This is a genomic window from Pseudomonas sp. AU11447, assembly GCF_001672555.2.
Taxonomy (GTDB): domain Bacteria; phylum Pseudomonadota; class Gammaproteobacteria; order Pseudomonadales; family Pseudomonadaceae; genus Pseudomonas; species Pseudomonas nitroreducens.
In genome coordinates this window covers 1-56105 of sequence record NZ_LZDG02000080.1, presented here as the reverse complement: position 1 = coordinate 56105, position 56105 = coordinate 1, and the positions used below count along the sequence as shown (strand labels likewise).

The 56105-nt window shown below is 65.9% G+C and carries 54 protein-coding genes; 35 read left to right on the top strand and 19 right to left on the bottom strand.

The features are described 5' to 3' along the window. Positions 1-88: 88 nt before the first annotated feature. The 22 genes from A6723_RS27150 (at position 89) to hypE (ending at position 20071) form a co-directional block, all read left to right on the top strand. Complete coding sequence (locus A6723_RS27150; protein ID WP_054909567.1) at positions 89-1555, top strand: sigma-54 dependent transcriptional regulator; 1467 nt, start codon at positions 89-91, stop codon at positions 1553-1555. Beyond that, the gene (locus tag A6723_RS27145; protein WP_054909568.1) at positions 1552-2556 is read left to right on the top strand and encodes a HupU protein; all 1005 of its coding nucleotides are present in this window, start codon (positions 1552-1554) and stop codon (positions 2554-2556) included. The genes A6723_RS27150 and A6723_RS27145 overlap by 4 nt, the downstream gene beginning before the upstream one ends. Before the next feature lie 11 nt (positions 2557-2567). Continuing rightward, entirely contained in the window at positions 2568-4025 is a 1458-nt protein-coding gene (locus A6723_RS27140; protein ID WP_054909569.1) for a nickel-dependent hydrogenase large subunit, read from the top strand. 14 nt (positions 4026-4039) lie between these two features. Beyond that, positions 4040-4489: a nickel-responsive transcriptional regulator NikR gene (nikR, locus tag A6723_RS27135; protein ID WP_054909570.1), complete on the top strand. Its 450-nt coding sequence runs from the start codon at positions 4040-4042 to the stop codon at positions 4487-4489. Positions 4490-4494: 5 nt separating this feature from the next. Next, entirely contained in the window at positions 4495-5811 is a 1317-nt protein-coding gene (locus A6723_RS27130) for a sensor histidine kinase (protein ID WP_054909612.1), read from the top strand. Positions 5812-5966: 155 nt separating this feature from the next. After that, entirely contained in the window at positions 5967-6995 is a 1029-nt protein-coding gene (locus A6723_RS27125) for a HoxN/HupN/NixA family nickel/cobalt transporter (RefSeq protein WP_054909571.1), read from the top strand. Positions 6996-7366: 371 nt separating this feature from the next. Then, positions 7367-8458, top strand: a complete 1092-nt coding sequence (locus A6723_RS27120) for a hydrogenase small subunit (protein ID WP_139093072.1) — start codon at positions 7367-7369, stop codon at positions 8456-8458. A gap of 23 nt (positions 8459-8481) precedes the next feature. Next, positions 8482-10338, top strand: coding sequence for a nickel-dependent hydrogenase large subunit (locus tag A6723_RS27115; RefSeq protein ID WP_054909572.1), 1857 nt, complete (start codon positions 8482-8484; stop codon positions 10336-10338). Positions 10339-10397: 59 nt separating this feature from the next. Beyond that, positions 10398-11063, top strand: a complete 666-nt coding sequence (gene cybH / locus A6723_RS27110) for a Ni/Fe-hydrogenase, b-type cytochrome subunit (RefSeq protein ID WP_054909573.1) — start codon at positions 10398-10400, stop codon at positions 11061-11063. Beyond that, positions 11060-11695 carry a HyaD/HybD family hydrogenase maturation endopeptidase gene (locus A6723_RS27105; protein ID WP_054909574.1) on the top strand — a complete coding sequence of 212 codons (636 nt, stop codon included), beginning with the start codon at positions 11060-11062 and terminating at the stop codon, positions 11693-11695. Before cybH ends, A6723_RS27105 begins: the two co-directional genes overlap by 4 nt. 1 nt (position 11696) lies before the next feature. Next, the gene (gene hypC, locus A6723_RS27100; RefSeq protein ID WP_054909575.1) at positions 11697-12023 is read left to right on the top strand and encodes a HypC/HybG/HupF family hydrogenase formation chaperone; all 327 of its coding nucleotides are present in this window, start codon (positions 11697-11699) and stop codon (positions 12021-12023) included. After that, complete coding sequence (locus A6723_RS27095; protein WP_054909576.1) at positions 12020-12502, top strand: hydrogenase; 483 nt, start codon at positions 12020-12022, stop codon at positions 12500-12502. Before hypC ends, A6723_RS27095 begins: the two co-directional genes overlap by 4 nt. Next, the gene (locus tag A6723_RS27090; RefSeq protein ID WP_139093071.1) at positions 12499-13380 is read left to right on the top strand and encodes a hydrogenase expression/formation protein; all 882 of its coding nucleotides are present in this window, start codon (positions 12499-12501) and stop codon (positions 13378-13380) included. The genes A6723_RS27095 and A6723_RS27090 overlap by 4 nt, the downstream gene beginning before the upstream one ends. Further along, positions 13377-13601: a rubredoxin gene (locus tag A6723_RS27085; RefSeq protein WP_054909577.1), complete on the top strand. Its 225-nt coding sequence runs from the start codon at positions 13377-13379 to the stop codon at positions 13599-13601. The genes A6723_RS27090 and A6723_RS27085 overlap by 4 nt, the downstream gene beginning before the upstream one ends. Then, a complete protein-coding gene (gene hybE / locus A6723_RS27080) occupies positions 13594-14070 on the top strand; it encodes a [NiFe]-hydrogenase assembly chaperone HybE (protein WP_054909578.1) in 477 nt (158 codons plus the stop codon). The genes A6723_RS27085 and hybE overlap by 8 nt, the downstream gene beginning before the upstream one ends. After that, entirely contained in the window at positions 14067-15149 is a 1083-nt protein-coding gene (locus A6723_RS27075; protein WP_054909579.1) for a hypothetical protein, read from the top strand. Before hybE ends, A6723_RS27075 begins: the two co-directional genes overlap by 4 nt. Then, positions 15142-15489 (top strand): hydrogenase maturation nickel metallochaperone HypA, encoded by a 348-nt coding sequence (locus A6723_RS27070; protein WP_054909580.1) that lies wholly within the window; start codon positions 15142-15144, stop codon positions 15487-15489. Before A6723_RS27075 ends, A6723_RS27070 begins: the two co-directional genes overlap by 8 nt. 21 nt (positions 15490-15510) lie before the next feature. Next, on the top strand, positions 15511-16491 hold the full coding sequence (hypB, locus tag A6723_RS27065) for a hydrogenase nickel incorporation protein HypB (RefSeq protein WP_054909581.1): 981 nt from the start codon (positions 15511-15513) through the stop codon (positions 16489-16491). Then, entirely contained in the window at positions 16484-17656 is a 1173-nt protein-coding gene (locus A6723_RS27060; protein WP_054909582.1) for a hypothetical protein, read from the top strand. The genes hypB and A6723_RS27060 overlap by 8 nt, the downstream gene beginning before the upstream one ends. Further along, the gene (locus tag A6723_RS27055) at positions 17647-17880 is read left to right on the top strand and encodes a HypC/HybG/HupF family hydrogenase formation chaperone (RefSeq protein WP_054909583.1); all 234 of its coding nucleotides are present in this window, start codon (positions 17647-17649) and stop codon (positions 17878-17880) included. The genes A6723_RS27060 and A6723_RS27055 overlap by 10 nt, the downstream gene beginning before the upstream one ends. Continuing rightward, a complete protein-coding gene (gene hypD / locus A6723_RS27050) occupies positions 17877-19007 on the top strand; it encodes a hydrogenase formation protein HypD (protein ID WP_054909584.1) in 1131 nt (376 codons plus the stop codon). Before A6723_RS27055 ends, hypD begins: the two co-directional genes overlap by 4 nt. 29 nt (positions 19008-19036) lie before the next feature. Then, a complete protein-coding gene (hypE, locus tag A6723_RS27045) occupies positions 19037-20071 on the top strand; it encodes a hydrogenase expression/formation protein HypE (protein WP_305729056.1) in 1035 nt (344 codons plus the stop codon). Positions 20072-20220: 149 nt separating this feature from the next. Here the strand turns inward: hypE and A6723_RS27040 are convergent, their stop codons facing one another. From A6723_RS27040 to A6723_RS27030, 3 genes are all read right to left on the bottom strand, one after another. Further along, on the bottom strand, positions 20221-21591 hold the full coding sequence (locus tag A6723_RS27040) for a DUF1329 domain-containing protein (protein ID WP_054909586.1): 1371 nt from the start codon (positions 21589-21591) through the stop codon (positions 20221-20223). A gap of 13 nt (positions 21592-21604) precedes the next feature. Then, positions 21605-23566 carry a DUF1302 domain-containing protein gene (locus tag A6723_RS27035; protein ID WP_139093070.1) on the bottom strand — a complete coding sequence of 654 codons (1962 nt, stop codon included), beginning with the start codon at positions 23564-23566 and terminating at the stop codon, positions 21605-21607. Between the two features lie 305 nt (positions 23567-23871). Then, positions 23872-24345 carry a DUF3859 domain-containing protein gene (locus A6723_RS27030; RefSeq protein WP_054909588.1) on the bottom strand — a complete coding sequence of 158 codons (474 nt, stop codon included), beginning with the start codon at positions 24343-24345 and terminating at the stop codon, positions 23872-23874. A 130-nt stretch (positions 24346-24475) separates the two neighbouring features. Between A6723_RS27030 and A6723_RS27025 the strand changes: the two genes are divergently transcribed. From A6723_RS27025 to A6723_RS27005, 5 genes are all read left to right on the top strand, one after another. Further along, positions 24476-25342, top strand: a complete 867-nt coding sequence (locus tag A6723_RS27025) for a pirin family protein (RefSeq protein WP_054909589.1) — start codon at positions 24476-24478, stop codon at positions 25340-25342. A 147-nt stretch (positions 25343-25489) separates the two neighbouring features. Then, a complete protein-coding gene (locus A6723_RS27020) occupies positions 25490-26743 on the top strand; it encodes a sugar MFS transporter (protein WP_054909590.1) in 1254 nt (417 codons plus the stop codon). A gap of 172 nt (positions 26744-26915) precedes the next feature. After that, positions 26916-27407 carry a (2Fe-2S)-binding protein gene (locus A6723_RS27015; protein ID WP_054909591.1) on the top strand — a complete coding sequence of 164 codons (492 nt, stop codon included), beginning with the start codon at positions 26916-26918 and terminating at the stop codon, positions 27405-27407. Next, positions 27404-29641 (top strand): molybdopterin cofactor-binding domain-containing protein, encoded by a 2238-nt coding sequence (locus A6723_RS27010; RefSeq protein ID WP_054909592.1) that lies wholly within the window; start codon positions 27404-27406, stop codon positions 29639-29641. The genes A6723_RS27015 and A6723_RS27010 overlap by 4 nt, the downstream gene beginning before the upstream one ends. After that, entirely contained in the window at positions 29638-30918 is a 1281-nt protein-coding gene (locus A6723_RS27005) for a cytochrome c (RefSeq protein ID WP_054909593.1), read from the top strand. The genes A6723_RS27010 and A6723_RS27005 overlap by 4 nt, the downstream gene beginning before the upstream one ends. A 46-nt stretch (positions 30919-30964) precedes the next feature. Here A6723_RS27005 and A6723_RS27000 read toward each other — a convergent pair whose 3' ends face one another. The 5 genes from A6723_RS27000 to A6723_RS26980 form a co-directional block, all read right to left on the bottom strand. After that, the gene (locus A6723_RS27000) at positions 30965-31696 is read right to left on the bottom strand and encodes a dienelactone hydrolase family protein (protein ID WP_054909594.1); all 732 of its coding nucleotides are present in this window, start codon (positions 31694-31696) and stop codon (positions 30965-30967) included. Positions 31697-31785: 89 nt separating this feature from the next. Next, entirely contained in the window at positions 31786-33690 is a 1905-nt protein-coding gene (gene htpG / locus A6723_RS26995) for a molecular chaperone HtpG (RefSeq protein WP_054909595.1), read from the bottom strand. 119 nt (positions 33691-33809) lie between these two features. After that, entirely contained in the window at positions 33810-35054 is a 1245-nt protein-coding gene (locus A6723_RS26990) for a hypothetical protein (protein WP_054909596.1), read from the bottom strand. After that, the gene (locus A6723_RS26985; RefSeq protein WP_024762426.1) at positions 35055-35501 is read right to left on the bottom strand and encodes a PaaI family thioesterase; all 447 of its coding nucleotides are present in this window, start codon (positions 35499-35501) and stop codon (positions 35055-35057) included. Then, complete coding sequence (locus A6723_RS26980) at positions 35498-35971, bottom strand: PaaI family thioesterase (protein ID WP_024762427.1); 474 nt, start codon at positions 35969-35971, stop codon at positions 35498-35500. The genes A6723_RS26985 and A6723_RS26980 overlap by 4 nt, the downstream gene beginning before the upstream one ends. Positions 35972-36132: 161 nt before the next feature. Between A6723_RS26980 and A6723_RS26975 the strand changes: the two genes are divergently transcribed. Further along, positions 36133-36354, top strand: coding sequence for a hypothetical protein (locus tag A6723_RS26975; protein WP_054909597.1), 222 nt, complete (start codon positions 36133-36135; stop codon positions 36352-36354). 65 nt (positions 36355-36419) lie between these two features. Here A6723_RS26975 and A6723_RS26970 read toward each other — a convergent pair whose 3' ends face one another. The 3 genes from A6723_RS26970 to A6723_RS26960 form a co-directional block, all read right to left on the bottom strand. Beyond that, the gene (locus A6723_RS26970; protein WP_024762429.1) at positions 36420-37181 is read right to left on the bottom strand and encodes a DUF599 domain-containing protein; all 762 of its coding nucleotides are present in this window, start codon (positions 37179-37181) and stop codon (positions 36420-36422) included. Between the two features lie 209 nt (positions 37182-37390). Further along, complete coding sequence (locus A6723_RS26965) at positions 37391-38032, bottom strand: DUF1109 domain-containing protein (protein ID WP_054909598.1); 642 nt, start codon at positions 38030-38032, stop codon at positions 37391-37393. Continuing rightward, on the bottom strand, positions 38019-38609 hold the full coding sequence (locus tag A6723_RS26960) for a sigma-70 family RNA polymerase sigma factor (protein ID WP_054909599.1): 591 nt from the start codon (positions 38607-38609) through the stop codon (positions 38019-38021). Before A6723_RS26960 ends, A6723_RS26965 begins: the two co-directional genes overlap by 14 nt. 233 nt (positions 38610-38842) lie before the next feature. Here A6723_RS26960 and A6723_RS26955 point away from each other — a divergent pair, with 233 nt between their 5' ends. The 5 genes from A6723_RS26955 (at position 38843) to A6723_RS26935 (ending at position 42961) form a co-directional block, all read left to right on the top strand. Then, positions 38843-39130 carry a DUF2282 domain-containing protein gene (locus A6723_RS26955; protein WP_024762431.1) on the top strand — a complete coding sequence of 96 codons (288 nt, stop codon included), beginning with the start codon at positions 38843-38845 and terminating at the stop codon, positions 39128-39130. Between the two features lie 16 nt (positions 39131-39146). Next, positions 39147-39980, top strand: a complete 834-nt coding sequence (locus A6723_RS26950) for a DUF692 domain-containing protein (protein ID WP_054909600.1) — start codon at positions 39147-39149, stop codon at positions 39978-39980. Continuing rightward, entirely contained in the window at positions 39977-40732 is a 756-nt protein-coding gene (locus A6723_RS26945) for a DNA-binding domain-containing protein (RefSeq protein WP_054909601.1), read from the top strand. The genes A6723_RS26950 and A6723_RS26945 overlap by 4 nt, the downstream gene beginning before the upstream one ends. Before the next feature lie 10 nt (positions 40733-40742). Then, positions 40743-41210 (top strand): DoxX family protein, encoded by a 468-nt coding sequence (locus A6723_RS26940; protein WP_054909602.1) that lies wholly within the window; start codon positions 40743-40745, stop codon positions 41208-41210. 260 nt (positions 41211-41470) lie between these two features. Beyond that, entirely contained in the window at positions 41471-42961 is a 1491-nt protein-coding gene (locus tag A6723_RS26935) for a DUF1254 domain-containing protein (protein ID WP_256234107.1), read from the top strand. 60 nt (positions 42962-43021) lie between these two features. Here A6723_RS26935 and A6723_RS26930 read toward each other — a convergent pair whose 3' ends face one another. The 5 genes from A6723_RS26930 to A6723_RS26910 form a co-directional block, all read right to left on the bottom strand. Further along, on the bottom strand, positions 43022-44485 hold the full coding sequence (locus A6723_RS26930; protein WP_054909604.1) for a DUF1254 domain-containing protein: 1464 nt from the start codon (positions 44483-44485) through the stop codon (positions 43022-43024). Between the two features lie 253 nt (positions 44486-44738). Next, the gene (locus A6723_RS26925) at positions 44739-47132 is read right to left on the bottom strand and encodes an RND family transporter (protein WP_082450761.1); all 2394 of its coding nucleotides are present in this window, start codon (positions 47130-47132) and stop codon (positions 44739-44741) included. 3 nt (positions 47133-47135) lie between these two features. Continuing rightward, positions 47136-48086, bottom strand: coding sequence for a YCF48-related protein (locus A6723_RS26920; RefSeq protein ID WP_054909605.1), 951 nt, complete (start codon positions 48084-48086; stop codon positions 47136-47138). Between the two features lie 70 nt (positions 48087-48156). Beyond that, positions 48157-49512, bottom strand: coding sequence for a DUF1329 domain-containing protein (locus tag A6723_RS26915; protein ID WP_054909606.1), 1356 nt, complete (start codon positions 49510-49512; stop codon positions 48157-48159). A 23-nt stretch (positions 49513-49535) separates the two neighbouring features. After that, positions 49536-51410 carry a DUF1302 domain-containing protein gene (locus A6723_RS26910; RefSeq protein ID WP_054909607.1) on the bottom strand — a complete coding sequence of 625 codons (1875 nt, stop codon included), beginning with the start codon at positions 51408-51410 and terminating at the stop codon, positions 49536-49538. A 266-nt stretch (positions 51411-51676) separates the two neighbouring features. Between A6723_RS26910 and A6723_RS26905 the strand changes: the two genes are divergently transcribed. Then, the gene (locus tag A6723_RS26905; RefSeq protein WP_054909608.1) at positions 51677-52708 is read left to right on the top strand and encodes an AraC family transcriptional regulator; all 1032 of its coding nucleotides are present in this window, start codon (positions 51677-51679) and stop codon (positions 52706-52708) included. Here A6723_RS26905 and A6723_RS26900 read toward each other — a convergent pair. Genes A6723_RS26900 through A6723_RS26890 form a run of 3 tightly spaced genes read right to left on the bottom strand, consistent with a single transcriptional unit; the run spans position 52699 to position 55428 of the window. Beyond that, positions 52699-53778: a zinc-binding dehydrogenase gene (locus A6723_RS26900; RefSeq protein WP_054909609.1), complete on the bottom strand. Its 1080-nt coding sequence runs from the start codon at positions 53776-53778 to the stop codon at positions 52699-52701. The two genes, A6723_RS26905 and A6723_RS26900, sit on opposite strands and share 10 nt — an antisense overlap. Positions 53779-53831: 53 nt before the next feature. After that, positions 53832-54854 (bottom strand): NAD(P)-dependent oxidoreductase, encoded by a 1023-nt coding sequence (locus tag A6723_RS26895; RefSeq protein WP_218187784.1) that lies wholly within the window; start codon positions 54852-54854, stop codon positions 53832-53834. Between the two features lie 55 nt (positions 54855-54909). Then, entirely contained in the window at positions 54910-55428 is a 519-nt protein-coding gene (locus A6723_RS26890) for a 2,4'-dihydroxyacetophenone dioxygenase family protein (protein ID WP_054909610.1), read from the bottom strand. Between the two features lie 484 nt (positions 55429-55912). Here A6723_RS26890 and A6723_RS32310 point away from each other — a divergent pair. Further along, on the top strand, positions 55913-56105 hold a 193-nt coding region (locus A6723_RS32310), incomplete at its 3' end, for a hypothetical protein (protein WP_218188786.1).

Below are 56105 nucleotides of genomic sequence, written 5' to 3'. Positions count from 1 at the left end.
GTTCCCTTTCGCCTGCCAGCTTCGAATGTCATGATCCGGCGACCGCCGGGTCAACCAGTCCGGCCCTCGTATCGTGACACTGGAATCCATGTCTTCACTCGGCGGCTTTGACTCCCATACCCCGACCGTCCTGGTCATCGATGACGAACTGCGCTCCCGCGAAGCCCTCTCACGGGTACTCGACGGCGAGTTCCAGGTGCTGCTTGCCGACTCGGCCGAGCAGGCACGCGAGCTGCTCGAACGCCATCCGGTCGCGGTGATCCTCTGCGATCAACGCATGCCCGGTGTGCAAGGCATCGAATTTCTCAAGGAGGCCCGTGAGCGCTGGCCCGAGGCGGTGCGTATCGTCCTCTCCGGCTACACCGACTCCGAAGACATCATTGCCGGCGTGAACCAGGCCGGCATCTACCAGTACCTGCTCAAGCCCTGGCTGCCCGACCACCTGCTCACCACGGTGCGCAATGCCATGGAAAGCCGCGCCCTGCACAACCACCTGCAGCGCCTGGACGTGGAGTTGCGCGCAGCCACCCCGGTGCTGCGCCGGCGTAACCAGCAGGTGCTGGACAAGGTCCGCAATGCCTTCGACTTCGCCCGCATCGTGCGCGAGCCCGGTAGCCCGCTGGACGCAGTGTGCGAACTGGCCGCGCGCGTGGCGCGCTTCGATCTGTCGGTCCTGTTGCTGGGCGAATCGGGCACCGGCAAGGAGTTGCTGGCCCGCGCCATTCACTACGCCAGCCCGCGCGCGGACAAGGCCTTCATCATGGAGAACTGCGCGGCGCTGCCGGATTCGCTGCTTGAGTCCGAACTCTTCGGGCACAAGCGCGGCGCGTTCACGGGCGCTCACCAGGATCACATCGGGCTGATCCAGCGCGCCCACGGCGGTACCCTTTTCCTTGACGAGATCGGCGATACCTCGCCGGCCTTCCAGGTCAAGTTGCTGCGTGTCCTGCAGGAAGGCGAATTGCGCCCGGTGGGCGCCAGCACGCCGGTGCGCGTGGACGTGCGGGTGATTGCCGCGACACACCGTGACCTGGAAGCCGATGTCCAGGAGGGGCGTTTCCGCAGCGACCTCTATTACCGGCTGGCCGGGGTATCTCTGGGTTTGCCGCCGCTGCGCGAACGCAGTGGCGATCTCATCCCGATCGCCAGCAAACTGCTGGCCGACGCCAGCCAGGAACTCGACCTGCCCGGCCTGCACTTCGCCGACGATGCCCTCGGCAACCTGCTGCACTACCCCTGGCCGGGCAACATCCGCGAGCTGCGCAATGAAATCTACCGCGCCGCCGCCCTGTCCGAAGGTGCGGAAGTCAGCGCCCGGGCATTCTCCCTGAAGGTGCTGCAGGGCCAGGCACCGCGCGCGCGATCCTCTTCCTGCGCGCCTGGCATCCCGGCCGGCACCCTGCAGGAACAACTCGACGCCATCGAGGCGACGCTGCTCAGGGAAGCGCTGCTGCGCCATCACTGGAACAAGACCCATGCCGCGCGTGAGCTGGGCCTGTCGCGCGTTGGCCTGCGTCAGAAACTGCGCCGCTTCGGCCTGGAGGAAACCCCATGAGCGCGCCTTTTCGCGTTCTCTGGCTGCAGTCCGGCGGTTGCGGCGGCTGCAATATGTCGCTGCTCTGCGCCGATACGCAGGATTTCGCCGGGTTGTGGCGCAACGCCGGGATCGAGTTGCTGTGGCATCCGTCGCTGTCGCTGGAAAGCGCTGATGAGGTGCTGTCGATTCTCGATGATTGCCTGAGTGGTCGCACCCACCTGGATGCGCTGTGCATCGAAGGCTCACTGCTGCGCGGCCCCAATGGCAGCGGGCGCTTCCATCTGCTGGCCGGCACCGGCGTAGCGATGATCGACTGGGTGCGGCGCCTCGCAGGCATTGCCGACTACACCCTGGGCATCGGCACCTGCGCCGCCTACGGCGGTATCACCGCCGCCGGTAGCAACCCCACCGACGCCTGCGGGCTGCAGTATGACGGCGAGCGCCTCGGCGGCCTGCTGGGCGCCGAGTATCGCTCGCGCAAGGGTCTGCCAGTGATCAATGTCGCCGGCTGCCCCACCCATCCGGGCTGGGTCACCGACACGCTGATGGCCCTGGCCGCCGGGCTGTTCGGCGAGCCTGACCTGGACGCCCTGGGCCGCCCTCGCTTCTATGCCGACCAGTTGGTGCACCACGGCTGCACGCGCAACGAGTTCTATGAGTACAAGGCCAGCGCGGTAAAACCCTCCGACCTCGGCTGCATGATGGAAAACCTCGGCTGCAAGGGCACCCAGGCCCACGGCGACTGCAATAACCGCCTGTGGAACGGCGAAGGCTCCTGCACCCGCGGCGGTTACGCCTGCATCAACTGCACCGCGCCCGGCTTCGAGGAGCCCGGCCACGGTTTCCACCTCACGCCCAAGCGTGCCGGCATCCCCATCGGCCTGCCCACCGACATGCCCAAGGCCTGGTTTGTCGCCTTGGCGGCGCTGTCGAAATCAGCCACTCCGGAACGCGTCCGACAGAACGCCACCGCCGATCATGCACTGATCGCCCCCGTTATCCGCCGGACACGCCGCTAGGGAACACGTCCATGACACGTCTGCTGGTCGGCCCGTTCAACCGCGTCGAAGGCGACCTCGAAGTCCAGTTGGATATCGAGGACGGCCAGGTGCGCTCGGCCCAGGTCAACGCCACCATGTACCGGGGTTTCGAGCAGATCCTGCGCGATCATCCGCCGCTCGATGCGCTGGTCTACGCACCCCGCGTCTGTGGAATCTGCTCCGTTTCCCAGTCGGTCGCCGCCGCGCGAGCGCTGGGTGGGTTGGCCGGTGTCCAGCCGCCAGCCAACGGTTTGATCGCCATCAACCTGATGGCTGCGACGGAGAACCTCGCCGATCACCTGAGCCATTTCTACCTGTTCTTCATGCCGGATTTCGTGCGCCCGCTGTATGCCGATCGCCCCTGGTACGCCGATGCGGTGCAGCGCTTCACTCCGCACACCGGCACCCAGCAGCGTGTAGCCCTGGCCGCGCGCAAGCGCTGGCTGGACCTGATCGGTACGCTGGGCGGCAAATGGCCTCACACCGGCTCCATCCATCCGGGTGGCTCCACCCGCGCCATCGACCCGGCGGAGCGTCTGCGCCTGCTGACACGGGTGCGCGAGTTCCGCCAGTTCCTCGAAAGCGAGCTGTACGCAGCGCCGCTGGAACGCATCGCCGGCCTCGCCAGCGAAGACCAACTGTGGTCCTGGTACGCCGAAGCACCAGAACAAGGCGATCTGCGCCGCTTCCTGCGCATCGTCCTCGATAGCGGCCTGGAGCACCTCGGCCAGGGGCCCGGCCTGTATCTGTCGTACGGTGCATACCCGCAAGCCGACAGTACGCTCACCTTCGAGCGCGGGCTGTGGGATGCCGCGTCAAGGCAGGTACGGCCCTTGGCGCTGGAGACGATCAGCGAAGATGCGAGCCACGCCTGGCTGGACGATAGCTCCGGCCCTGTGCACCCGGCCGAAGGCATCACCGAGCCCAGCCTGGACAAGGCCGCCGCCTATACCTGGAACAAGGCCCCACGACTGGCCGGTGCCGTACTGGAGACCGGCGCCCTGGCTCGCCAGTTGATCGATGGCCACCCCCTGCTGCGCGATGCTGAAGGCCGCTGTGGCGGTAGCGTCTATACGCGGTTGCTGGCGCGCCTGGTGGAGTTGGCACGGGTTGTGCCACTCATGGAGGGCTGGTTGCTCGCGCTGCGTCCCGGCGAACCCTATTACCGGGACTGCCAAATGCCGGACAACGGCAGCGCGGTCGGTCTCACCGAAGCCGCACGCGGCGCGCTGGGGCATTGGCTCAAGGTCGAACAAGGGCGGATCGCCAGCTACCAGATCATCGCCCCGACCACCTGGAACTTCTCGCCGCGCGATGCCCAGGGCCGCCCCGGCGCCCTGGAGCGAGCCCTGGAAGGCGCGCCGGTGCGCCCCGGCGAGCAGAACCCGGTGTCGGTGCAACATATCGTGCGCTCGTTCGATCCCTGCATGGTCTGCACCGTGCACTGACCCGGAGTCTCGCCATGCAACGTCTGACCATCTCCCTCGACGATAACCTGGCCGACGCGCTCGATCAGTTGATCCGTTCCCAGGGCTACGGCAATCGCTCCGAGGCGCTGCGTGACATACTGCGCCGCCACATCGAACAGTCGCGCCTGCGCCAGGAGGCTGGGTCGCTGCACTGCGTCGCCAACCTGAGCTACGTCTATGACCATCACGCACGCACCCTCGCCGAACGAGTCATGACCTTGCAGCACGACCATCACGACCTGACCATTGCCAGCCAGCACGTGCATCTGGACCACGATCACTGCCTGGAAAGCCTCATGCTCAAGGGGCCGGTGACGCACGTTCGAGCCTTCGCCGAACGCTTGAGCGCCGAGCGTGGCGTGCGCCATGGGCAGCTGAACCTGATCCCGGTGGCCGCGTCGAACAGCGAACACGCCCACCCGCACCTGCACCCCACGAGCTGATGTCCATGGCCCGCAAACCACCATCGCAGCTGGATGAAGATGCCTGGCTGGAAGTCATCGGCAAGATGGACGAGGTCTACTCGCAGTTGGTTCAGGACGAGATCGAACTGGAGCAGAAGAACGCCGAACTGGAGCAGTCGCAGCAGTTCATCGCCAGCATGCTGGCGTCGATGTCGGACATCCTCCTGGCCTGTGACCCGCAAGGGTTGATCGAAGAGTCCAACCAGTCGCTGCGTAAACTGGTCGGCGGCGACGAACAACGTCTGCTCGGCTGCTCGGTCTACTCGCTGCTCGGTGATGACGCCAGCGTGGAGCGCCTTCGCACTCTGCTCGGCGGCCTGCGCCGCGACAATGCCAGCGCCCGCCTGGAAGTGAACTTCCTCGGCGCCGAGGGTGCGCTGCTGCCGGTGGATCTCAGTTGCACAGTCCGCAGCGGCGCCCACGGACGTTGCCTGGGGCATGTACTGGTGGGCCGGCCTCTGGGCGAATTGCAGCACGCCTACCGCCAACTGCACGAAGCCCACGAAGCGCTCAAGCGCACCCAGCAGCAACTGCTGCACGCCGAGAAGATGGCGTCGCTGGGGCGCCTGGTAGCCGGCGTGGCCCACGAACTGAACAATCCGATCAGCTTCGTGCTTGCCAACGCCCACGTACTGGGCGGCTATGGAAACCGCCTGCAGGACTACCTGCACGCGGTGCACGAAGAGGCACCCGCCGAGCAGCGCGATGCCATGCGCCGACAACTGCGCATCGACCCGTTATTGGCCGACCTGCCCTCACTGATCGAGGGCACACTGGAAGGCGCGCAACGCACCGCCGATATTGTCAGCGCGCTCAAGCGTTTCTCCGCGCTGGACCGCGGGCATCACGGCGAAGCTGCACTCAACGACGTCATCGAGCGCGCCATTCACTGGATCACCCGCGGCACGGCGCCAGATCTGGTCGTGCATTGGCAGCCGACCGGCGACGTGCACGTCCACGGCAATGCCGGGCAGTTGCTGCAGGTGCTGATGAACCTCACGCAGAACGCCTACGACGCCGCGCGCGCCGCCGCAGCCGAGCCTCCGCAACTGTGGATCGACCTGGGGCGCGAACCGGGCTGGGCCATTCTCACCCTGCGCGACAACGGCCCCGGCATCGCCGAACAATACCTCAGCCAGGTATTCGAACCCTTCTTCACCACCAAACCTGCCGGCCAGGGCACCGGTCTGGGACTGGCAATCAGCTATGGCATCGTCGAGCGCTGCGGCGGCTCGCTGGAGGCCGGCAATCATCCCGCGGGGGGCGCGATGTTCCGTTTACGCCTGCCAGCACTGGACTGAGTTCGGTGCAAAGCTGCTTTCCACCCTCATGAGCAAACTGCCAACCGACTGACCAGCCACCTTCGCCAATACGCCCACTCCGACGCTGACGAAGGCTTGGCACAGCGCTTGTATGAGCATTTTCCGACTCTTCATACAAGACTGCTGGAGACCCCATGCCGCGCCCGGCCTCGCCCCGTTCGACCATCACCCTGTTCATCGGCCTGATCACGGTCAACCTGCTTGCCTGGACCTGGGCGCTGTTCGCTTTCAGCGACTACCCGATGCTGCTGGGCACTGCGGTCCTTGCGTACAGTTTCGGTCTTCGCCATGCGGTGGATGCAGACCATATCGCCGCCATCGACAACGCCACCCGCAAGCTGATTCAGGAAGGCCAGGCCACGCAAAGCGTCGGTTTGTATTTTTCCCTCGGCCATAGCAGCGTGGTGATTCTCGCCTCGGTGCTGATCGCTCTCAGCGCCGCCAGCCTGCAGGATGAACTCGAAGCCTTCCACGGTATCGGCGCACTCATCGGCACCTCGGTTTCGGCAGCCTTCCTGCTGCTGGTAGCGCTGATCAACCTGGTCATTCTGCGCTCGGTCTATCGCGCCTTCCGCCGCGTCTGCCGAGGCGAACGCGTCGGCGAGGCAGAGCTGCAAAACATGCTCACCGGCAGCGGGCCGATAGCACGCTTGGCACGGCCCCTGTTCCGCCTGATCCGCCGCAGCTGGCACCTCTACCCGCTGGGGTTCCTGTTCGGCCTGGGCTTTGATACCGCCACGGAAATCGGCCTGCTCGGCATCGCTGCGAGCCAGGCGGCGCAGAACCTGCCAATGGTCTCGATCCTGGTATTTCCCGCACTGTTTACCGCCGGTATGGCGCTGGTCGACAGCGCCGACAGCGTACTGATGACCGGGGCCTATCGCTGGGCCCAGGTCCGGCCGGCGCGCAAGCTCTACTACAACCTCACCATCACCTCGGCATCCGTACTGGTAGCGCTGCTGGTCGGCGGCATGGAAGCGCTGAACCTGCTGGCAGAGCAACTGGGGCTCGAAGGCGGAGCCTGGGATTTCATCGCCCAGGTGAACGAGCACTTCGGCCTGCTCGGCTACCTGATCATCGGCCTGTTCGTTATCACCTGGCTGCTGTCCTGGGCCTTCTATCGCTACAAGGGCTACGACCGCCTCGACCTGGCGCCGGCCTGAGTACTGAACAGAACATTTCCACCCAGGCCACCAAAGCGATAACGGCATGACCAGTTGGCGTTCGCAGCCATCGCCGTACATCAGCGCAAAACCTGGGAGAACCCTGCCATTGGGGCTCTTTTCGGCCCAGATAAACCGCACGACCAGCCATGCGACCGAATGGCACAGGATTTGAAAAGCCTCCGGTATGTCATTCGACCGCACTACCCCGTCCCCCGTAGCTGATCGCCACCCCCGTGCGCAGGCTGCCGAGTCCGTCCGTGATCCGATCACCACGCCGACCTACCGGTCCGGCGTGGCTGTTCCGTGCGCCGTGCCAGAAGCGCGGGTGCACGCCATTCCCAAGAGCAAGAAGAGCCTGGCCGAGGAGAATACAAGTGACCGAAACGTTCTATGAAGTAATGCGCAGGCAAGGCATCTCGCGGCGCAGCTTCATCAAATTCTGCTCGCTGACAGCCACGTCGCTGGGCCTGGGGCCGGCCTTCATGCCACAGATCGCCTGGGCCATGGAGAACAAGCCGCGCACCCCCGTGCTCTGGTTGCATGGCCTGGAGTGCACCTGCTGCTCTGAATCCTTCATCCGCTCCGCGCACCCCCTAGCCAAGGACGTGGTGCTGTCGATGATCTCGCTGGATTATGACGACACCCTGATGGCCTCCGCCGGGCATCAGGCCGAGGCGATCCTCGATGAGGTGATGACCAAGTACAAGGGCAACTACATCCTCGCGGTCGAAGGCAACCCGCCGCTGAACCAGGACGGCATGAGTTGCATCATCGGCGGGAAACCCTTCGTCGAGCAGCTCAAACGCGTCTCCCGCGATGCCAAGGCGATCATTTCCTGGGGTTCCTGCGCCAGCTGGGGGTGCGTACAGGCAGCCAAGCCGAACCCGACCCAGGCCGTACCGATCCACAAGGTGATCACCGACAAGCCGATCATCAAGGTACCGGGCTGCCCGCCCATCGCCGAGGTGATGACCGGGGTGATCACCTACATGCTGACGTTCGACCGCATACCGGAACTGGATCGCCAGGGGCGGCCGAAAATGTTCTACAGCCAGCGCATTCACGACAAGTGCTACCGCCGGCCGAACTTCGACGCCGGCCAGTTCGTCGAGGCCTGGGACGATGACTCCGCGCGCAAGGGCTACTGCCTGTACAAGGTCGGCTGCAAGGGCCCGACCACCTACAACGCCTGCTCCACGGTGCGCTGGAACGGGGGCACCAGCTTCCCGATCCAGTCCGGCCACGGCTGCATCGGTTGCTCGGAAGAAGGCTTCTGGGACAAGGGCTCGTTCTACCAGCACCTGACGGACATCAACGCCTTCGGCGTGGAAGCCAACGCCGACCGGATCGGCGTGGCCGCCGCCGGTACCGTGGGCGCGGCAATCGCCGCCCATGCAGCGGTCTCCGCCATCAAGCGCGCCAGCAATGGCAAGGCGCACACCTCCACGCACGACGCCTGAGCGCAGTACAGGAAGCCTGATCCATGAGCAACTACTCCACCCAGGGTTTCGATCTGGACAACAGCGGCCGGCGCATCGTCGTCGACCCGGTGACCCGAATCGAGGGCCACCTGCGGGTCGAGGTCAACCTCGATGCCAATAACGTGATCCGCAATGCCGTCTCCACCGGCACCATGTGGCGCGGCCTCGAAGTCATTCTCAAGGGGCGCGACCCGCGCGATGCCTGGGCCTTCGTCGAACGCATCTGCGGCGTGTGCACCGGCTGCCACGCCCTGGCCTCGGTCCGTGCGGTAGAGGATGCGCTGGGCATCCGCATTCCGCCCAACGCCCACCTGATCCGCGAAATGATGGCCAAGACCCTGCAGGTACACGACCATGTCGTGCACTTCTATCACCTGCATGCCCTGGACTGGGTCGATGTGGTATCGGCGCTCAAGGCCGACCCCAAGGCGACTTCGGCGTTGCAGCAACTGGTCTCGCCGGCAAACCCGAAGTCCTCGCCCGGCTATTTCCGCGACGTGCAGAACCGCCTGAAGAAGTTCGTCGAGAGCGGCCAACTCGGGCCGTTCATGAACGGCTACTGGGGCAACCCGGCCTACAAGCTGCCGCCGGAAGCCAATCTGATGGCGGTCACCCACTACCTGGAAGCGCTGGACCTGCAGAAGGAATGGGTGAAGATCCACACCATCTTCGGCGGCAAGAACCCTCATCCCAACTATCTGGTGGGCGGCGTGCCCTGCGCCATCAACATCGATGGCGACCTCGCCGCCGGCGCCCCGCTGAACATGGAGCGACTGAACTTCGTGCGCGCGCGCATCGACGAGGCGCTGGAATTCGTACGCAACGTCTACGTGCCCGACGTTCTGGCCATCGGCACCCTGTACAAGCAACAGGGCTGGCTGCATGGCGGCGGCCTGGCGGCCAGCAACGTGATGGATTACGGCACCTACGCCAAGATCAACTACGACGACAGCACCAACCAGTTGCCCGGTGGCGCCATCCTCAACGGCAACTGGGACGAGATCCTGCCGGTGGACGTGCGCGATCCGGAACAGGTCCAGGAGTTCGTCACCCACTCCTGGTACCAGTACCCGGACAACGACCAGGGCCTGCACCCCTGGGACGGTATCACCGACCCACACTACGAGCTGGGCAGCGCCACCAAGGGCAGCCGCACGGCGATCGAGGAAATCGACGAGAGCGCCAAGTATTCCTGGGTGAAATCACCGCGCTGGCGAGGCCATGCCATGGAAGTCGGCCCACTGGCCCGCTACATCCTCGGCTATGCGCACGCCCTCAAAGGCAACCCGCATGGCCAGCGGGTCAAGCAGCAACTGGACGACGCGCTGCAGGCGGTCAACCACGACCTGCCTCGCGCCCTTGGCCTGAGCGAAACCGACTACAGCGCCAAGCAACTGCTACCCAGCACCATCGGCCGCACCCTGGCCCGCGCGCTGGAAGCGGAATACTGCGCGGAGATGATGGTCGACGACTGGAACGAGCTGATGGGCAACATCCGCAACGGTGACCGCGCCACCGCCAACGTCGAGAAGTGGGACCCAAAGACCTGGCCTGCCGAGGCCAAGGGCGTGGGCAGCGTCGCCGCTCCGCGCGGTGCGCTCGGCCACTGGATTCGCATCAAGGACGGGCGCATCGAGAACTACCAGTGCGTGGTGCCCAGCACCTGGAACAGCAGCCCGCGCGACAGCAAGGGGCAGATCGGCGCCTTCGAAGCGGCGCTGCTGAACACCCCGGTCGAGGTAGCCGACCAACCCGTGGAAATCCTTCGCACGCTGCACTCCTTCGACCCCTGCATGGCCTGCGCAACCCACGTGATGAGCGAGGATGGCGTCGAACTGAGCACGGTCACCGTGCGTTGAGCCACCCAGCAGCCCGCCGCCGGGTGCGTTCACGCGCCCGGCGCACTTGAGGTGACGACATGTCCGAGCATCACACTGAGTACGTCTACGAAGCGCCCGTGCGCCTGTGGCACTGGATCAACGCCAGCTGCATCCTGGTGCTGGCGGTAACCGGCTACTTCATCGGCTCGCCACTGCCGACCCAGCCGGGAGAAGCCAGCGCCAACTTCCTGATGGGCTATATCCGCTTCGCCCATTTTGCTGCGGCCTACCTGTTCGCCGTCGGCATGATCGGCCGCGCCTACTGGGCTCTGGTCGGCAACCACCATGCCCGCGAGCTGTTCTGGGTTCCGCTCACCAGCAAGGCCTACTGGCGCAGCTTCAGTATCTGGGTGCGCTATTACCTTGCCATGGGGCCGGTGCCGAAACCGATCTTCGGCCACAACCCACTGTCGCGTTTCGCCATGGTGTTCATCTTCCTGCTCACGTCGCTGTTCATGTTGCTGAGCGGCTTTGCCCTGTATGGCGAAGGCACACAGATGGGCTCCTGGCAGGAAAGCCTGTTCGGCTGGATGCTGCCGCTGCTGGGCGGTTCCAGCAATGTGCGCACCCTTCACCACCTGGGCATGTGGCTGATGATCATCTTCATCGTGGCGCATGTGTATGCAGCGGTGCGCGAGGAAATCTACGGTCGCCTGAACCTGATCGGCAGCATCATCACCGGCTACAAGAGCCTGAAAAAATGACTGCAACTCCCTCCCCCGCGCCACGTATCACCGTGCTCGGCATTGGCAACCTGTTGTGGGCTGACGAAGGCTTCGGCGTGCGCTGTGTCGAAGCCCTGCAGCAACGTTACGAGTTCGCCGACAACGTCACCCTGATCGATGGCGGCACCCAGGGCCTGTACCTGATCCAGCACGTGCAGCAGGCTGACTACCTGCTGATTTTCGATGCCGTGGACTACAACATGGCGCCTGGCACCCTGAAGTTCGTCGCTGATGAGGATGTACCGCGCTTTCTCGGCGTGAAGAAGCTCAGCCTGCACCAGACCGGTTTCCAGGAAGTGCTGATGCTCGCCCAACTCACCGGCCACTACCCGAAGCGCGTGCTACTGATGGGCTGCCAGCCAGAACGCATGGACGACTATGGCGGTAGCCTGCGCCCGTGTGTGAAGGCGGCGCTGGACCTGACCATCGACGCCGCCCACCAGGTGCTCGAAGAATGGGGCGCAGCACCACGCCCGCGCACCACGCCGCTGCCCGAAGACGAAGCAGTGACCCTGCTGCATCTGGACCTGCAGCGCTACGAAAGCGAACGCCCCAGCGAACAGGAAGCCTGCCGCGTCGGTGACGAACGCGTGCTGGCGCGGCGCAGCTGACATGTGCATTGGCCTTCCCATGCACGTCCTCAGCGTCCGCCCCGGCGCGGCGCTGTGCAGCGACCGTCATGGCCGGCAGCGCTGGATCGACACCACCCTGGTCGACGCATGCGCCACCGGTGACTGGGTACTGGTGTTCATTGACGCGGCTCGCGAGCACCTGTCGCCCGACCGCGCCGCGGAAATCGACGCCACCCTGGCCCTGCTTGACGCCGCGCTGCTCGGCGAAGGTGCGGATGGCCCAGCTGCCTTCGCCCTGCCCTCCGCCATGAGCGCCGACCACCTTTCCGGCCTGCTCGGCCAACCGCCATCCAAGGAGTCTCCATGAGCGACCCTGCCGCCCTGCTGGCGCTCCAGCCCGCTATTCCCAAGGTGCCCCCGCTGATCAACCGGCTGGTCGAGGACTTCGCCGCCAGTTGGGTCGGCCTGGACAATCTCGACGCCTGGCTGGCCCTGCCAGGTGAAGCCTTGCTGCTGCTCTGTGGTGACCCAGTGCGCCACCCCGAATGCCTGGACGTGGCGGTGATACTGCCTGAGCTGTGCAAGACCCTCGCCGCACGCCATGACTGCCACCCGCGCCTGGGAGTCGGTCTGCGCGCCGACGAAGCCGCCCTGGCCGAGCGCTTCGCACTGCGCCGTTGGCCGAGCATCATCTGGCTACGCGACGGTGGTTATGTCACCCAGATCGACGGTATGCGCGACTGGGACGCTTATCTGCAGCTGGCCGAGAGCGCCCTTCAGCAAAGCAATGCGCTGATCCCGCTGCGCAGCGAAACCGCACAACCCGCCTCCGGAGGTTGCCAATGAACGGTGCCCCGCCCATGGACCCACACCACTACATTCCCCTCGTGGACATCGGCCCCGGCTCACAACCCGAGGACGACGCCACCCTCGAATACATCAACATGCCGCAAGGCATGTACACCCACGCACTGCCGCTGCTTCCCGAGCCGCAGGTGCTGGACGCCGCCCCCGGCGCGCGACAGGTTCTGGGCGAAATCCTCCACATGCTCCGCAGCCGGCATGTCGGAGATACCCCACCCAGCCTCGACCTGCGTGCCTATAGCCCGGCCGACCGCGTCTTGCTCGACCAATTGCTGGGCGAAGGTGAAGTCAGCGCGCATATTGGCGGCACCGACGGCGTACGTATCCAGGAATCGATCTTCGCCGGCGTCTGGCGCGTGTTGGGTGCCGGGCTCGACTACATCGACGTAGACGCGGCGCCTGCATTGCTACGCCGCGCCGCGAAGTTCGACATTTCGACAGCCGCGCTCGCGCCAGCGTCGCCGCTGCCGGCTGGCGTGATGAACGCCCCGGCCATACTCACCGAACTGCAGGACCGCACCTTGCACTGGCTCCCCGGGAGCGCGGCGCACGTCATCAACCTCAGCCTGCTGCCGCTATCCGAACAGGACGTGCCGTTCCTCGACCAATGCCTGGGTGAAGGCACCGTGCTGATGCTGGTGCGCGGCTATGGCAACTGCCGCATCAGCAACACCCGCGTCCCCAACTGCTGGCGGGTGCGTTACTTCAACTCTCAAGACGCGCTGATCCTCGACACCATCGAGGTCACCGACCTGCCCGAAGTGGTAATGGCCGCGCCGGAAGACATCGCCGACTCGCTGGAGCGCTTCGAGGATGTCATCCAGTGGTTCGAGGGCGAGCTTGCAGGATCCGACCAATGAACCAACGTGCAGGCTTCGAAGGCAGCTACCTGGGTGACCGCAGTCGACTTCCCGCCGATGCGCGCCTGGAGTGCAAGATTTGCTGGTGGGTCTATGACCCGGCCCAGGGCGACCCGGTATGGCAGATCGCACCGGGCACGCCTTTCGCGCAATTGCCCGCCCACTGGCGCTGCCCCAACTGTGATGGCGACGCGGAGCAATTCATGGTGCTCGATGAGTGATCCGCTGGCTCGCGCCGAAGCACTGGCGCAGCGCTTTCGCGACATAGCCGACTCACGTATGCACGGCCTGCCGCTGCTGAACCCGGCACTGGACGTCGAGGCAATCGGGTTTGCCCCGCAGCATCTCGACACGGCAGACACTGGCGGCTTGCTTGGCGTGCTCATCACGCCCTGGTGCATGAACCTGGTCTGGTTGCCCGACGCACCCCTGAATGCCGCTGCCAACGGCGCGATTCGCGAGCATGCGCTGGGCGGCGAGCGTTTGAGCTTCATTGCTGCCAAGGATGAGCTTTTCGGCCACTACCAGAGCTGCTCGCTGTTCTCGCCGATGTTCGATTTCATCGATCAGCAACAAGCACGGGATACCGCACGGCAGGTGTTGGCCCTGTTACGCCGTCAGCCGCCCGAGCAACCGGCCAACCCGAGCCGCCGCAGCCTGTTCGGCCGCCTTGCCGGGACAACGCGATGAGCGCGGAGAACGGGGTTGCGAAACTGGCCGGCTGGCTGCGCGTGCGTCCCGCGCAGCACCCGGCGCTGCTGGGAGGCCGCCCACCGTTGGCAGGACGGCTACTGCGCGGACAACCGCCGGAAGCGGCAGTGCACCATCTGCCGCTGATCTACAGCCTGTGCGGCCAGGCCCACCGGCTGACCGCCGAGATGGCGCTGCAAGCCGTCCGTCACGGCCTTGCCGCGCCGAGCGAGCAGGCACGTGCGGCGCTGCGCGAGGAAAACATCCGCGAGCACCTGCGGCACGTCCTGCTGGAGTGGCCGCGCCTGCTGGCAGGGCCACTGTCGCAAAACTCTCTGCCTTCGCCCCGGCAGGCAGCAGATCTCGACAGCTGGTTCGACGGCTCGGCCCGGGACTGGTTACAGAGCTGGCGCGCCGACCCACGCCAGGCGCTGCTGGACTGGAGCCTGCGCGGCCGCCACCCGCTGGCACGCCTGCTGCACGATTGCCGTCGGCGCGCCGAGGCGCTGGTGCTTCCCGTATGTGCATTGCCCAGCGGGCCAACCAGCCTGCAGGAGATCGGCCGTAGCCTGGCCGCCGAGGCGGATTTCCTGCGTCGCCCGGAACTCTGCGGCACCCCCCGCGAGACCGGCGCCTGGACCCGAGAGCGCGACGCCCACCCAGAGCGCTACGACAACGCCTGGCTGCGCTTGGGCGCACGCCTGGCAGATCTCGTCGAACTGAGCCAAACGCCCTCTGCACCACTGGCAATGGGCGGCATGGCGCTGGGCGAGAACCAGGCGCTGGCCTGGAGCGAAACCGCCCGTGGCCTGCTGATCCACCTGCTGCAACTCGAACCTGCAGCGACCGGCTGGCAAATATGTGACTACCGGATACTGGCACCCACCGAGTGGAACCTGCATCCTCGCGGGACGCTGGCACGTGCCCTGGAAGCCTTGCCCGACGATGCCATGGCAGCACGTCAGGCAGAGCTGCTACTGGCGGTATTCGACCCGTGCCTTCCCTACTGCCTGGAGAGCCGTGCGCTCTATCCAGCCGAGCAACTGGCGAACAGTTCAGGAGCGCCGCGCCATGCATGAAGTCAGTCTGGCCGGAGGCATTCTTGCCGCCGTCGAGAACGCCGCGCGCCAGGACCCGTTCCAGCGTGTCAGCCGCCTGCGCCTGGAGGCCGGCAGGCTGGCCGGGGTGGAAGTCGAGGCGCTGCGCTTCGCCCTGCAAGCCATTGCGCCGGGCAGCCTGCTCGAGGGTGCGCAGATCGAGATCGAACAACCCGACGGCCAGGCCTGGTGCCTGGATTGCGCCATCAATGTGCCGCTGGCCCAGCGTGGCGCACCCTGCCCGCACTGCGGCGGCTTCTGGCTGCAACCCAATGCCGGCACCCAATTGCGCATCCTCGACCTGCAGGTCGAGGATCACTGATCCCGCGACAGGAGAAACGCCATGTGCGTCGTCTGCGGCTGCTCCAGCGGCCATTCCCATCACAGTCACTCACCGGCTCCGGCATCCAGTACCGATGCGCCGGGCGATATCGGTGGCGACCTGCACTACGGTCTTGGCGCTGCCGGTGTATCGCTGCCCGGCGTGAGCCAGTCGCGCACCATTCAGATCGAGCAGGACGTCCTCGGCGAGAACGACCGCCATGCCGCGCGCAACCGCCAGAGCTTCGATAGTCACGGCCTGCTGGCGTTGAATCTGGTGTCCAGCCCCGGGTCCGGCAAGACCACCCTGCTTTGCGCCACCCTCGACGCTCTGAGGACGAAACGCCCGCGGCTGCCGCTGGCGGTGATCGAAGGTGACCAGCAGACCAGCAACGACGCCGAACGCATCCGCGCCACCGGCGTGCCGGCGATCCAGGTCAATACCGGCAAGGGCTGCCACCTCGATGCGCGGATGGTCGCCGAGGCCTACGCGCGGCTGCCGCTGCACGATGCCATGCACGCACAGGGGCATGGGCATGCCTCATCGCTGTTGGCGCCCGCTACGGGAGGGCTGGACGCCGGCACGCTGCGCCCGGTCAATCCCCGCGCACCGGCGGGCATCCTGTTCATCGAAAACGTCGGCAACCTGGTCTGCCCAGCCCTGTGGGACCTGGGCGAAGCGGCCAAGGTCGTGATTCTTTCGGTCACCGAAGGCGAAGACAAACCGCTGAAGTACCCGGACATGTTCGCCGCCGCCGGCCTGATGCTGCTGACCAAGACTGATTTGCTGCCGCACCTGGACTTCGACGTGCAGCGCTGCCTGGAGTACGCCCATCGGGTCAACCCCGGCCTGCGCGTGATTCAGCTCAGCGCCCGCGACGGCAGTGGCATGCAGGCGTGGCTGGACTGGTTGCTTGGCGGCGCGCGCGATGTCGATGAGCCAACCGCGCGGATTGCTGCGCGGCAAACCGAGCTGGCGCAACGCAAGGCCCATCATGACTGAACTGACAATCCAGAACCTGCCCGACGCAGCGATCTGGCCACCGGTGCTAGCCTGCGGCGCCTGGCTGAAGAACAGCGCCTGCCTGTTACAAGGGGACCAGGCCATCTGGTCGCCGGTGCACGGCGACCTCGCTGACGCGGACAACTGCCTGGCACTGGAACGCTCACTGGAGCAATTGCTCGCACGAGCCGAGGAAATGCCACGCGTCATCGCCCATGACCTGCATCCTGACTTCCACAGCACCCGGCTGGCGGTCGGCACGGCAGCGCACCTGGGCATTCAGGCCCTGGGCGTACAGCACCATCACGCACACATCGCCGCACTGCAGGCCGAACACGGCTTGCAGGGGCCGGCGCTGGGCCTGGCCCTGGACGGCGTGGGCCTGGGCACCGACGGCAACGCCTGGGGTGGTGAGCTGCTCTGGATCGACCGCGGAGCCTGGCGCCGCCTCGGCGCGCTGCTGCCGCTTCCCCTGCCGGGAGGCGATATCGCCGCTCGCGAACCATGGCGCCTGCTGGCTGCCGCGCTGCACCTGCTCGGGCGCAGCGAAGAGATCGGCATGCGCCTGGCACCGCTGGTGGGTGCGTCCGCCGCTGCGACCGTGGGCCGGATGCTCGAACGCCAGCTCAACTGCCCGACCAGCAGCGGTGCCGGACGCTGGTTCGACGCCGCCGCCGGTATTCTTGGGCTGAGTGTGCGCCAGGCGTTCGAAGCCGAGGCTGCGATCGCCCTGGAACAGCGCGCCACCCACTTCCTGAGCCAGCACCCAGCACCCAGCGTCACCGGGCTCTGGCAATTGCGCCATGACGGACGGCTGGACCTGCTGCCGCTGCTGGCGCGGCTGTTTGAACTGGCCGATCGCGGACGCGCAGACGAAGGCGCCGCCCTCTTCCACATGGCCCTCGCGGCTGCCCTGGCCGACTGGGTAGCGCAGCAGCCCATGCAGCTGCCTGTGCTGCTGGGGGGCGGCTGCTTTGCCAATCGCCTGCTGAGTGCACAATTGAGCAGCTTGCTGTCCCGGCAAGGACGGCACGTATTCAGCGCACAAACCGTTTCCTGCGGCGATGCAGGCCTGGCCCTGGGCCAGGCCTGGGTCGCTGCGCAGTGGGCCGACCTGGCCTGTCAGGCGGCGCTGCCGCTGGAGGATATTCCCCCATGTGCCTAGCCATCCCCGCCCGCGTGGTTGAGCTGCGCGACAACGACCAGGCGCTGGTCGATCTCGGCGGCATTCGTAAGGAAATCTCGCTGGCGCTGGTCGACGGCGCACAACTGGGCGACTACGTGATTGTCCACGTCGGCTACGCCCTCGGGCTGATCGACCCGGAGGAAGCGCAGCGCACCCTGGAGTTGTTCAAGGCGCTTGGCCAGGCCCAGGAGCTGGAGCCATGAAGTACATCGATGAATACCGTGACGGCGAACTCGCCCGGCAGATTGCCGAGCGCATCCGTACAGCAGCACGGCCCGAGCGGGAATACCGCTTCATGGAGTTCTGCGGCGGGCATACCCACGCCATCTCCCGCTATGGCATAAGCGACCTGCTGCCGGCCAATGTGCGGATGATCCACGGCCCCGGCTGCCCGGTCTGCGTGCTGCCCATCGGGCGCATCGATCTCGCCATCCGCCTGGCCCTGGAGCAACAGGTGATCCTCTGCAGCTATGGCGACACCCTGCGCGTGCCGGCATCCGGCGGCCTCTCGCTGTTGCGCGCCAAAGCGCGTGGCGCGGACATCCGCATGATCTACTCGCCGCAGGACGCGCTGAAGATCGCCCAGGCCAACCCTGGCCGCGAGGTAGTGTTCTTCGCCGTCGGCTTCGAGACCACCACGCCGCCCACCGCCCTGGTGATCCGCGAGGCCGCGCGGCGCGGGGTGGATAATTTCAGTGTGCTCTGTTGCCACGTGCTCACGCCGCCGGCCATCAGCCACATCCTCGACACACCGGTTGACGAAGCGGTACCGCTGGATGGCTTCATCGGGCCGGCCCACGTCAGCGTGGTCATCGGCGCGGCCGCCTACGCCGACTTCGCCCGGCGCTACCACAAGCCGGTGGTGATCGCCGGCTTCGAGCCGCTGGACGTGCTGCAGTCGATCCTCATGCTGGTGCAGCAGGTCAACGAAGGTCGCGCCGAGGTGCAGAACGAATTCATCCGCGCCGTCAGCGACGAAGGCAGCCGGCCAATGCAGGCGCTGATGGAGGAGGTTTTCGAGCTGCGTGACTGCTTCGAATGGCGCGGCCTGGGCGAAATGCAAGCCAGCGCGCGGCGCATCCGTCCGGCCTTTGCCCGCCATGACGCCGAAGCACGCTTCGCATTGCGCTACCAGTCGGTATCGGACCACAAGGCCTGCGAGTGCGGGCCAATCCTGCGCGGGCAGAAACGCCCCACCGACTGCCGCCTGTTCGGCACCGTCTGCACGCCGGAGAACCCGATCGGCTCGTGCATGGTTTCCAATGAAGGCGCCTGCGCGGCGCACTATGCCTATGGGCGCTACAAGGACATCGAGGCAATCAGCCTATGACTACCCCCTCCCCCGTGAAGCGCGGCTACGTGCGCCCGCTGAACCTGCGCGACGGCCGCATCGAGATGGCCCACGGCTCAGGTGGCCGCGCCTCGGCGCAACTGATCGAGGAAGTCTTCCTGCACGCCTTCGACAATCCCTGGCTCCGCCAGGGCAACGATGGGGCGACACTGGCTACGGTGTTGGGCGCGGGTGAGCGGCTGGTGATGGCCACCGATGCCCACGTGATCTCGCCGCTGTTCTTCCCCGGTGGCGACATCGGCAGCCTGTCGGTGCACGGTACGCTGAACGACGTGGCCATGAGTGGCGCTCGGCCGCTGTACCTGTCGGCCAGTTTCATCCTCGAGGAAGGCTTCCCGCTTGCCGACCTCAAGCGCATTGCCGACTCCATGGGGCGCGCTGCGCAGGAGGCCGGCGTCGCCATCGTCACTGGCGATACCAAGGTGGTCGAGCGTGGCAAGGGCGATGGAGTGTTCATCAGCACCACCGGGGTCGGCGTGGTGGCCGCCGGCATCGATACCAGCGGCAACCGCGCGCGCCCCGGCGATGTGATCCTCGTATCCGGCTGCATCGGCGAGCACGGCGTGGCGATCCTCTCGCAGCGCGAATCCCTGGAGTTCGAGACACAGATACGGTCCGACAGCGCCGCCCTGCACGGCCTGGTGATGGACATGCTGGAAGCCGTACCGGGCGTACGCGTATTGCGCGACCCTACTCGCGGCGGGCTGGCGACAACGCTCAACGAGATCGCCGGCCAATCCGACGTGGGCATGCTCCTCGATGAAGCCGCCATCCCGGTGCAGCCGCAGGTGGAGGCCGCCTGCGAATTGCTCGGGCTCGATCCGCTGTACGTCGCCAACGAAGGCAAGCTGGTGGCGATCTGCGACGCGCGCGACGCCGACACCCTGCTGCAAGTGATGCACGCCCATCCGCTGGGCGCACAGGCGGCGCGGATCGGCAGCGTCATCGAGGACAGCCACGGCTTCGTGCAGATGCAGACCCGCTTCGGTGGCCGACGCATCGTCGACTGGCTGGCGGGTGAGCAGTTGCCACGGATCTGCTAGCGACAGCAACACCACCCCTGCCTGGCGTACCCGCTGGAACGGCCCCGTTTTTGGGGCGCCCCGGCAGGAAGCAGGACAGGAAGAGGAAGGCCTCGGATACAGGCTTCCAAAACAAAAGGCCCCTTGCGGGGCCTTTGTCGTTTGCGCGCTTAGCGCGATGCCTTGCGACGCAGCGCGGAGGGGCTGAAGTTGGAGTCGTCCGGGGCCGGCTGGCTGAAGTCGGCAGTGCCGGGCTCCTCGTTATCCAGCCACTGGATGCTGTAGCGGTGGGCCTGGAGGTCATGGAAGGTGTCCAGGGCGGTCCACACCATCGGCTGCTCGTAGAAGCTCTTCAGGTAGGCCAGCGACACGCGCCACAGCTCGCCGCGGCCGTCGTACTGGTCCACTACGGCAGCGCCCCAGCTGTCCTCGTCGAGGTAGAGGGTGCGGCGCGAGTAGATGTGCCGCGCGCCAGGCTTCAGCTTGCCGTCCACTACCCATACGCGGTGCAGTTCGTAGCGGGTGTACTTGGGATTGACGTGGCCCGCGGTGAGCAGGTCCTTGTACTTAACCTCCGGACTGGTGATCTGGTAGTTGTTGTAGGGGATGTAGATTTCCTTCTTGCCGACCAGGGTCCAGTCGTAGCGGTCCGGCGCGCCGTTGTACATGTCGGTATCGTCGGCGGTGCGCAGGCCATCGGAGTCTTCGATGGGGGTGTCGTAGGCCAGCGTCGGAGCGCGGCGCACGCGGCGCTGGCCAGGGTTGTAGCCCCATGCCTGGCGCGGTTCCTTGACCTGGTCAAGGGTCTCCTGGACCAGTGCGCCGTTACCGGCCAGGCGAGCCGGCGCGGTGGTGAAGGTCATGTAGTAGAACAGCGTGTTGCCGAGCTTGTCGTAACTGCCCTTGGGGTCGTAGAAGCGGAACAGCGCCTCGTCCTGGGAGGTCACCAGCGAGTAGGCGCCATTGCGCTGCACGCCAGCCTGGGACGAGCGCCGCACGATGTAGGTGCCACGGTAGCGGGCGATGTGGTTCCACACCGCTTCCACGCCGCTCTGCGGAATCGGGAACGGCACGCCGCCGTACGCGTCGGAGAAACCGTTGCCACCTTCCACCAGCTTGGCGCTGGTCGCGTTCTTGTAGATGTTGTCGTAGACCCACTGCGGCGCCGAACCGGTGCGGTGGGTCTCGTAGACCGGCATCTGGTAGGTGTCCGGGTAGGCGTTGAACAGCGCGATCTGCCCCGCGGTCAGGTTGGCCTTGTACTGGTCAAGGTTGGCCTTGGTGATGACAAACTTGGGCTTCTCGCCAGCGAAGGGATCGACGTGGTGCGAGCCCGGCCCCTTGTAGCCGGCGGGTGCCGAGGTCAGGCCACCGCTCCAGGCGGGAATGCTGCCAGCGGCGTTACCGGCCTTCTCCGCGCCCATGGGCGTCAGGCTGCTCTTCAGCTGGGCGGCCTGGTCGGCCGAGACGGCAGCACGCGCATCGGTGACGGCGAGGGCCGTCAGCGTGGCAAGGACGATCAGGGAACTCTTCTTGTACATGGTCCTCTCCGGATCAGAACGAGTATTTCGCGGTGATCGAGACGTTGTCGCGGTCGCGCATGGAGTTGCTGGAGCCGGCGCCGTAGTAGTTGGTGTACTGGGTGCCGACCTCGAAGGTGTTCAGGTAGCTGGCGTCGATGCCGAGGGTGTAGGCCTTGCGTCCCTCGATGAAGTTGCCGGTGCGATCGGAGTTACCGCTGAAGTCGTCCTGGTAGACGACGTAGGGAGAAAGCTTCACCCCAGCGTAGACGTCGTTCCAGCTACCGGTGAGCAGCAGGGTGTAGCCATAGCTGTCGCGGCTGATCTGCACGTCGTCATCGTTGCCGCCGACGTAGGCCTTGTCCTGGGCGCCGACGAACTTGCGCTCGCTGCCGTCCCAGGCGGTGTACTTCAGGCTGCTGCCACGGATGTGCTCGGAGGCGAGCTCCGCCACGCCGGTCATGGAGTCGAAGGTCAGGTGCGGGCCGAAGTTGTAGATGGTCGACAGCGAGATGTTGTAGGTCTCGGCGCGTTCATAGTTCTCGAACAGGCTGCCGCGGCACAGCTGCTTGCCCGCCACTTCGGCGCAGGCCTGGCCGGCCGCGACGTTGCCGTCGTAGAGGTTGGTCTGGCCCAGCACGCCCTGGGTCAGCAGGTCGCCGAGCAGGTCGTCGGTGGCGGAAATGCTGATGGGCATGTTCGGCCGGTAGGCGATCTCGCCGGATACCGAGGCATCGCCCAGGGTGGTGTTGAAGCTGAAACCGTACATGCGGATGTCTTCGACATAGTCACGGCGGGCTTCGGCGTTGCTCGCCATGTCCAGCGTGGCCAGGCCCGGCACCGCCTCGCCCAGGCCCAGCGGGCCGAGCAGGCTGTTCAATGCGTCGACGTCAACACCCTGGTAGTTGCGCAGATCGACCGCGACCTGCGGCTCCTTGGCGTGGTAGTTGACGAAGTAAAAGCCAAACTCGGTGGAGTTGAGCTCCTCGGCGATGTAGCGGAACGCCACGCCGAACTGACCGTTGTCGCGCGCCTCGATGTCCTTGCCGATGTTGGCCACCTTGAAGGTGCCGGTGTTCGGATCGAGGAAGGCGTTCGGCCCGTGCGGGCCGTTGCCCAGCAGGCCGAGGGAGGCGACCGTCGGGTAGCCGGCCAGCAGTTCCTTGATCAGCGGGTCGGTTTCGGTGGTGTAGGCGGTTTCGCCACCATCGCTGAACAGGTCGGTATCGGAGAAGTAGGTACCGACCGAGTCGAGGCGGGTTTCCTTCCACTTCCACTGGTAGAAGGCTTCCATGGACAGGTCGTCGGTCAGGCCGAGGTTGAAGCTCAGGGCCTCCACCGGCACCAGCACTTCCTTGAGTTCGGAACCCGGCAGGTGGAAGCGTGCGGCGTCGACCGGGTTGATGGTGTTGACCCCGCCACGGTAGAACACGCCCTCGCCCCAGTTCAGTACCTGGCGGCCGACGCGGCCGGTCAGCGGGTGCTCGTCGACATCCCAGCTACCGGACAGGTAGGCATCCAGCAGCTCGGCCTTGCGGCCGGCGATATGGCGGGTGTCGTCGGTGAAGTGGTCGTCCTGCGGGTACGACTGACTGGGACGCTCCACGCCATTGGTGGTGTCGTAGTAGTCGTTGCGCTTGTCCATGATCTGCGTGTCGTAATACGCAGTGCCACGCATGAACAGGCCATAGTTCTGGTACTTGGCCGAGAGGTCGGAAGTCAGTTTGAAGACCTGGGAAACCAGGCCGGTATCGAAGTTGCGGTTGCCGTCGTCGGCGTTGATGTCGCTGATGTTGCTCTTGTCGCGGCCCTGCACGCGCCACATGGCGCCGTAGGACAGCGTACTGTCCAGCGAGCCGGTGATCTCGTTGTCGGCCAGCTTGAACTCCAGGGCCTGGGCCGAGCCCGCCACCAACAGCGGCAAGAGTCCCATCACCGCCCCCGCCCGCCGCGGCGCCCAGAAAATGGACGAGCGCGCACCCAATCGACTGTTCATAGACAGCATTACCTCCATGGCCAAGATTTATCGCCCCGGTCATTGCGGCCGGCGCTGTTCTTATTCGTTTCTCGGCTGCCGCCAGCCTCGGACAAAACCGGGCCAACGTGCAGTAACACTCCTGCCAGAGCGCTTGCGGGCGCCATGGCCCCCTCTCCTCTTCTGCTTGCACGCGGGAGTTGGGACTATCGTGCAGGCAAAGTAACAAACTGTTTCCCCTCTGCCAATGGAAAGGATGTAATCCATCTCTTTCAACAGGAAAAGAAAAGCCCGGCACATGGCCGGGCTTTTTCTTACAGCGTGACCTACTCGACGGTGAAGGTCTTTTCTGCCAGCAGGCGATCGCCCTGGAACACCATGAAGCGCCACTGGCCCTGCACCACCTCGTGGTTCTCGGTGAACTGGTAGGCCATCACGTCGGTGGGCGCGCCCACGACCAGCTTCTGCACCACTTCGAACTTGTCGTGGCGCTGGCCATCGGGGCTGACCACACCAGGGGTGAAGTACAGCAGCGTCAGCGGAGTATCGCCCTCGACCTTGCCACTGAGCTGGTAGCGCAGGCCGAACTTGGTGCCCAGCTTGGCCGGCACGCGGGTGGTGGACTCGAGCTCCTGCTCGCTGCGCGTCAGCACGCGCTCGCCCGGCTGGTAATCCTTGTAGTTGCTGACGAAGACGCCGTACTCGACCGGGCCGTTGACGCGCACCTCGGCAAAGGCCGTGGATGCGAAAGCGGAAGCCAGGGAGAGAGCCAGGACTGCTGGCAGGCGGGAAATGGGCATGTCGCGCTCCTTGTTGGGGTCCGCGCGAGGCTATGACATCGCCGTGACAGCCTGATGACAGCTTGACGCCTCGCGGGTCGGCACGGCGCCAAGCGTCTATCATGCGTGGATCGGACCACTGGACACCATCATGAGCGACAGCCTGCTAGCCATCCGCCCGCGCGCCGAAGACGTCGAGGGCGTGCCCATCCTGCGGCCCCTGCCGTCCGCACAGCGGCGCAGCGTCGGCCCCTTCGTGTTCTTCGACCACATGCTCGAAAGCAGCTTTGCGCCCGAGCATGGCATGGACATCCGCCAGCACCCGCACATCGGCCTGTCCACCCTCACCTACCTGTTCGAGGGCCAGGTGCAGCACAAGGACAGCCTCGGCTCGGACCAGCGGGTACTGCCCGGCGACGTCAGCTGGATGACCGCCGGCCGCGGCGTCGCCCACGTCGAGCGAACCCCCGCCGACCTGCTGCACAGCGGCTCGCACCTGCACGGCCTGCAGGTCTGGCTGGCTCTGCCGCGCGAGCTCGAAGGTTGCGAGCCCAGCTACAGCCACCACGCCAGCGCCAGCCTGCCGGAAAGCGACCACCTGGGCGTGCGCATCCGCATGATCGCCGGCACCGGCTTCTGCCTCGAGTCACCGGTGCCGGTGCGCTCCAGAACGCTTTACGCCGACCTGCAACTCAGTGCTGGCGCGACCCTGGTGATACCCGACGAACACCCCGAACGGGCGCTCTACCTCATCGAGGGAGAGGCCCTCCTGGACAACGAGCCCGTGTCACCGCACGAGCTGGTGGTGCTGCCCGAAGGTGAAACCTTCACCCTCAGTGCCTGCGGCGACTGCCATGCCGTGATCATCGGCGGCGAGCCGCTGGATGGCCCGCGGCGGATGAACTGGAACTTCGTCGCCAGCGACCCGGCGCTGATCGACAGCGCTCGTGCCCGTTGGGCCGCCCACGACTGGCCAACGGTGCCAGGTGAGCAGGAACGCATCGAGTTGCCGCGCTAGCCATATAGAGAAACCGATCGGAAATCGCCGCCGCGCTGTCGAACACCGGCGAATGCTTGAGGACTCGCGCGACGGCCTGCCGTAGCATCGCGCGCCCTGAACCCTTGCCACCGGCAAGCCCGCCACTTCTGGCCCGAGGAGTCCGTGATGGACCAGTCGACCGCCCAACGCCACACCAGCGCCCTCACCGTGCTGACCCTGCTGTTCTTCATGTGGGGCCTGATCACTTCGCTGAACGACATCCTCGTGCCGCACCTCAAGGCCGTCTTCACGCTGTCCTACGTGGAGGCCTCGCTGGTGCAGTTCTGCTTCTTCGGCGCCTACTTCATCATGTCCTTCCCCGCCGGGCGGCTGGTGGAGAAGGTCGGCTACAAGAGCGGGATCATCGTCGGCCTGGCCACCGCCGGCATCGGCTGCCTGCTGTTCTACCCGGCGGCCGGCTCGCAGTCCTACCCGTTCTTCCTCGCCGCGCTGTTCATCCTCGCCTCGGGCATCACCCTGCTGCAGGTCGCGGCCAACCCCTACGTGAATGTGCTCGGCCCCGCCGCCACCGCGGCCAGCCGGCTGAACCTGACCCAGGCATTCAACTCCCTGGGCACCACGGTCGGCCCGCTGGTGGGCTCGGTGACCATCCTCGCCATCGGTGCCGGTGCCGCTTCACAGATCGGCGGCTCCGCCGCCAGTGAAGCCGACTCGGTGAAGACGCCCTACCTGGTGCTGGCCGGGTTGCTGTTCGCCATCGCCGTGCTGATCGCCCTGTTCCGCCTGCCGAAGATCCACCACGGCGAACCGACCGATGGCGTGGCAGGCCGCCAGTCGATCTTCGCCCACCGCCACCTGATTTTCGGGGTGATCGCGATCTTCTGCTACGTCGGCGCCGAAGTCTCCATCGGCAGCTACCTGGTGAGCCTGATGGGCCAGCCGGACATCGCCGGTCTGCCGGCGGAGCAGGCCGGCAAGTACCTGTCGTTCTACTGGGGTGGCGCCATGGTCGGTCGCTTCATCGGTAGCGCCCTGATGCGCACCATCGCGCCGAATCGCCTGCTGGCCTTCAACGCCGTGGCCATCGCGGTGCTGATCGGCATAGCGCTGACCCTGGGCGGACACGTGGCGATGTGGGCGCTGATCCTGATCGGCCTGTTCAACTCGATCATGTTCCCGACCATCTTCTCTCTCGCCCTGGAGGGCCTGGGCAACCTCACCAGCAAAGGTTCCGGCCTGCTCTGCATGGCCATCGTCGGCGGCGCCGTGATGCCGCTGGTGCAAGCCTTCTTCGCCGACCGCATCGGCCTGCTGCCCTCCTTCGCCGTCCCGCTGGTGTGCTACCTGTACATCATCTGGTTCGGCGCACGCGGTTATCGTGCCGCCCAGTCTGCCAGGGCTCAGGCCGCCAGCGCCTGACGCTGACCTCCGAGGGGCGCCTGGTGTCTGCGCCCCTTTCACCTGATTCCTACAGACCTATCGGCCCGCGCACCCTGGCTGGCGTCAGCTCGCTCCCGAAGACTTCCTTCCTTTTCCCTCCGCCGACCCACTCCGGCGCAAGGGACCGATTCCCCCGGAAGGAGCACACCCCGTGGCTGACCCCCTCTCGCTGGTCGTCAATGGCCAGCCCAGGCACCTCGCCGTGGCCGCCGATACGCCGCTGCTGTACGTCCTGCGCAACGACCTGCAGCTCAACGGCCCCAAGTTCGGCTGCGGCCTGGGCGAGTGCGGCGCCTGCACCGTCCATCTCGACGGCATCGCCACCCGTTCCTGCATCACGCCGGTCTCCGCGGCTGTAGGACGCCAGGTCACCACCCTGGAAGGTCTCGGCACACTGGATGCCCCGCACCCGGTCCAGCAGGCCTTCATCGACGAGCAGGCGGCGCAGTGCGGCTACTGCAGCAACGGCATGATCATGACCAGCGCGGCACTGCTCGCGCGCAACAGTTCGCCCAGCGACGAGGAGATCCGCCAGGAGCTGGCCTACAACCTGTGCCGCTGCGGTACCCATGTGCAGATCCTCAGTGCCGTACGCAAGGCCGCCGAGCGAATCGGCAACCGCGGCCAGGAAAACCCGGCATGAGCCTGCTCGGCCGCCGTGAGTTCCTGAAGGCCGGCGCGGCCCTGCTGGTCAGCACTCAGCTGCCTCGCCCGTTGCTGGCGCAAGGCGCCGACGGCGTGCTGCCCCTCGACGAGGTCGACAGCTTCATCGCCATCGCTGGCAACGGCACCATCACCGCTGCCTGCGGCCATGTCGACCTCGGCACCGGCATACGCACTGCCCTGACCCAGATAGTCGCCGAGGAGTTGAACGTCGACCTGGAGCAGATCACCCTGCTGCTGGGTGACACCCGCTACACGCCCGACCAGGGGCCGACCATCGCCAGTTCGACCCTCCAGGTCAGCGCCATTCCGCTGCGCCGGGCAGCGGCCGAGGCTCGGGAGTTCCTGATGCAGCGCGCGGCGCAGCACCTCATGGTGGACATTCGCCAGCTCGACTGCGCCGGCGGGGCAATCTTCGTCAGGGGCAAACCCACGCGCAGCATCGGCTACGGCGAACTGCTGCGTGGCGAGCGCTTCGAACTGAAGGTCGATGCCAGCGCGCCGCTCAAGGCCCACAGCGATTACCGCGTGGTCGGCCGCTCGGTGCCGCGCCTGGATATTCCGGCCAAGGTCACCGGCGGGCTGACCTACGTACACGACATGCGCCTGCCGGGCATGCTCCATGGCCGCGTGGTGCGCCCGCCCTACACCGGCGTGGATGCCAGCGCGCCGCTGGGCAGGAGCCGGATGGAGGCGGATGAGCAGTCCGTGGCCCACTTGCCCGGCTTTGTCCAGCTGGTAGTGATAGGTGACTTCATTGGCGTGGTAGCCGAGCGCGAAGAGCAGGCGATCCACATTGCCCACCAGTTGAAAGTACGCTGGAAGCACTGGAGCGGCCTGCCACCCCTGGGCCTGGACGAGCTGGAATCCACCCTGCGCGCCCACCCCAAGCAGCCACGCATGCTCCAGGACGACACACAGATGGACGCCGTGCTGGCGCAGCTCCACCGTCCCCTGCAGCGTACTTACGTCTGGCCCTATCAGCAGCACGCCTCCATCGGCCCATCCTGCGCGCTCGCGCATTTCGAGGATGGCCTGATGAAGGTCTGGTCGGGCAGCCAGAATCCCCATGACCTGCGCGCCGACCTGGTGACGTTGCTCGGCATGCAGCCTGAACAGGTCGAGGTCATCCGGATGGAAGCGTCGGGTTGCTATGGCCGCAACTGCGCCGACGACGTGAGCGCCGATGCCGCGCTGCTCGCCCTGGCCGTCGGCCGACCGGTGCGCGTGCAATTGATGCGCGAACAGGAACACGGCTGGGAGCCCAAGGGTTCGGCGCAACTGATCGATGTCCGCGGCGGGCTGGACGAAAACGGCGACGTGGCGGCCTACGACTTCTCAACCTGCTATCCCTCCAATAACGCGGTCAACCTGGCCCTGCTGCTCACCTCGCGAGTGGACGCCAAGCCGCAGGTCGCCCAGATGGGCGACCGCACCGCCGTCCCGCAATACGCCTTCGCGCACATGCGGGTGGTCTGCAACGACGCCGCCCCCATCGTTCGCGCCTCGTGGATGCGCGGCGTATCGGCACTGCCCAACGTCTTCGCCCATGAGTCCTACATCGACGAACTGGCGCAGATGGCCGGCGCCGACCCCATCGAATTCCGCCTGCGCTACCTGCACGACGAACGTGCCATAGCGCTGATCAACGCACTGACCACCGCCGCCCAGTGGCAGCCGCGCGTCTCACCCAACCCGCAGGCACGCCAGGGCAACCTGCTGGTCGGCCGCGGCTTCGCCTACGCGCGCTACTTCCACAGTGCCTTCCCGGGCTTCGGCGCGGCCTGGGCGGCGTGGATAGTCGACGTCGAGGTCGAGCCGCACACCGGCGCCGTCCGCGTGACCGAGGTCCACGTGGCGCAGGACTGCGGGCAGATGGTGAATCCCGACGGGGTACGCCACCAGGTCCACGGCAACGTGATCCAGGCCACCAGCCGCGCGCTGATGGAGTACTCGACCTTCGACCGCAGCGGCGTCACCAGCCTGGAATGGGGCGGCTACCCGATCCTCGGGTTCCCCGAGGTGCCCAGGATCACCGCGCTGCTGCTCGACCGCCCCGGTACACCGCCGCTGGGGGCAGGCGAATCTGCCTCGGTACCCAGCGCCGCCGCCATCGCCAATGCCCTGCACGACGCGACCGGCGTGCGCTTCACCCGCCCGCCGTTCACGCCAGAACGGATACTGGCCGCCCTGAACGAGAAACAACCCACATGAAAAACCATTCACTGGGCGTCATCGCAGCGCTGGCCGCATCCAGCCTGATAGCGCTGGCCATTACCTGGAAAGGCAGCATTGCGCCCGTCGACCCGCCGGCCGTCGACAGCTTCGGCGCCGAGTCCATCGCCCGCGGGCAGAAACTGGCGGCCCTGGGCGACTGCGCGGTCTGCCACACCCGCGAAGGTGGCGCTCCGCTGAGCGGTGGCCGCGCCATGGCCACACCGTTCGGCACGCTCTACACCAGCAATCTCACCCCGGACCGCGATACCGGGCTGGGCAGCTGGTCCTTCGAGGCCTTCGAGCGAGCGATGCGCGAAGGCGTCTCGCGGGAAGGCGATTACCTCTACCCGGCCTTCCCCTACACCGCCTTCACCCGCATTGGCGACGAAGACCTGCGCGACCTCTACGCCTACCTGATGAGCCGGTCGCCGGTGAAGGCGCAGCCCAGGGCCAACCGCCTGCGCTTCCCCTACAGCCAGCGCAGACTGATGGCCACCTGGAACCTGCTGTATTTCGACCAGGGCCGCTTCCAGCCTCAGCCGCAGCGCGATGCGGCCTGGAACCGCGGCGCCTATCTGGTGGAGGGGCTGGGCCACTGCAGCGCCTGCCATTCACCGCGCAATGCACTGGGTGCCGAGCGTGCCGGCAAGCAACGCTTCACCGGTGCGACAGTGGACGGCTGGCAGGCGCCCCCTCTCGACGGCAGCGGCCAGACGGCGATTCCCTGGACCCAGGCGACGTTGTACGACTATCTGCGCAACGGCTTCTCGCGCTACCACGGCGGCGCCGCCGGCCCGATGGCGCCGGTGGCCGCAGGCCTTGTGCAGCAGCCGGACGCGGACCTGCAAGCCATGGCGCGTTATCTGGCGTCCTTCCTGCCGGAGCAGGCGGGCGACTTCTCGCCGCAGAAGCAGGCCAGCGAGTTGGAAGAGCGCACCTACGGCACCCTGCAACCGGTCAGCGGTACTGGCGCCAGGCTGTTCAATGGCGCCTGCATGGCCTGCCACCATGACGGCGACAGCCCGAAGCTCAATGGCGTGCGGCCGTCACTGGCAGTGAGCAACAAACTCTATGCGGCCACGCCGGACAATCTGCTGAGGGTGATCCTGGATGGCATCGGCGAACCCGCCCGACCGGAGCTGGGCTACATGCCGGCAATGCGTCACAGCCTCAACGACGAACAGATCGTCGCGCTGGCGCGTTTCCTGCGGGAGGACTTCGCCGGCCTGCCAGCCTGGCCTGACCTCGAGTTCAAGGTAGCCAAGCTGCGCTGAGCCCGCCGTCATGGGGGAGCGGCGCACTGCCCTCCCCCGGATGCCGTCAGGCGCCGAAGCGCTCCTCCAGCAGGTCGAACATCGCGGCGAAGGCACGGCGCGCCACCTTGGCGTCGTACTGCATCTTGCCGGGAATCTGCGCGTGCGGGTCGGTGAAGGAATGCGCCGCTCCGCCGTAGCTGGTCAGGGTCCAGTCCACCCCGGCATCGATCATTTCCTTGGCGAAACCGCTGAGCTGCTCGCGCGGCACGAACGGGTCGACAGCGCCGTCGAGCACCAGCACTGCGCCCTGGATGTTCTTCGCATCGACCGGGTTCGGCGTATCCAGGGTGCCGTGGAAGGACACCGCAGCCGCCAGCGGCGCGCCGTCACGGGCCAGTTCCAGGGAGCAGCAGCCGCCGAAGCAGAAGCCGAAGGTGGCCAGCTTCGCGGTATCCAGCGGGGCCTTGCCGGCCTGCTCCAGCAGGGTCTTCAGCGAAAGCTGCATGCGCTTGCGCAGCAGCGCGCGGTCGTTCTTCAGCGGCATCATGGCGGCGCCGGCCTGTTCCGGGCCATTGGGGCGCACGTCCTTGCCGTAAAGGTCGGCCACCAGCACCACATAGCCGCGCTCGGCGACCTTGCGGGCGATATCCACTGCGCCCTGGCTGACGCCCATCCAGTTCGGCGCCATCAGCAGGCCGGGACGCGGCGCGTTGCTGGCGGCATCGAATACCAGTTGGCCTTCGAAGGACACGCCATCGAGGCTGTAGGCGACAGGTTGCACGCTGATCTGGCTCATTCGGGTAGTCCCCTTTCGCTTGTCGGTGTAGTTGATCGAGTACTGGAAAAGCCCAAAGCCCGCCGAAGCGGGCTTTGGGCTGGTTCAGCTTAGGCGGAAAGTTCCACCAGCAGCTTGTTCAGGCGGCGCACATAAGCGGCCGGGTCCTTCAGGCTGTCCCCCGCGGCCAGGGCGGCCTGGTCGAAGAGGATGTGGGTCAGTTCGCCGAAGCGGTCTTCGTCGGCTTCCGCGTCGAGCTTCTCGATCAGCGGGTGGGCCGGGTTGAACTCGAAGATCGGCTTGGCTTCCGGCACCTTCTGCCCGCTGGCCTCGAGGATCTGGCGCATCTGCAGGCCCAGGTCCTGCTCGCCGATGGCGAGGATCGCCGGCGAGTCGGTCAGGCGGTGGGAAACACGCACCTCGGCGACTTCATCGCCCAGTGCGGCTTTCAGGCGCTCGGCCAGACCTTCCTTGGCCTTGGCGATCTCTTCCTGGGCCTTCTTGTCCTCTTCCGAGTCCAGGCTGCCCAGGTCCAGGTCGCCGCGGGCGACGTCGACCAGTTGCTTGCCGTCGAATTCCGGCAGGTAGCTCATCAGCCACTCGTCGATGCGGTCGGTGAGCAGCAGCACTTCGATGCCTTTCTTGCGGAAGACTTCCAGGTGCGGGCTGTTCTTCACCTGGGCGAAGCTCTCGCCGGTGAGATAGTAGATCTTGTCCTGGCCTTCCTTCAGGCGGCCGATGTAGTCGGCCAGGGAAACGCTCTGCTCGCCGCTCTCGTCGCTGGTGGAAGAGAAGCGCAGCAGGCCGGCGATCTTGTCCTTGTTGGCGAAGTCCTCGGCGGGGCCTTCCTTCAGCACCTGGCCGAAGTTCTTCCAGAAGCCCTTGTAGGCCTCGGCGTCGTTGCTGGCGAGTTTTTCCAGCATGTCCAGGGAGCGCTTGGTCAGCGCGGACTTCATCGAATCGACAATGGGGCCGGATTGCAGGATTTCGCGGGAGACGTTCAGCGACAGGTCGTTGGAATCCACCACGCCCTTGATGAAGCGCAGGTACAGCGGCAGGAACTGGTCGGCCTGGTCCATGATGAACACGCGCTGCACGTAGAGCTTCAGGCCACGCGGCGCCTCGCGGTGGTACAGGTCGAACGGCGCGCGGGCCGGGACGTACAGCAGCGAGGTGTACTCGAGCTTGCCCTCGACCTTGTTGTGGCTCCAGGTCAGCGGGTTCTCGAAATCATGGGCGATGTGCTTGTAGAACTCCTGGTATTCCTCGTCCTTCACCTCGGTGCGCGGACGGGTCCACAGGGCGCTGGCACGGTTGACCACTTCCCATTCGGTTTCAGCCGGCTTGTCGGCCTCTTCCCCGTGGTGCTCCTTCGGCAACTCGATGGGCAGCGCGATGTGGTCGGAGTATTTCTTGATGATGTTGCGCAGGCGCCAGCCGTCGGCGAACTCGTCCTCGCCATCCTTCAGGTGCAGGACGATGCGAGTGCCGCGCTCGGCTTTCTCGATGGTGGCAACTTCGAACTCGCCCTCGCCCCTGGACGACCAGTGCACGCCTTCGCTGGCCGGTGCACCGGCACGGCGGCTGAACACATCGACCTTGTCGGCGACGATGAAGGCACTGTAGAAGCCCACGCCGAACTGGCCGATCAGGTGGGAATCCTTCTTCTGGTCACCGGAGAGGTTCTTCAGGAAGTCGGCGGTACCGGACTTGGCGATGGTGCCCAGGTGCGCGATGACTTCCTCGCGGCTCATGCCGATGCCGTTGTCTTCGAGGGTGACGGTCTTGGCGTCCTTGTCGAAGCTCACACGGATCTTCAGCTCGGCGCCGCCTTCGAGCAGCTCAGGCTTGGCCAGGGCCTCGAAACGCAGCTTGTCGGCCGCGTCGGAGGCGTTGGAAATCAGTTCGCGAAGGAAGATTTCCTTGTTCGAATACAGGGAGTGAATCATCAGGTGAAGCAGCTGCTTCACTTCGGTCTGGAAGCCCAGTGTTTCTTTTTGAGTCTCCGCGCTCATCGTTTCTCGCTCCGAGGGTGACAAATGCCGCGTCGTGCGGCCGATGTCAGCGAGATGGGGGCTTCCCGAACCAATTCAAGGGGTTGGAGAAAATTCGCCGGCAAATGACCGGCGAACGGTCAGCGCGCCGGCAGTTCGATGTCGGTCACTTCGCTGGGACGCAGCGTGTAGCTCGCCTCGCCCGGGCCATCGATGACCTGGCGGATGACGATGCGGCCGTCGACATCGAGGCCGACGAAGACGCCCTCGGCAACCCGGCCGCGCTCGGTGGTCACACGCATGCTGCGGTTGACGTAGCGCTGCGGTGCGGACAGCAGGCGCTCGATGGCCAGGCGACCGCTTTCCGGCGCCTGCGGCACGGGGGCATTGGATTTCGCCGGCGTGGTAGCCGCAACGGGGGCCGCAGGGACGTTCGACGCCTTCATCCGCGGGTAGCGGTCATCCCGCACACCCCAGCCGCGCGCGGGGGTCTTCTCCAGCGTGACCTGCAGGTCCTGCGGCGCGCCGCCAACCTCGACGGTCAGTGCAACCTCCTGGGAAGCGCGCTGGGTATCCAGGGTGGGCATGCGGGTGATGGCGACATCACGACGCGCAAAGCGGCGCTGCAGGTAGTCCTGCAGTACATAACGCAAGGTATCGCGGGAGTCGAAGCGGGTATCCACCTCGCCATCGCGATAGCGCAGGCGGTCGGTGAAGACTTCGATGGTGCCCGAAAGCGTGGTCTGCATCTGGGCCGGCAGCACCAGGTGGAAGGCGCCTTCCAGGCGGTTGGGAGCCTTCGGCGCCAGGTCCAGGTGCAGGCTGTAGCCACGCTGCAGGCGGACCGCTTCGGGCAGGTCCTGGCCTGGCGCGAGCCAGCTGACTTCGATTTCCGGCAGGCGTCCCTTGTCGTCGGGCAGCACGTCCAGCCTGACCGGGCCGCTGACCGGCGCAGCCAGGCGCACCTGGATTTCGCGGTGAGCGTAGAAGTCCTGGCCTTCGCGCAGGCTGAGCACTCCGTCGATGAACTCGGCCTGCTCGGGCACGAAGGGCTGGCCATTCAGTTCCCCGCGCAGGTTGATCGCCAGTTCAGGCTTGACGACTGCCTCGGGCTTGAGCCACTCCAGGCGGAGGATGGCCTCCAGGCGTGCACTGTCGCGGCTGGCCAGCATCGTCAGGCCGACCACCAGCGGAATGCAGCCCAGGGCCCCGAGGGCCACGGCGCTGCGGGCCAGGCGCCAGTGGACCAGGACAAACAGCACGGCCAGCGGCGGCAGCAGGCTGGCAAGCCCCCAGAACAGGCTGCGCTCGAAGGCGCGGGCGATCAGCCAGACGTACCCCGCGAGGATCAGCAGCAGGCCGAGCAGGATCAGCAGCGTATCCATTCAGGCGCCATCGACCTTGAAGTGCGCGCGAGCGGTGGCGATGGGTTCGGTGCGAGTGGTCTGCCAGGCGGTGATGGCGACGTTCGCCACCCGTCGGCCCTGGCGCCAGACCTGGCACTGCGCGTAGGTATCGCGGAAGTGCCCGGCGCGCAGGTAGTCAATGGAGAAGTCGATGATCTTGGGCATGTGCGGGATGCCCATGAACATCAGCAGGTGCAGCAGCGCCGAGTGCTCCATGAAACCGGCGATCACCCCGCCATGCAGGGCCGGCAGCGTGGGGTTGCCGATGTTGTCCGGGTTGGCCGGCAGGTGGAAGATCGCATCGTCGCCCAGGCGCAGGCAGCGGATGCCGAGCAGCCGGGCATAGGGGATCGCGTCGATCAGCGGGTCGTAGTCCTTGCTCTCGTGCGCGGCGCGCACCATGGCCTCGATGTTCACCGTGGTCATCCCTGGCCCCCATCGACGTCGCGCTTCACCGAGCCGGCGGATACCGCCTTGCCCATGCGCATGAAGGTCCCGACCACATGGGCGATGGGTTCGCTGGGGTCGTCCTGATAGGCATAGCCACGGGTGAAGATGATGTTCGGGGTGACCCGGTAGCACTCGGCGAACCCGTAGACATCCTTGTGCGGCTGCGCTGGGTGCATGTAGTCGATGCGCAGGTCCAGGGTCGGGCAGATCTCGAACTGCGGCAGCACGCAGACGGTGGAGATGCCGCAGGTGGTGTCCATCAGCGTGGTGATGGCGCCGCCGTGGATCACGCCGGTTTCCGGGTTGCCGACAATGGCCTCGCTGTAGGGAAGCCGCAGGGTCAGGCCGGAGGCGTCCGCCGCATGCGCGCTGATGCCCAGCAACTGGCAGTGGCGCAGCGCCGAAAGGAAGCGTTGGGCGCGCTCCAGGAGTGGGTTTTCGGACATGGGAGGGGTCGACCGATTGACTGCACGGGGCGGCATCATACCCCGGTCACTGTCAATCCTGCAGTGATGGAATACAGGGGCTTAGGAATATTCGTTGAACTAATTCACACAACCCCGGTTCAAAGGGCTAACACCAGGAAAGCCGCACATGGAGGCTCCGCATGAAAAAAACCCTTCCCCTCGCTCTGCTGATCGTTGCAGGTCTGGGCCTTGCCGCCTGCGACAAGAAAGAAGAGCCGAAAGCGCCGCCGGCACCGGCCGCGACCGAGCAGCCGGCGACTCCGGCGCCGACCACTCCGCCGGCACCTGAAGCCTCCCCGGCCACTCCGGCTGCCCCGGCCACCGCGCCGCAGGAGCCCGCTGGCGGCGAGCAGAAGCAGTAATTCGCTTGCGCTGTACAAGACAAGGCCCGCATGTTGCGGGCCTTGTCGTTTCTGCCGTTTGCCGCTCAGCCGCTGGGCGGAATGTCGTTGTCCCGTGGCGCGTCGCCCTGCGGCGTCGGCGTGTAGACCATCACGTGGAGCACGCTGGAGTGGAATTCGCGCTGGTACAGCACGCCCACCACACCCGCCGTCACCAGCATGAAGATCCAGGGGTTGATGAACCAGGCCAGCATGGCCAGGCCGAAGTAGTAGGTGCGCAGGCCCTGGTTGAACTGGTGCGCCGCCAGCGATACCACGCGCGCCGCACGCTCGGCGAAGGATTTGCGCTCCAGCTCGCCGACGTTGCGCTCCCCCACCATGGGCGCCGAACCGATCAGCACCGCCGCGAAGTTGTATTGGCGCATGCACCAGCTGAAGGTGAAGAAGGCATAGACGAACACCACCGCCAGGCACAGCAGCTTCAGCTCTGAAAGCCCGCGGGTGGGCGGCGTCACGAAAGGCAGGTCGGCGAGCACCGAGATCGTGCGCTCGGCCGAGCCCAGCAACGTGAGGATACCCGCCAGGATGATCAGGGTGCTGGAGGCGAAGAACGAGGCGTTGCGCTCCAGGTTGCCGATCACGCTGGCGTCCGCCACGCGGTTGTCGCGCAGCAGCACGCGGCGCATCCAGTCCTGGCGGTAGAGATGCAGCACGCTGGCCAGGCACGCGGTGTCGCGGGCCTTGGTCTTGGCGTAGCGGGTGTAGCCGATCCAGCAGAAGAGGAACCAGAGGATGGCAAGCAGGTTCCAGAAATACTGGATGTCGAACAGGTCGACGACGTCGGTCATGGATTTCCTTGCGATTCGAGACGAAATGAAGTCGGTACGCAGCCGATAGACGCCAGTTTATCCCGCCAGGACACGCGCCCCTGCACGGGCTTCCCGGTATGTGGCGCATGTCCCGGCGCCGGGTACCGCCGGGCGTTCACAAGCCTTCGCAGCCGCTCCCGACTGGCGAGGGTCGCCAGCGCCCGGTGAGCGCGTTGCCCGGCACGCCCTTACCAGCGCAACAGGCGCGGCCCCAGGGCCAGGCCCAGCAGCGTAGGCAGGAGCATGCCGAGCAGGTACCACACACCCCAGAATGGAATGCCCATCTCCGGGCAGTGCAGGCAGTACGCCAGGGTCGAGGTAGCCCCGGCGAGCAGGCCGCCAGCAGCACCGGCCAGGCGCAGCCGGGTAGGCGCCAGCCCACGCAGCGCCCAGAAGACGGTGATGAATGTGGGTATCGAGAGCAGCGCAATGTTCAGCGGGCAGGTGCGCCAGGTCTTGCCCAGTATCAGCCCGGCGCGCGCTTCGGCAGGCACCGCGGCCAGCTCCACCGCGCCACCCAGCCACACCAGCAGCACCGGCAGCCCGAGCAGCAGCCACGCTGCACCGCCCTTCACTCCCGGCCGCGCCAGGCGGCTGCTCAACCCGTACGCGATCAGCGCCAGGCTGCCGGGCAGCGCGACCTTGGCCCAGAACAGCGGAGTCCGCGCGACGTCAGCGAGGTCCGCGCGCACCCCATAGAGCGCGGCCATCAGCAGTATCGCGCCCAGGCCGCCGCCCAGCAGAGCCAGTGCAAAGCGCTTGCCCAGCGCTCGCCGATCGACCGCGCTCTCGCCGGCAGCCAGCAGGTCGATCAGTTCATTGGTCTTCATCGCTTCGCAACCCTCGGATCATGTTCGCCAGGGCCTTCAGCCCGCGGTGGATGCCGACCTTCACGGCGGAACTGGAAAGCCCGGTCAGGCTTGCCGTTTCCTCTACAGACAACCCTTCCAGCTTCACATGGACGATCGGCAGGCGCTGCTTGTCCGGCAATTGCTGCAGCAGTTTGCCCAGATCGCGGCTGGCCTGCGCCGGCTGGTCGTCCTCGGTGGCGAACAGTTCGCCCTCATCGTCGTCCAGCGGATCATGCAGCGCCTCGCGACGGGCAAAGGCGCGGAAATGGTCAGCCAGCTTGTAGCGCGCAATCGCCTGCACCCAGGCCGTCAGTGGCTGTTCTGCGCGATAGGTGTGGCGGGCGTTGTGCACGGCCAGCAGGACTTCCTGCACCAGGTCCTCCACCTCGCCGGGGCGCTGCGCCAGACGGCGGCGCAGGAACGCGCGCAAGTGCGAGCCAAGGGCGGCGAGGAACTCGCGGTAGGCCACCGCGTTACCGGCCATGCCCTGCATCAGCAGTGTCTGAAGGTGCGCTTCGCGCGCGATCAACACATCCTGGCTGGTAGTTCGTTGCATCGACCGTCCTGGTTACAGCGCGCAAGGAAAATCTTCCCGAGTCTGCCCCACGCTTGCTGGCAGATCGCCGGCCCGCAGAAAAAACAGGCAGCTGTTCAATACCTTAGGGCCGCCCCAGGGAAATCTCAAAAAAATCTTCAGGCGGCTGTAACCGGATCACCACTCCCGGCGAACTACTCGACAAGCCGCCGGAAATCTCTGTGCGGCCCCACCACCCAACGGGAGACCGCACCATGAAAAACCTCACCCTCGCCACCGCCGCCCTTGCCCTTGCCGCCCTTGCCGGGAACGCACTGGCCGACGACATGAATACCAAGGCCAGCACGGGCGCGGCCATGGAGAAATGCTACGGCGTGGCACTGGCCGGCAAGAACGACTGCAAGGCCGGCGCTGGCACCACCTGCGCAGGCAGCGCCAAGAAGGACTACGACGGCATGCACTGGAAGAACGTCCCGGCCGGCACCTGCGCCTCGATCAAGACGCCGCACGGCATGGGCTCGCTGACCCCGATGAAGTCCTGAGTGCAGGCTGCCGACCATGAACGTATCGACTCAACCGGGTGCCGGGCTTGGGCTCAAGGCCGAGCACTACACCCAGGCGCTCGACTGCTGCGCGCGAGGGCTCTGGTTCGAAGTGCATCCGGAAAACTACATGGTCGGCGGCCCCCGCCTTGCCTGGCTGGAGCGGATCGCCGAACGGCATCCGCTGTCGCTGCACGGGGTTTCGCTGTCCCTGGCAGCGGACGCCGCCCCCGACGAGGCTCATCTGCTGCGGCTGCGCGCGCTGGTTGAGCGCGTGCAGCCCGTGCTGATCTCCGAGCACCTGGCCTGGTCCACCTGGCGCGGCCGGTACCTGCCGGACCTGCTGCCTTTCCCGCGCAGCCACGCGGCCCTGGCCCGTATCGTCGACAATATCGAGCGTACCCAGCATGCCCTGGGCCGGCGCATCGCCATCGAAAACCCCAGCCACTACCTTCGCCTCGACGGCCACGACTGGGACGAGATCGAACTCCTCACCGAACTGGCGCTGCGCACCGGCTGCGGCCTGCTGCTGGACATCAACAACGTACACGTCAGCGCGCACAATCTCGGCTTCGATGCCAAGCGCTATCTCGACCGATTCCCCGCCGCAGCCATCCTGGAAATCCACCTGGCCGGGCACAGCCACGACGAGCGCGGCGAGCTGCTGATCGACTCCCACGACGCCCCCATCGCCGAACCGGTCTGGGAGCTCTACCAGCACCTGATCCGGCGCATCGGCCCGCGCCCGACGCTGATCGAACGCGACGACCACATCCCCGCCTTCAGCGAACTGCTGGCCGAGCGCGAAATCGCCCAGGGCATCCTCAACCGGGCGGAGGTGGCCGCATGAAGACGTCCCTCGGCACCTTCCAGGAAGCTTTCGTCGAAGCGCTGTACCAGCGTTCTCCCCCCGGCCTGCAAGGTTTGACCGAGCAGGCCGGCTTCAGCGTCTACCGCAACACCGTGCTCAAGGGCTGCACCGACGCCTTGTGCGACAACTTCCCCAGTGTCGAACGCCTGGTCGGCACTGACTGGCTGCGCGGCGCGGCGGCCATCCACGCACAGCAGACACCGCCGAACGACGCGCGCCTGGTTCTCTACGGCGAAGACTTCGCCGATTTCCTCGACGCCTTCGAACCCGCTCGCGAGTTGCCCTACCTGGCCGACGTGGCACGCCTCGACCGCTTGTGGCTGGAAGCCTACACCGCGCCACAGGAACCTGCGCTGCAGTGGTCCGACCTGGCGGGGATGACCGCTTCCGACCTTGCCCCCTGTCACCTGCAACCCCGCGCCAGCGCACGCTGGCGCTGGTTTGACCAACAGCCGATCTACAGCATCTGGCGCTACAACCGCGACGCGCTGCCATTGCCCGAAGAGCTGCCCTGGCACGCTGAAGGCGCGCTGCTGGTCGGCCATGCCGAGGGCGTCACCTGGCAGGCACTGGACGTGGGCGGTTGCGCTTTCCTCGATGCCTGCGCCAGCGGTCATGACCTCGATCAGGCATCGACCCTGGCGCTCAGGGCGCAAGCCGACCTCGACTTCACGGTGCTGCTGGGCAGCCTGCTCGGCGCCGCCGTGTTCCAACCGCTGAAACTCACCTGAGGAAGCCGCCATGGACATCTCCCGCAGCCACTACCCGGGCGGCGCCCTTCGCCAGCACTGGAACACCATCGCCAACCGCCTGCAGTCCCTGCTCAGCGACTCTTTGTTGTGCCTGGCAGCGCGCCTGGGGATCGCTTCGATCTTCTTCCTGTCCGGGCGCACCAAGGTCGAGGGCATCCTGACCATCACGCCGAGCACCTACGAACTGTTCCAGACCGAATACGTGCTGCCGCTGGTGCCACCCTATATAGCCGCGCACCTGGCGACCTACGCAGAACACTTCTTCCCGGTCCTGCTGGTGCTGGGCCTGTTCACCCGCCTCTCCGCCCTCGCCCTGCTGGGCATGACCACCGTGATCGAAGTGTTCGTCTACCCCGATGCCTGGCCGACGCACCTGTCCTGGGCGGGCCTGCTCCTGCTGCTGATTGGACGCGGCGCAGGCGCCTGGTCGCTGGACCGTGCCCTGAAGATCGGCTGATAGATCGCCCTACCCGGCATGCGCGTAATCGAGCCGCCATGCACCCGACCGCCTGACTGAGGGAATCATCGGAAGGTCCCCGGAAAATTCGCAACTACACTTCGCGAGTACGAATTTCACCTATCCAGGCAGTCGACCGTGGAAGGGTTTCCGCCAGCGCGACGCAAGCAGGCGGCGCACTCCGGAACGGTTGGGATGGAGCCCTCCAGCGCACGTGCAGCTCTTCATCAGGAGACCCCATGAGAGCCGTAGAAGGATCGATGACTCGCTTGTCCCCGCTCAACAACTCCATCAGCAGAGCCTTGCTGCCTGTATTGCTGGCCGGCGCACTCGGCATGGCTGCATCCATCGCCGTGGCAGGCCCGCAGGAACCCCTGGGCGGCCAGCCGCCTGCCGGCTCCAGCCCGTCGACCAAGGATTTCGATTACCAGATCAAGTACCAGCGGGCCTTCGAAGCCATCCTCTGGAACATGCCGGCAATCTCCATCTACTCCTTCCGCCGCGCCGCGTTCGAGAACCTCGGCTACAAGGACAACGACATCATCGCCTATTCGCAGACGGCGACCCCGCAGCTGGAGGCCATCACCGCCAACAGCACCACCCCCTACATCGCCGCCTACACCGACCTGCGCAAGGGCCCCGTAGTGCTGGAAGTGCCCGCGGCCGGCGCCGCGGGCAGCCTGTACGGGCAGGTCGTGGATGCGTGGCAGTTCACCATCGCCGACGTCGGCCCGGCGGGCATCGACAAGGGCAAGGGCGGCAAGTACCTCTTCACCGCTCCGGACTACAAGGGCACGGTTCCCAAGGGCTATTTCCACGTCGCCTCACCCAATTACCGGATTGCCCTGGCGTTCCGCTCGGTGCCGCCGCCCGGGAAGACCTCAGCGGATGCCTACGCGTACGCCAAGCAACTGCGCATGTACTACCTGGAGCAGGCGAAGAATCCGCCGCAACAGAAGTTCATCGACCCCGCACACGAGCGCTACCCGACGCTGCCGTTCTACGACGAGCGCCACTTCGAGGACATGCACGCGATCATGAGTGTCGAGCCCGTCCGCGAGCACGACAAGGTGATGATGGGCATGCTGGCCTCGCTGGGCATCGAGAAAGGCAAACCCTTCTCGCCCGATGAAACAGCCAAGCGCGCCATGCACCAGGCCGCCATCGATGCCTGGTTCTACCTGCAGGAGTGGTTCGACAAGAACATGGCCAAGCGCGTGTACTGGCCCGACCGCCACTACGTCTCGCTGCTGCAGGCGGACAAGAACCAGGAGTTCAAGTTCGTCTACGACGACCGCATCGACCTGACCGAGCGCGCAGCGGAATACTTCTGGTGCACCTACATGCCCAAGGTGCTCAGCGCTTCCCCGGCCACCTCCTACCAGATGGCCATGGCCGACAAGGACGGCAAGCCGCTGGAGGCCGGCAAGCTCTACAAGGTCGACGTGCCCGCGAAGATGCCGGTCAAGCAGTTCTGGGCCCTGACCGTCTACGACCGCGCCACCTTCTCCTTCATCTACAGCGACAGCAACCGCACGACCCTGTCGTCCTTCGATGTCGACAAGATGAAGAAGAACGCCGACGGCGGCGTCACCCTGTATGTCGGTCCCAAAGCTCCCGAGGGCCTGGAAGCCAACTGGATTCCCACCTCCGGCAAACGCCCGCTGCCGGCCATCCGTTTCTACGGGCCGACTGCGGAGTTCAACAACAAGACCTTCAAGATGCCCGACTTCGAGCAAGTCGCGGACTGATCAGCAGCGCCAGCCCGAAGGCGGCCGGGAGAGTCGGTTGAACTCCCGGCCGCCCCCTCCTCAATGGGCCCGGACAGCCGCCGGCGGCGTCCACTCCCCGCTCAGCACCTCGGGCTTGGCCCAGTAGGTGCGAATGGTCATCTCGAACTCGCTTTTCGGCGCCGGCAGCCAGTTGGCTTCCTTGTCCTTGCCCGGCGAGTCGTGCTGCACGTAGATGGTCAGGGAACCGTCGTCGTTGTACTTCATGTGATCCAGGTTCTTGGTGCCGACCGAGTAGCGCTTGAGCGAGTTGGCCGCGAAGAAGTGCTTGGGGTCGTACATCGTCAGCGACCAGAAGCCGTTGGCTGGCGGTGTCTGGCCCTTCGCGAACGTCACGGTGTAGCTGTGATTGCCGTTCAGGCGCTCGCCCTTGCCATCCACTTCGAGGAAGAAGTAGCGGGTTTCCTCGGGTTGGTTGGTGTACATGTTGGACTTCGCCGTCGCCGTGCGGGTCAGGTAGTCATTGCCCCAGCGGGCGACGTTGGTGGGCGAGTTCCAGCCGTTGGGCAGGCGCGAGCCGTTGGTGCGGAAGGAGAACAGCGGGGTGATCACCTGCTCCTCGGTCTCGACCGCAGTCTTGACCAGCACATCCTTGATCGCCGGGTCCTTCGCGGCGGCGTCCAGTACCGCGCGCAGCATGGCGTAGCGGCTCTCTTCACCCGCCAGCGGCGGGACCTTGTCGAGCACCTGCGGCAGTTCATCGAAGAACTTGTTCGGATCGACCCAGCGGGTTTCGCTGGAGGAGCTCTGCGCGGCGGGGAAATGCGGCGTCTTGGTCCAGTCCTTGGTCACCGACTTGCCGTCGTACTTGCTCAGCGGATACACCACCACCTGCTGCAGCACCTTCTTCACCGCCTCGTGGTCCGCCTCGCTGTCACCCATGAAGACACGCGGGCCGATGGCCACCAGCTCGGTGGGCGACTTGATCACCTCGGTGATGCCCTCGGGCACCGTGCCCTTCCAGTTCGGCCCCACCACCAGGTAGTTGCCCGGCTTGGTGCCGTATTGCTTGCCGAGCTTGGAGAACTCCTCGCTGCGGGCGTCATAGAGCGCGTAGACCCAGAAGCGGTCGCCAAAATCCGGCACCTGGAGGACCACCGGATCATCGTCGGTGGCGCCGAAACCGAAGCCATAGACCACGTCCTGGTTCGGGTGCGCGACCCAGCGCTGCTCGGGTGAAATGTAGTCGCTGAGCATGCTGACGTAACCCGTCGGCGCCGCCGGCAGGATACCGCCCATCAGGCCGGGTTCCGGCGCCTTCGAGAATGAGGCGCGGCGATTGAAGGCGTTTACCAACGGCCAACCCCAGAGGTAGGCGTCCTGGGCAATCACCCGTGCGCTGGTGGGCGTGATCACGGTGCCCGCGGGAATGCCCGGCACCTCCGCAGCGGGTTTTCCGGCGGAATTCTCACCGGCCTGGGCACTCAGCGACAGTGTGGTGCAGAGTGCCAGGGCGAGCAGGCTGTATCCGATCTTGTGCTTCATCAAGTTTCTAACTCCATGGGGTCGTCAGGGCCTTCAGGGGAAGCTTGCGGGCACGCGATCGAACGGGAGCTGCCGTTGCATCGAATTCCGTGGCGCCAGAATAAAGGTAGCTGTGGCGCCGTGGCTGGCAAATGCAACCCGGCCCCAACTTCCGGGCCGGGTTTCTCGGCAAATCCCCGACAAGCGTCGATGACCTCTGTGCTCGCTTCGCGTGCTCGTTGCAGCAGGACGGGTTGCCCCGCCCTGCCCTTGATCAGTGCCGACTGGCGTCGACGGGTCGTACCAGCCAGGCCGCCAGCGCCGGCAGCAGGAGGATCGCGCCGAGCAGGTTGACCAGGAACATGAAGGCCAGAAGGATGCCCATGTCGGCCTGGAACTTCAGGGAGGAGAATGCCCAGGTGGCGATGGACAGCGTCATGGTCACGGCGGTGAATACCGATGCCGTGCCGCGCTGTTTCAGCGCCTCGACGAAGGCCTCGCGCAGGCTGCAACCGCGCTCGTACATCTCGTGCTTGATGCGCTCGAACAGGTAGATGCCATAGTCGACCCCGACCCCGACGCCCAGCGCGACTACCGGCAGCGTGTTCACCTTGACGCCGATGCCCAGCAGCGCCATCAGCGCATTGCACAGCACCGTCACCAGGGCCAGCGGGACGATCACGCAGAGGGTGATGCGCCAGGAACGGAACATCCACAGGCACAGCAGCGTGACCGAGGCGAACAGCGCGCTGTTCACCAGCCTGTCGCCGGCGTGCACCACTTCGTTGGTCGCGGCCATCACCCCGACGTTGCCGGAAGCCAGCTGGAACTCGACCTGGTCGTTGTCGTTGGCGGCCTTGAACGCCTTGATCTTGTCCATCAGCGTGGCGATGGTGTCGGCCTGGTGGTCGCGGGTGTAGATCGATACCGGGATCGCGTTGCAGGCGCTGTTCATGTATTCGGTGCCAACGCGCGTGGCGAAGCCCACGCCCTGGGCGATCTGCGCGGTAGGCTCGGGCAGCACGCGCCACTTCAGGTCGGTCTCGGCGTAGGCCTGGGTGATGCTGCCGACGAAACCGGCCAGGCTGCGCACCGAGGACACGCCATCGTCCTGGCGCAGGTACAACTCCAGCTCGCCGATAGGGTCGAGCACCGTGCGCTTCACGCAGGGCGTTTCCTCATCGCCCTTGGCGCGGGCGATGACCTGCAGCAGATCGACACCGATGGCGAAGTCGCGGGTGATCACCGCCACGTCCTGGTTGTAGCGCGAGTCCGCGCGCAGCTCCGGTACCCCCGCGCCGATATCGCCGACATGCAGGTGCCGCGCCTCGAACAGGCCGAAGCCCAGCAACAGCGCGGCACAGGCCAGCGCCCAGGCAGCGCCGCGGCGGGTCGCCAGAACGCCCAGGCGTTCCCACAGTGCTGCACCGAGGGTTTCCTTGCCGCGCAGCTTCTGCGCATCGGCAGCGGAGAGGCGCATGAACGACAGCAGGATCGGCAGCAGCATCTTGTTGGTAACGATCATCACCGAGACGCCCAGCGTGGCGGTGATCGCCAGCTCGCGCACCATCTCGATGTCCACCAGGGCGATGACCATGAAGCCCAGGGCATTGGCCAGCAGCGCCACGGCACCGGGGATGAACAGCTTCTGGAAGCAGTTGCGCGAGGCGGTCACGCCGTCGGCGCCGTGCAGGGTCTCCAGCTTCCATGCGTTGGTCATCTGGACCGCGTGGGAAACGCCGATGGAGAAGATCAGGAACGGTACCAGGATCGACATCGGGTCCAGGGTCAGCCCCAGCAGCGGCAGCAGGCCGAGCAGCCAGATCACCGGCACCACGGCGCAGATCAGCGCCCAGCCGGTGAGCATCAGCGAGCCGGAGTACCAGAACAGCAGTACCGCGGTGATGACGAAGGCGATGATGAAGAAGATCAGCACGCCCGACGCGCCCTCGGCGATATCGCCCACGGACTTGGCGAAGCCGATGATGTGGATGCTGATACCCGCGCTCTGGTTTTCCTGGCGGATCTGTTCGAGCTTCTTCGCCACGTCCTGCAGGTCCAGGCGCTGCCCCGTCGTCGGGTCGGTTTCCTGCAGGTTGGCGACCACCATGGCGGCAGAGAGGTCGTTGGAGACAATGCGCCCGACCCAGTCGGATTTCAGCGTGCGCTCGCGTACCTGGGCGATCTGCTCGGGCTTGCCGGCGTAGCTGGAATCCACCAGGTTGCCGCCGGTGAAGCCGTCCTCCACCACTTCGGTGTAGCGCACGTTGGAGGTGAACAGCGAGGTCACCGAGCTGCGCTCCACGCCATTGATGAAGAACACTTCATCGGAGACCTTGCGCAGCGCGGCCATGGCCTGCGGCGTGAAGATCTCGCCCTTGTCATTCTTCACCGCCACCAGCACCTTGTTGGCGCCGCCGAAGTCCTTCTGATACTCCAGGAAGGTCTTCATGTAGGGGTGATGCAGCGGGATCATCTTGAAGAAGCCCGCTTCCACCTTGAGGTGGCTGGCGCTGTAGCCCAGCGCCAGGGTGATCAGGATGAACAGCGCGAGCAGCGGCTTGCGCTGGTGGAAGATCCAGTAGGACACCCGCCCTACCACGCCGCGGGAGAAGTTCTGGCGTTCCAGGTGGTCGGCATTCTTCACAAAGCTTTCCTGCATGCTCATGGATCAGTCCTGCGGTTGGGGCGCGGCAGTGGGAAGCGTCATCACGCCACGGTCGCCCACGGCCAGCAGCTGGCCGTCGCCGCGTTCGATGGCACGCGCGAGGCTGGCATGGGTCGAGGGCTGGACGCCGAAATGGCCGCCCTGGTCATCGCTGGCCAGCAGCAGGCCGCTGTTGCCCATCACCAGCACGCGGCCGGATTTGAGCTGGACGGCGCCGTTGAGGGCGAAGGTGGTTCCGGTCGGCCGTTGTTCCCAGCTCTGGCCGGCATCGGCCGAGTACCAGAGGTTGCCGCGCATGCCGTAGATCAGCAGGCCGCCGCCCTTGAGCTGCAAGGCGCCGAACAGGCTGCCGGCGTAGGGGCTGGGCATGGCTTGCCAGGTTTGGCCGTGGTCGGCCGAGCGAGCCAGCGTGCCGCTCTCCCCCACCAGCAGCCAATCGCCGCTAGCCAGGGCGATGATCTGCGAGATGTGCCGGTCGAAGTCATCGCCCAGCACGCTGTGGCGCTGCCAGGTGACGCCGTTGTCCGCCGACATCAGGTAAAGCCCGAAAGCGCCCCAGGCGACCATCCGCCCCTCGCCCATGGCAGCGACGCCCAGCAGCGCGTCGCCGTTGGTGTCAGCCTCGACCGCCTGCCAATGCTGGCCGCCATCGTCGCTGCGCAGCAGGGTACCGCCGTGGCCGACGGCGACACCGTGGCGGGCATCGGCGAAGGCAACGCCGGCCAGCGTGCGGGTGGTCGGTGCGCGGGTGCTGACCCAATGCTCACCGGGTTCGTCGGCGCGCAGCACCACGCCACGTTCACCGACGGCCACCAGGCCGGCGCCGGTGTCGGCGATGTTGAGCAGCAGCACACGGTCCGGGCGCACGGCATAGTCCGGTGCCGGCGGCTGGGCGAAGGCATACGAGGCCGGCAGGCAGAGTCCTGCGGCCAGCAGAAGTTGGCGTAGCGACATGAGCGAATTTCCAGCGAGCGAACGGGCCGCCGGCAGCGGCCCGTCCGGGTTCAACGAGGGTCGTCGGGTATCAGTTGCCCATGCGACGCAGGGCGTCGGGCTGGAAGTCGACGAAGCGACCCTTGATACCGAACGTCCAGGGCTGCGCTTCCTCGTTGGCCAGGCCGGCGAGGTAGTAGCTGCCGTTGCTCAGGTCGTGCCAGATGTTGGCGCGGTACCAGGGCACCTGGGCGTCGTAGAACTGGACCAGCGGGTGCACGCCGATGCGCCAGAGCGTACCGCGGGTGTCGTAGGCGTCGCTGGCCAGTACGGTCCAGGAGTCCTCGTCGAGGTACATCACGCGCTTGCCGTAGACGTGCTTGGCATCCGGGCGCAGCGTGCCTTCCACCACCCACACGCGGTGCAGTTCGTAGCGCATGAGGTCCGGGTTCGGCGTATTGGGCGTAAGCAGGTCCTTGTACTTCACGTCCTTGCTGCCCAGCTTGTAGTCGTTGTACGGGACGTACATTTCCTGCTTGCCGACCAGCTTCCAGTCGAAGCGATCCGGCGCGCCGTTGTAACCGTCGAAGTCATCGGTCACACGCAGGCCTTCGGTGCCGTCGTTGACGTTGTCGTAGGCCAGGTCGGGGGCACGGCGCACGCGGCGCTGGCCGACGTTGTAGATCCACGCCGACCGTACTTCCTTCACCTGGTCGATCGGCTCGTGCACCAGCTGCACGGTGCCCGCCAGGGTGGCCGGCGAGATGAAGCGCGCAGAATAGTTGAGCAGGCGGTTGTCCGACTGCTTGTCCATGTTGGTGTCGAAGACGCGGTTTTCCTGGATACGCACGGTGTAGAAGTCACCGCTGCCGCGCACCGGGAAGGACGCGTAGGTCCGCTGCAGGCCGCCGCCAAGGTAGCGCAGGTTGTGGTTCCAGATGGCCTCCAGGCCATTCTTCGGAATCGGGAACGGCGTGGTGGTGCCATTCAGATTGCTCACCCCGAAGCCGTTGAGCTGGGCGTTCACCGCCTCCTGCTTCACCTTCTCGGCAACCGCAGCCGGGACTGCCGCGGTGCGGTGCGTCGGGTAGACCGGCATCTTGAACGTCGGGTACTTGGCCAGCAGCGCCTGCATGCCCGGCGTCACCTTGTCCTTGTACTGCGCCAGGTTGGCGGCGGTGATGGTGAACAGCGGCTTCTCCCCGGCGAACGGGTCGACGTAGCCCTGCGCCGCGCTCCAGCCGGCGGGCGGCTGGGTCATGCCGCCGGTGTAGGCGGGAATCGAGCCGTCGGCATTGCCGGCCATCTCGCCACCCAGCGGTGTCAGGTCCTTGCCCAGGCGCGCGGCCTGCTCGGCAGTGAGTTGTGCGTGGGCCTGGCTGCTCAGGGCGAGCAGCAGGGCCGCCGTCAGGCCGCCCAGGCGCGCGGCACGGTATGGCTTGTTCATCGGTATGACCTCTTGTTGTTCTGTCAGAAGCTGTAGCTGTAACTGGCGGCGTAGAAATCGCGGTCGTGCAGCGGGTCGTACTCGGCGCTGTTGTCGAAGCTGACGTAGCTGAAGTCGAGCTTTTGCTGCTTGTTGTAATCGAAGGTGATGCCGATGGCGGAGGTCACCCGGCCCTCGTTGAACTGGCCGTCCATCGATACGCCGTCGACGTCCTGGCCGAGGAAGGCGTAGGGCGACGCGGTGATGCTGGTGCCGAGGAAGTTGTTGTAGTCGAGCTGCCCGCGCAGGCGATAACCCCAGGCAAAGTCGGTGACGTAGCCATCGTTCTTGCAGCCGGCCGGGCTGCTGTTGCGCAGGCTGGCCACCGGCGAGGTGCAGGTATTGCCGCCAGCGGGGATGGTCGGGCTGGAACCCAGGCCGTAGATGAAGCCGCGACCGTAACGGCGGTCGTCGTCACCCTGGGGCACGTTGTTCCACTGGAAGCCGGCCTCGGCGATCACCGTCAGGTTGTCGGCCTTGAGCACGTTGGGGAAGACGTTGACGCCGTTGACCTGGAACTGGGTCTTCTCGTAGCGATCCCAGCCGGCGGTGAACGGCGAGCTGGCGACCTTGACCTGCTGGATCAGATCAGCGGCCGGGCCAATGCCGGCAATCGCGCCATTGAGCAGGTCGGCGCCATTGATCTGCACCGGCTGGTTGGGCGAGTAGCTCAGTTCCGAGCCGATGGACCAGCCTGCCAGCGTGGTGGTGAAGCTCAGGCCGAACAGGCGGATGTCTTCGGGGTATTCCCAGCTCGGCCCGACGAATTGCCCGGCGGCGTTACGCGCGACGGCGCCGGGGGTACCGGCGTTGGGGAACTCGGTCATGGCCGCCGAACTGGTGCTGCGCAGCCCCAGGTAAGGCGTGCGCGAGTGGTAGTTCAGGTAGTACAGCCCCACTTCGCCATCCAGCGCATCCACCGGCAGGCGGAAGGCCACGCCCCACTGCCCGCTGTCGTGCGGGTCCTTGCCCTTGATCTCCGGCAGATAGGCACCGGCGGCCACCTTGGTCGGCGAGGACGGATTGGTGCCGCCCAGGAAGGTACCCAGCTGGCAGTCGCCGAAGTCCTGGCCGATCGCACTCTCGGTGACCGACCAGTAATGGCCGCAGCCTTCGATGGCGGTGCTCTCGTACTTGAGCTGGTAGAAGGCCTCCATCGACACGCCGGCTGGCAGGCCGACGTTCATGTAGGCCATCCACACGGGGATCAGGGCTTCCTTGAGCTCGGTGCCCGGACGGCGCAGCGCCGGGACGTCCAGCGGGTTGATCTGGTTGATGCCCTGGATGAACGCACTCTCGCCCCAGTTCACCACCTGGCGCCCGAGGCGCAGTTGCACCGGCGTCTCGTCGAAGTAGTAGGTGTTGTACAGGTAGGCATCGAGCAGATAGACGCCGCTGAACTTCTGCAGGTCGGAATAGCCGTCGTCGTTGAGCGGCTTCTTGCGGTAGCCGTTGGAGGCGCTGCCGAAATTGACGTCTTCGTCCTTCAGCGCCTCGTCATACCAGCCCTTGACGCGGATCATCCCGCCCATGTCGCCATTGCGCAGCGACAGGTCGGTGACGAACTTGGCGATGGTGGAGAAGCGGTCACCCTTGTCGTAGTTCAGGTTGCCCGCATCCACCGAGCCGCCGGTGCCGCCGGACTTGCCGCGCAGGGCGCCGTTGGCGGCGCTGTACAGGTCATTGTCCTGGCCCTCTGCCCGCCATTGGGAGCCGACCGACAACGTGGTGTTCCACTCCCCTTCCCAGCCGTTCTCCAGCTGGAATGGCAAGGCATGCGCCGCACCGGCGGATGCCAGGGATACGGCCAGGGCCAGCGGTTTGAGAAGGGAACGGACAGCGTGATTGTTGTTATGCATGCAGGTCTCCGGCATCGCCCTTGCCGCGCCGGGCCTGGAGTGGCCCGCTGGGTGAGCGTTCTTGTTGGTTTGCCCAAGCATGCACAGGGGCCTTGCAGAATCATTTGTCCGCTGATGTCATGGATTTGGCATTTGACGTCAGGCGTCGAATAATCCTGTTGCCGCGGAAAAAAACTGGAGAGGATGTGAGCACACGCCATCCGTGGCTTTGCACCCTGCCCACGCTGCCTGGAAGGCAGCTTTCGAGCTGAACGAGCGACACGCCCATGACTGCGCTGATCAGAGCCACTTCGCTGACCGGATTCCCCGAATTGGTGAGGGACCTGGGTGGCGACCCGGACCCGCTGCTACGGCAGATGGGCATCGACCCGGCGTTGCTGGACAACGGCGCCGCCGTCATCCCCTACCGCTCCATGATCAACCTCCTGGAGCTGTGCGCCGAACGCCTGAACTGTGTGGACTTCGGCCTGCGCCTGGCCGAACGGCAGAGCATCACCATCCTCGGCCCGCTGGCCGTGGTGGGACAGAACGCGCGCAATGTCGGCGAGGCGCTGGCGGCCATCACCCGCTTCCTCGACACCTACAGCCCCGGGGTGCTGGTGTACCTGGACAGTGACCTGGACCCTGCCCGGCCGCACCTGATCTACGAGCTGCGCCTGCGCCCGCTGCCGCGCCAGACGCAGATCATCGAGCTGTCCCTGGGGGTCATGTTCAAGACCCTGCAGATGCTCTACGGCCCCGGCTTCAAGCCTCACGCCGTACTCTCGCGCACCGAGGCGCGCCTGCCGCAGCAGCGCTACCAGCGCTTCTTCGGGGCCCGCATGCACTTCGGCCAGGCGTGTACCGGGCTGGTGCTGCTGCCCGAACACCTGAGCAAACCGATCGACCAGCACAACCGCCAGCTGCACGACACCATGATGGAATACGTCAGCAGCCTGGGCGCGGCCAAGCCACTGGAAATCCATGTTCAGGTGGAAGACGCGATTCGCCGGCTGCTGCCCACGCAACGCTGCGCACTGCCGTTGATCGCCGAGCAGCTGGGCATGCGCGAACGCTCCCTGCAGCGGCGCCTCGCCGAACACGATCAGGTATTCGAGGACATGGTGGACGGCGTCCGTCGCGAACTGGCCGATCTCTACCTGGCCGAGGCGCAGATGCCCATGGCCCAGGTCGCCGGCCTGCTCGGCTATGCCGAGCAGAGTTCGTTCAACCGCGCCTGCCGGCGCTGGTATGGAACGCCGCCGCGGGAACGGCGCGCGCAATTGCGCGCCGCGGCGGCGGCACAGGCTCAGTCGTAGGTGATCATGATCTTCGCGTGCTGGTCCGGCTGGGCCAGCGCGCCGAAGGCATCGGCCACGCCATCCAGCTTCACCCGCTCGGTAATCATCGGCGCACCGTCGAGCTTTCCATCGGCCAGCGCGTGAAGCGTCTGCGCAAACTCCTCGCCGGTGTAGCCGAAGGAGAAGTGCACGTTCATTTCCTTGCCGATGCCGATCAGCGGCTCGATGCGGTCGCTCTCCATGCACACGCCCACCACGATCAGCCGCGAGCGCGGCGGAGCGTTCTGGATCACCTGCTGGATCAGCCCCGGCACGCCGACGCACTCGAACACCACACACGGCCTGGGTTGCGGGCCTAGCCCCAACAGCGCCATCGGGCCGTTGATGTCGTAGCCGGCAGGCGCAGCCACTTCCAGCCACGACGCATAGGGCGATTGCTCGGCCGGGTTGACCACCACGTCCGCGCCCATCTTCTCCGCCAGCGCACGGCGGCCGGCGCTGAAGTCCGCCGCCACCACCGGGCCGATACCGCGCGACTTGAGGATGGCGATCATCGCCAGGCCGATGGGACCACAGCCAATGACCACCGGCACTTCGCTGCCGTCGAGCTGCGCGCGATTCACCGCATGGGCGGCGACGGTCAGCGGCTCGGTCAGCGCGGCGATGTCGGCGGGCAGATCACCTGGCACCGGCAGCAGCATCTGCTCGGCCAGCACCATCTGCTCGCCATAGCCACCGGGGTAGCGATTGGAGAAGCCGATGTGATGGAACTGCTGCGGGGTGATCACGAACGGCAGCGAACAGACACGGGTGCCGACCTTGAGCTTGCGGTCGCTGCCGGGGCCGTGGTCGAGAATCTCGGCACAGTATTCATGGCCGAACACCACGTCCTCGCGGTCATCGAAGGCGATCGGGATATTGCCGCGCTTGAAGTTGGCGAGCACGTGCTCGCAGTGGTGGAACATGTGCAGGTCCGAACCGCAGATACCGCAGGCCAGGGTCTTGACCAGCACCTCACCCGCAGCGGGCTCGGGAGTGGCGAGCGAATCGACCAGCAACTGCTTGTCGCGCATGACGACGGCTTTCATTGAGCGTCTCCGTATTGGGGGGAATGGCCGCCCGCCAGGGCGGCCTGGAGCAATCAGTTCAACTGGCCGACTTCGCGCAGCCAGGCCTCGGAACGGCGCAGCCCTTCGTCCAGGCTGATCTTCGGCGCGTAACCGAGCATCCGCCGCGCCTTGTCGATGGAGATGCCACCGGTGCGGGAGAACATGTACATGGTGTCCGGGGTGACTTCGTCGTGGCGCCCGAGGAGGCGATTGACGCCCCAGATCATGCTGGTCAGTGCGGTTGCCACACCCAGCGGAAGGCTGCGCGGCGAACCGGAGCGCCCCGCCCAGCGCCAGTGATGGCCGAAGAACTCCTTGCAGCTGACCGACTCGGCGGCGCTGATGTGGAAGACCTGGCCCCTGCCCTGGTCAAGGCCCGCCGCCAGCATCACGCCGTCCAGCAGGTCGTCGATGTACACCGGCGTCCAGCGCCCGGAGCCACCATTGGGCAGGATCAATGCGCCAGCCTTGGCCATCTTCAGCGGTTCGGTGAGCCAGGCCCGCGAGCCAGGCCCGTAGACGTCGCCGGGCCGCACGATGGTGCAGTCGATCTCCCCCGCCGCGTGAGCCGCCAGCACCAGGTGCTCGCTCGCGCCCTTGGCCACGCCGTAGCGGTACTGCTCGCCGATCACCACGTCGCAGCGCTCATCGGCCTGCTCCGGGTACTGCCAGCCCAGGGCGGCAATGGAGGAAAACTGCACGAAGCGCTTGGTGCCGCTCTGGATGGCGATGTCCAGGCAGTTGCGCACGCCGCGCACCGAAACCTCGCGGTACTGCTTCCAGGGTGCGGCCAGCGACACCACGGCCGCAGTGTTGATGAACAGCTCGCTGCCACGGGCGTACTCGGCCCATTGCCCAGGTCGCGTCAGGTCACCGGCAACCACGCTGTTGGCGGGGTCGGCACGCAGGTCCATGCCGCGCACTTCAGCGCCCAGCGCACGGTAGCGCTTGGCCAGCGCCTGGCCGATGAAGCCGCTGGCGCCAGTGATGAAAACCGAGCGCGGCACCTCGGGGGTCTGCCCCTTGGCGCCGACCGGCATTGCAGGATGGCTCATCGAGCACCCTCCAGGAATATTCGTGAAGGGCGGGCCCATGGCCCGCCCAGTGGACTCAGCCGACGGTGTAGCCCGCATGGCCGGGGCGGATGTAACGCGCCGGGTCCAGGCCGCGCTCCACCACCAGGCGATCGATGAGCTGCATGATGTCGGTGGCGTCCATGACGTTCACGAAATTGCCGTCCTGGTCGAAGTTGATGTTGGCGCCGTACACCACCATCACGGTATCGGTCGGCTCGGTGTTGTCGGCCGGCACGCTGAAGGTGTGGATCGAGCCGCCCGGCTCGTAGAGGTAGCAACCGGCGGTCTGCGGCTGGTCGGGGTATTCCACGTAGTTCCACTTGCCGCTCAGGGTGAACAGGTGCACCGGGCCGGTGTGGTAGTGGCAAGGCAGGCGGACGCCGGGCTGGAAGATCACCCGCAGGGTCCACACGCCCAGGTTCGGGTCCAGGTACAGCGGCTGTACATCGACGCCGGGGAAGTAAGGCGCGAGGGCGTCCTTGTAGATCGGCAGTTCACGGGTATTGAGCGTCAGCAGTTCCTTGTGCTCGAACACGGGAGTGGGCATTGGCATTGTTATTCTCCTCAGGCGGACGATAGGCAGGGACGGCGATTGCGTCCTGCCGCCATACTGCTGCTCTGCCCGCCGGGAGAATTGTCACTTCACGTCAGCCACTTGGCATTTGCCGCCAGACACCGCGGATGGCAATAGCCGAACCCCACCTGGCTCGCTGGTGACGCCAGGCTTCGCCCTCCCCATCTTTCCTGTATTCCCCCGCGTTTTCTTGTCATCTGCCGCCTGTCATTTGGCCTTTCATGCCACATGAAAATTCAGCCCCGCCAAGCCACTGCGAGCATTTACTTCGCGCCAATCACGGTGCTACCTAAAAAGACGATCGACCTGATCGGCCAGAAGCGCCCCGGCAAGTTGCGAACCTCGGTCTAGACTCCACTGACCCGGTCCGATCTGCCGCCCGAGAGCATTTCGTTCGGCCGGTAATACCCCGTCGATCGCTGTACTGGTGCCGAAGATTCCAGGCAATACAACAGGAGTGTCCATGAAACGGTTGATCCTTGCTGCGTCCCTGCTTTCCCTGGCTATACCCGCCTTTGCGCAGATTTCCGACAAACAGGCCGAAGACGCCTACCTCTACGGCTATTCCATCGATAAGAGCAAGTTGTATAGTGCCGGCACCCAAACTACTAGGTGTTGCCCATGGACATTCTTGCGTCTTCGAGGGGCGTCGAATG

Excerpts from the sequence above, each read along its gene's own strand:
- A6723_RS27150 (WP_054909567.1), top strand. The coding sequence starts at position 89 with ATGTCTTCACTCGGCGGCTTTGACTCCCATACCCCGACCGTCCTGGTC.
- A6723_RS27145 (WP_054909568.1), top strand. The coding sequence starts at position 1,552 with ATGAGCGCGCCTTTTCGCGTTCTCTGGCTGCAGTCCGGCGGTTGCGGC.
- A6723_RS27140 (WP_054909569.1), top strand. The coding sequence starts at position 2,568 with ATGACACGTCTGCTGGTCGGCCCGTTCAACCGCGTCGAAGGCGACCTC.
- nikR (WP_054909570.1), top strand. The coding sequence starts at position 4,040 with ATGCAACGTCTGACCATCTCCCTCGACGATAACCTGGCCGACGCGCTC.
- A6723_RS27130 (WP_054909612.1), top strand. The coding sequence starts at position 4,495 with ATGGCCCGCAAACCACCATCGCAGCTGGATGAAGATGCCTGGCTGGAA.
- A6723_RS27125 (WP_054909571.1), top strand. The coding sequence starts at position 5,967 with ATGCCGCGCCCGGCCTCGCCCCGTTCGACCATCACCCTGTTCATCGGC.
- A6723_RS27115 (WP_054909572.1), top strand. The coding sequence starts at position 8,482 with ATGAGCAACTACTCCACCCAGGGTTTCGATCTGGACAACAGCGGCCGG.
- cybH (WP_054909573.1), top strand. The coding sequence starts at position 10,398 with ATGTCCGAGCATCACACTGAGTACGTCTACGAAGCGCCCGTGCGCCTG.
- A6723_RS27105 (WP_054909574.1), top strand. The coding sequence starts at position 11,060 with ATGACTGCAACTCCCTCCCCCGCGCCACGTATCACCGTGCTCGGCATT.
- hypC (WP_054909575.1), top strand. The coding sequence starts at position 11,697 with ATGTGCATTGGCCTTCCCATGCACGTCCTCAGCGTCCGCCCCGGCGCG.
- A6723_RS27095 (WP_054909576.1), top strand. The coding sequence starts at position 12,020 with ATGAGCGACCCTGCCGCCCTGCTGGCGCTCCAGCCCGCTATTCCCAAG.
- A6723_RS27090 (WP_139093071.1), top strand. The coding sequence starts at position 12,499 with ATGAACGGTGCCCCGCCCATGGACCCACACCACTACATTCCCCTCGTG.
- A6723_RS27085 (WP_054909577.1), top strand. The coding sequence starts at position 13,377 with ATGAACCAACGTGCAGGCTTCGAAGGCAGCTACCTGGGTGACCGCAGT.
- hybE (WP_054909578.1), top strand. The coding sequence starts at position 13,594 with ATGAGTGATCCGCTGGCTCGCGCCGAAGCACTGGCGCAGCGCTTTCGC.
- A6723_RS27075 (WP_054909579.1), top strand. The coding sequence starts at position 14,067 with ATGAGCGCGGAGAACGGGGTTGCGAAACTGGCCGGCTGGCTGCGCGTG.
- A6723_RS27070 (WP_054909580.1), top strand. The coding sequence starts at position 15,142 with ATGCATGAAGTCAGTCTGGCCGGAGGCATTCTTGCCGCCGTCGAGAAC.
- hypB (WP_054909581.1), top strand. The coding sequence starts at position 15,511 with ATGTGCGTCGTCTGCGGCTGCTCCAGCGGCCATTCCCATCACAGTCAC.
- A6723_RS27060 (WP_054909582.1), top strand. The coding sequence starts at position 16,484 with ATGACTGAACTGACAATCCAGAACCTGCCCGACGCAGCGATCTGGCCA.
- A6723_RS27055 (WP_054909583.1), top strand. The coding sequence starts at position 17,647 with ATGTGCCTAGCCATCCCCGCCCGCGTGGTTGAGCTGCGCGACAACGAC.
- hypD (WP_054909584.1), top strand. The coding sequence starts at position 17,877 with ATGAAGTACATCGATGAATACCGTGACGGCGAACTCGCCCGGCAGATT.
- A6723_RS27040 (WP_054909586.1), bottom strand. The coding sequence starts at position 21,591 with ATGTACAAGAAGAGTTCCCTGATCGTCCTTGCCACGCTGACGGCCCTC.
- A6723_RS27035 (WP_139093070.1), bottom strand. The coding sequence starts at position 23,566 with ATGAACAGTCGATTGGGTGCGCGCTCGTCCATTTTCTGGGCGCCGCGG.
- A6723_RS27030 (WP_054909588.1), bottom strand. The coding sequence starts at position 24,345 with ATGCCCATTTCCCGCCTGCCAGCAGTCCTGGCTCTCTCCCTGGCTTCC.
- A6723_RS27025 (WP_054909589.1), top strand. The coding sequence starts at position 24,476 with ATGAGCGACAGCCTGCTAGCCATCCGCCCGCGCGCCGAAGACGTCGAG.
- A6723_RS27020 (WP_054909590.1), top strand. The coding sequence starts at position 25,490 with ATGGACCAGTCGACCGCCCAACGCCACACCAGCGCCCTCACCGTGCTG.
- A6723_RS27010 (WP_054909592.1), top strand. The coding sequence starts at position 27,404 with ATGAGCCTGCTCGGCCGCCGTGAGTTCCTGAAGGCCGGCGCGGCCCTG.
- A6723_RS27005 (WP_054909593.1), top strand. The coding sequence starts at position 29,638 with ATGAAAAACCATTCACTGGGCGTCATCGCAGCGCTGGCCGCATCCAGC.
- A6723_RS27000 (WP_054909594.1), bottom strand. The coding sequence starts at position 31,696 with ATGAGCCAGATCAGCGTGCAACCTGTCGCCTACAGCCTCGATGGCGTG.
- htpG (WP_054909595.1), bottom strand. The coding sequence starts at position 33,690 with ATGAGCGCGGAGACTCAAAAAGAAACACTGGGCTTCCAGACCGAAGTG.
- A6723_RS26990 (WP_054909596.1), bottom strand. The coding sequence starts at position 35,054 with ATGGATACGCTGCTGATCCTGCTCGGCCTGCTGCTGATCCTCGCGGGG.
- A6723_RS26985 (WP_024762426.1), bottom strand. The coding sequence starts at position 35,501 with ATGACCACGGTGAACATCGAGGCCATGGTGCGCGCCGCGCACGAGAGC.
- A6723_RS26980 (WP_024762427.1), bottom strand. The coding sequence starts at position 35,971 with ATGTCCGAAAACCCACTCCTGGAGCGCGCCCAACGCTTCCTTTCGGCG.
- A6723_RS26975 (WP_054909597.1), top strand. The coding sequence starts at position 36,133 with ATGAAAAAAACCCTTCCCCTCGCTCTGCTGATCGTTGCAGGTCTGGGC.
- A6723_RS26970 (WP_024762429.1), bottom strand. The coding sequence starts at position 37,181 with ATGACCGACGTCGTCGACCTGTTCGACATCCAGTATTTCTGGAACCTG.
- A6723_RS26965 (WP_054909598.1), bottom strand. The coding sequence starts at position 38,032 with ATGAAGACCAATGAACTGATCGACCTGCTGGCTGCCGGCGAGAGCGCG.
- A6723_RS26960 (WP_054909599.1), bottom strand. The coding sequence starts at position 38,609 with ATGCAACGAACTACCAGCCAGGATGTGTTGATCGCGCGCGAAGCGCAC.
- A6723_RS26955 (WP_024762431.1), top strand. The coding sequence starts at position 38,843 with ATGAAAAACCTCACCCTCGCCACCGCCGCCCTTGCCCTTGCCGCCCTT.
- A6723_RS26950 (WP_054909600.1), top strand. The coding sequence starts at position 39,147 with ATGAACGTATCGACTCAACCGGGTGCCGGGCTTGGGCTCAAGGCCGAG.
- A6723_RS26945 (WP_054909601.1), top strand. The coding sequence starts at position 39,977 with ATGAAGACGTCCCTCGGCACCTTCCAGGAAGCTTTCGTCGAAGCGCTG.
- A6723_RS26940 (WP_054909602.1), top strand. The coding sequence starts at position 40,743 with ATGGACATCTCCCGCAGCCACTACCCGGGCGGCGCCCTTCGCCAGCAC.
- A6723_RS26935 (WP_256234107.1), top strand. The coding sequence starts at position 41,471 with ATGACTCGCTTGTCCCCGCTCAACAACTCCATCAGCAGAGCCTTGCTG.
- A6723_RS26930 (WP_054909604.1), bottom strand. The coding sequence starts at position 44,485 with ATGAAGCACAAGATCGGATACAGCCTGCTCGCCCTGGCACTCTGCACC.
- A6723_RS26925 (WP_082450761.1), bottom strand. The coding sequence starts at position 47,132 with ATGAGCATGCAGGAAAGCTTTGTGAAGAATGCCGACCACCTGGAACGC.
- A6723_RS26920 (WP_054909605.1), bottom strand. The coding sequence starts at position 48,086 with ATGTCGCTACGCCAACTTCTGCTGGCCGCAGGACTCTGCCTGCCGGCC.
- A6723_RS26915 (WP_054909606.1), bottom strand. The coding sequence starts at position 49,512 with ATGAACAAGCCATACCGTGCCGCGCGCCTGGGCGGCCTGACGGCGGCC.
- A6723_RS26910 (WP_054909607.1), bottom strand. The coding sequence starts at position 51,410 with ATGCATAACAACAATCACGCTGTCCGTTCCCTTCTCAAACCGCTGGCC.
- A6723_RS26905 (WP_054909608.1), top strand. The coding sequence starts at position 51,677 with ATGACTGCGCTGATCAGAGCCACTTCGCTGACCGGATTCCCCGAATTG.
- A6723_RS26900 (WP_054909609.1), bottom strand. The coding sequence starts at position 53,778 with ATGAAAGCCGTCGTCATGCGCGACAAGCAGTTGCTGGTCGATTCGCTC.
- A6723_RS26895 (WP_218187784.1), bottom strand. The coding sequence starts at position 54,854 with ATGAGCCATCCTGCAATGCCGGTCGGCGCCAAGGGGCAGACCCCCGAG.
- A6723_RS26890 (WP_054909610.1), bottom strand. The coding sequence starts at position 55,428 with ATGCCAATGCCCACTCCCGTGTTCGAGCACAAGGAACTGCTGACGCTC.